Source organism: Dickeya sp. ws52, assembly GCF_007210685.1.
Lineage (GTDB): Bacteria > Pseudomonadota > Gammaproteobacteria > Enterobacterales > Enterobacteriaceae > Dickeya > Dickeya chrysanthemi.
The window spans coordinates 1-57,671 of sequence record NZ_SZVX01000020.1; the positions used below are offsets into that span (position 1 = coordinate 1).

The 57,671-nt window shown below is 56.5% G+C and carries 45 protein-coding genes and 1 pseudogene; 20 read left to right on the forward strand and 26 right to left on the reverse strand.

Annotated features, from left to right (window positions below; translation table 11 throughout):
- Window positions 1-113: 113 nt before the first annotated feature.
- Complete coding sequence (gene osmB, locus FDP13_RS17315; RefSeq protein WP_012769460.1) at window positions 114-329, reverse strand: osmotically-inducible lipoprotein OsmB; 216 nt, start codon at window positions 327-329, stop codon at window positions 114-116.
- A 330-nt stretch (window positions 330-659) separates the two neighbouring features.
- On the opposite strand from osmB, the gene araD reads away from it, so the two are divergent.
- Together araD and kdgT are read left to right on the forward strand one after the other, a co-directional pair.
- Window positions 660-1,355: an L-ribulose-5-phosphate 4-epimerase gene (araD, locus tag FDP13_RS17320; protein WP_143840006.1), complete on the forward strand. Its 696-nt coding sequence runs from the start codon at window positions 660-662 to the stop codon at window positions 1,353-1,355.
- Between the two features lie 359 nt (window positions 1,356-1,714).
- Window positions 1,715-2,728 carry a 2-keto-3-deoxygluconate transporter gene (kdgT, locus tag FDP13_RS17325; protein WP_012769462.1) on the forward strand — a complete coding sequence of 338 codons (1,014 nt, stop codon included), beginning with the start codon at window positions 1,715-1,717 and terminating at the stop codon, window positions 2,726-2,728.
- A gap of 109 nt (window positions 2,729-2,837) precedes the next feature.
- On the opposite strand, the gene FDP13_RS17330 is transcribed toward kdgT, so the two are convergent.
- The 13 genes from FDP13_RS17330 to pspF all read right to left on the reverse strand — a co-directional run bounded on the left by FDP13_RS17330 (window position 2,838) and on the right by pspF (window position 19,360).
- Window positions 2,838-4,904, reverse strand: coding sequence for a carbon starvation CstA family protein (locus FDP13_RS17330; protein ID WP_012769463.1), 2,067 nt, complete (start codon window positions 4,902-4,904; stop codon window positions 2,838-2,840).
- Between the two features lie 393 nt (window positions 4,905-5,297).
- Entirely contained in the window at window positions 5,298-6,215 is a 918-nt protein-coding gene (locus tag FDP13_RS17335) for an aldo/keto reductase family oxidoreductase (protein ID WP_033577343.1), read from the reverse strand.
- A 103-nt stretch (window positions 6,216-6,318) separates the two neighbouring features.
- Complete coding sequence (locus FDP13_RS17340) at window positions 6,319-8,250, reverse strand: exoribonuclease II (RefSeq protein WP_033577342.1); 1,932 nt, start codon at window positions 8,248-8,250, stop codon at window positions 6,319-6,321.
- Between the two features lie 140 nt (window positions 8,251-8,390).
- On the reverse strand, window positions 8,391-8,864 hold the full coding sequence (locus FDP13_RS17345; protein ID WP_033580969.1) for a DUF2335 domain-containing protein: 474 nt from the start codon (window positions 8,862-8,864) through the stop codon (window positions 8,391-8,393).
- Window positions 8,851-9,057 carry a hypothetical protein gene (locus tag FDP13_RS17350; RefSeq protein ID WP_012769467.1) on the reverse strand — a complete coding sequence of 69 codons (207 nt, stop codon included), beginning with the start codon at window positions 9,055-9,057 and terminating at the stop codon, window positions 8,851-8,853. Before FDP13_RS17350 ends, FDP13_RS17345 begins: the two co-directional genes overlap by 14 nt.
- Before the next feature lie 184 nt (window positions 9,058-9,241).
- The gene (locus tag FDP13_RS17355) at window positions 9,242-11,551 is read right to left on the reverse strand and encodes an FdhF/YdeP family oxidoreductase (protein ID WP_143840007.1); all 2,310 of its coding nucleotides are present in this window, start codon (window positions 11,549-11,551) and stop codon (window positions 9,242-9,244) included.
- A gap of 294 nt (window positions 11,552-11,845) precedes the next feature.
- Window positions 11,846-12,637 (reverse strand): enoyl-ACP reductase FabI, encoded by a 792-nt coding sequence (gene fabI, locus FDP13_RS17360; protein WP_012769469.1) that lies wholly within the window; start codon window positions 12,635-12,637, stop codon window positions 11,846-11,848.
- Window positions 12,638-12,821: 184 nt separating this feature from the next.
- Entirely contained in the window at window positions 12,822-13,637 is an 816-nt protein-coding gene (gene sapF, locus FDP13_RS17365; protein ID WP_012769470.1) for a putrescine export ABC transporter ATP-binding protein SapF, read from the reverse strand.
- Window positions 13,637-14,629: a putrescine export ABC transporter ATP-binding protein SapD gene (sapD, locus tag FDP13_RS17370; RefSeq protein ID WP_012769471.1), complete on the reverse strand. Its 993-nt coding sequence runs from the start codon at window positions 14,627-14,629 to the stop codon at window positions 13,637-13,639. The genes sapF and sapD overlap by 1 nt, the downstream gene beginning before the upstream one ends.
- 15 nt (window positions 14,630-14,644) lie before the next feature.
- A complete protein-coding gene (gene sapC, locus FDP13_RS17375) occupies window positions 14,645-15,535 on the reverse strand; it encodes a putrescine export ABC transporter permease SapC (protein ID WP_143840008.1) in 891 nt (296 codons plus the stop codon).
- Entirely contained in the window at window positions 15,522-16,487 is a 966-nt protein-coding gene (gene sapB, locus FDP13_RS17380) for a putrescine export ABC transporter permease SapB (protein WP_027711808.1), read from the reverse strand. Before sapB ends, sapC begins: the two co-directional genes overlap by 14 nt.
- A complete protein-coding gene (gene sapA / locus FDP13_RS17385) occupies window positions 16,484-18,187 on the reverse strand; it encodes an ABC transporter substrate-binding protein SapA (protein ID WP_143840038.1) in 1,704 nt (567 codons plus the stop codon). The genes sapB and sapA overlap by 4 nt, the downstream gene beginning before the upstream one ends.
- Window positions 18,188-18,367: 180 nt before the next feature.
- Window positions 18,368-19,360 (reverse strand): phage shock protein operon transcriptional activator, encoded by a 993-nt coding sequence (gene pspF, locus FDP13_RS17390; RefSeq protein ID WP_143840009.1) that lies wholly within the window; start codon window positions 19,358-19,360, stop codon window positions 18,368-18,370.
- A gap of 219 nt (window positions 19,361-19,579) precedes the next feature.
- On the opposite strand from pspF, the gene pspA reads away from it, so the two are divergent.
- The 8 genes from pspA to tyrR all read left to right on the forward strand — a co-directional run bounded on the left by pspA (window position 19,580) and on the right by tyrR (window position 28,836).
- Window positions 19,580-20,245, forward strand: a complete 666-nt coding sequence (gene pspA / locus FDP13_RS17395; protein ID WP_027711812.1) for a phage shock protein PspA — start codon at window positions 19,580-19,582, stop codon at window positions 20,243-20,245.
- A 63-nt stretch (window positions 20,246-20,308) separates the two neighbouring features.
- The gene (pspB, locus tag FDP13_RS17400; RefSeq protein WP_012769477.1) at window positions 20,309-20,536 is read left to right on the forward strand and encodes an envelope stress response membrane protein PspB; all 228 of its coding nucleotides are present in this window, start codon (window positions 20,309-20,311) and stop codon (window positions 20,534-20,536) included.
- Window positions 20,536-20,895 (forward strand): envelope stress response membrane protein PspC, encoded by a 360-nt coding sequence (gene pspC / locus FDP13_RS17405; protein WP_027711813.1) that lies wholly within the window; start codon window positions 20,536-20,538, stop codon window positions 20,893-20,895. Before pspB ends, pspC begins: the two co-directional genes overlap by 1 nt.
- 147 nt (window positions 20,896-21,042) lie before the next feature.
- Window positions 21,043-22,458: a YcjX family protein gene (locus FDP13_RS17410; protein ID WP_143840010.1), complete on the forward strand. Its 1,416-nt coding sequence runs from the start codon at window positions 21,043-21,045 to the stop codon at window positions 22,456-22,458.
- Window positions 22,455-23,534 (forward strand): TIGR01620 family protein, encoded by a 1,080-nt coding sequence (locus tag FDP13_RS17415; protein ID WP_143840011.1) that lies wholly within the window; start codon window positions 22,455-22,457, stop codon window positions 23,532-23,534. The genes FDP13_RS17410 and FDP13_RS17415 overlap by 4 nt, the downstream gene beginning before the upstream one ends.
- Before the next feature lie 257 nt (window positions 23,535-23,791).
- On the forward strand, window positions 23,792-25,210 hold the full coding sequence (locus FDP13_RS17420) for an MFS transporter (protein ID WP_234424427.1): 1,419 nt from the start codon (window positions 23,792-23,794) through the stop codon (window positions 25,208-25,210).
- Between the two features lie 380 nt (window positions 25,211-25,590).
- Entirely contained in the window at window positions 25,591-27,153 is a 1,563-nt protein-coding gene (locus tag FDP13_RS17425) for a M20/M25/M40 family metallo-hydrolase (protein ID WP_143840012.1), read from the forward strand.
- Window positions 27,154-27,270: 117 nt separating this feature from the next.
- On the forward strand, window positions 27,271-28,836 hold the full coding sequence (gene tyrR / locus FDP13_RS17430) for a transcriptional regulator TyrR (protein ID WP_033576918.1): 1,566 nt from the start codon (window positions 27,271-27,273) through the stop codon (window positions 28,834-28,836).
- Between the two features lie 89 nt (window positions 28,837-28,925).
- Here tyrR and FDP13_RS17435 read toward each other — a convergent pair whose 3' ends face one another.
- Both FDP13_RS17435 and FDP13_RS17440 read right to left on the reverse strand, forming a co-directional pair.
- Window positions 28,926-29,207: a hypothetical protein gene (locus FDP13_RS17435; protein ID WP_143840040.1), complete on the reverse strand. Its 282-nt coding sequence runs from the start codon at window positions 29,205-29,207 to the stop codon at window positions 28,926-28,928.
- A 152-nt stretch (window positions 29,208-29,359) separates the two neighbouring features.
- Window positions 29,360-29,908 carry a GNAT family N-acetyltransferase gene (locus tag FDP13_RS17440; protein WP_143840013.1) on the reverse strand — a complete coding sequence of 183 codons (549 nt, stop codon included), beginning with the start codon at window positions 29,906-29,908 and terminating at the stop codon, window positions 29,360-29,362.
- A gap of 117 nt (window positions 29,909-30,025) precedes the next feature.
- On the opposite strand from FDP13_RS17440, the gene FDP13_RS17445 reads away from it, so the two are divergent.
- Window positions 30,026-32,359: a penicillin acylase family protein gene (locus FDP13_RS17445; RefSeq protein WP_143840014.1), complete on the forward strand. Its 2,334-nt coding sequence runs from the start codon at window positions 30,026-30,028 to the stop codon at window positions 32,357-32,359.
- Window positions 32,360-32,377: 18 nt separating this feature from the next.
- On the opposite strand, the gene FDP13_RS17450 is transcribed toward FDP13_RS17445, so the two are convergent.
- Entirely contained in the window at window positions 32,378-33,298 is a 921-nt protein-coding gene (locus FDP13_RS17450; protein WP_143840015.1) for a helix-turn-helix transcriptional regulator, read from the reverse strand.
- Window positions 33,299-33,426: 128 nt separating this feature from the next.
- On the opposite strand from FDP13_RS17450, the gene FDP13_RS17455 reads away from it, so the two are divergent.
- Window positions 33,427-34,848: an MFS transporter gene (locus tag FDP13_RS17455; RefSeq protein ID WP_033576909.1), complete on the forward strand. Its 1,422-nt coding sequence runs from the start codon at window positions 33,427-33,429 to the stop codon at window positions 34,846-34,848.
- A gap of 95 nt (window positions 34,849-34,943) precedes the next feature.
- Here FDP13_RS17455 and tpx read toward each other — a convergent pair whose 3' ends face one another.
- Window positions 34,944-35,447 (reverse strand): thiol peroxidase, encoded by a 504-nt coding sequence (gene tpx / locus FDP13_RS17460; RefSeq protein ID WP_033576908.1) that lies wholly within the window; start codon window positions 35,445-35,447, stop codon window positions 34,944-34,946.
- Window positions 35,448-35,502: 55 nt separating this feature from the next.
- Complete coding sequence (mpaA, locus tag FDP13_RS17465) at window positions 35,503-36,234, reverse strand: murein tripeptide amidase MpaA (protein WP_012769491.1); 732 nt, start codon at window positions 36,232-36,234, stop codon at window positions 35,503-35,505.
- Window positions 36,235-36,531: 297 nt separating this feature from the next.
- On the opposite strand from mpaA, the gene FDP13_RS17470 reads away from it, so the two are divergent.
- Both FDP13_RS17470 and zntB read left to right on the forward strand, forming a co-directional pair.
- Window positions 36,532-38,136, forward strand: a complete 1,605-nt coding sequence (locus FDP13_RS17470) for an ABC transporter substrate-binding protein (RefSeq protein WP_143840041.1) — start codon at window positions 36,532-36,534, stop codon at window positions 38,134-38,136.
- A 186-nt stretch (window positions 38,137-38,322) separates the two neighbouring features.
- The gene (gene zntB / locus FDP13_RS17475; protein ID WP_012769494.1) at window positions 38,323-39,306 is read left to right on the forward strand and encodes a zinc transporter ZntB; all 984 of its coding nucleotides are present in this window, start codon (window positions 38,323-38,325) and stop codon (window positions 39,304-39,306) included.
- Between the two features lie 528 nt (window positions 39,307-39,834).
- On the opposite strand, the gene ttcA is transcribed toward zntB, so the two are convergent.
- Window positions 39,835-40,776 carry a tRNA 2-thiocytidine(32) synthetase TtcA gene (ttcA, locus tag FDP13_RS17480; protein ID WP_012769495.1) on the reverse strand — a complete coding sequence of 314 codons (942 nt, stop codon included), beginning with the start codon at window positions 40,774-40,776 and terminating at the stop codon, window positions 39,835-39,837.
- Between the two features lie 211 nt (window positions 40,777-40,987).
- Window positions 40,988-42,544 (reverse strand): N-acetylglucosaminidase, encoded by a 1,557-nt coding sequence (locus FDP13_RS17485; protein WP_234424428.1) that lies wholly within the window; start codon window positions 42,542-42,544, stop codon window positions 40,988-40,990.
- Window positions 42,545-42,605: 61 nt separating this feature from the next.
- Between FDP13_RS17485 and FDP13_RS21835 the strand changes: the two genes are divergently transcribed.
- Both FDP13_RS21835 and FDP13_RS17490 read left to right on the forward strand, forming a co-directional pair.
- Entirely contained in the window at window positions 42,606-42,896 is a 291-nt protein-coding gene (locus tag FDP13_RS21835) for a hypothetical protein (RefSeq protein WP_234424429.1), read from the forward strand.
- Between the two features lie 530 nt (window positions 42,897-43,426).
- Window positions 43,427-43,924 (forward strand): hypothetical protein, encoded by a 498-nt coding sequence (locus FDP13_RS17490; protein WP_012769497.1) that lies wholly within the window; start codon window positions 43,427-43,429, stop codon window positions 43,922-43,924.
- 161 nt (window positions 43,925-44,085) lie between these two features.
- Here the strand turns inward: FDP13_RS17490 and FDP13_RS17495 are convergent, their stop codons facing one another.
- On the reverse strand, window positions 44,086-46,050 hold the full coding sequence (locus tag FDP13_RS17495) for a methyl-accepting chemotaxis protein (protein WP_143840017.1): 1,965 nt from the start codon (window positions 46,048-46,050) through the stop codon (window positions 44,086-44,088).
- 302 nt (window positions 46,051-46,352) lie between these two features.
- On the opposite strand from FDP13_RS17495, the gene FDP13_RS17500 reads away from it, so the two are divergent.
- Window positions 46,353-46,631 (forward strand): DUF333 domain-containing protein, encoded by a 279-nt coding sequence (locus FDP13_RS17500; protein WP_033576905.1) that lies wholly within the window; start codon window positions 46,353-46,355, stop codon window positions 46,629-46,631.
- Between the two features lie 34 nt (window positions 46,632-46,665).
- On the opposite strand, the gene FDP13_RS17505 is transcribed toward FDP13_RS17500, so the two are convergent.
- Both FDP13_RS17505 and FDP13_RS17510 read right to left on the reverse strand, forming a co-directional pair.
- The gene (locus FDP13_RS17505) at window positions 46,666-47,658 is read right to left on the reverse strand and encodes a 2-hydroxyacid dehydrogenase (RefSeq protein ID WP_143840018.1); all 993 of its coding nucleotides are present in this window, start codon (window positions 47,656-47,658) and stop codon (window positions 46,666-46,668) included.
- Window positions 47,659-47,855: 197 nt separating this feature from the next.
- Window positions 47,856-49,409, reverse strand: a complete 1,554-nt coding sequence (locus FDP13_RS17510) for a PAS domain-containing methyl-accepting chemotaxis protein (RefSeq protein ID WP_143840019.1) — start codon at window positions 49,407-49,409, stop codon at window positions 47,856-47,858.
- Between the two features lie 307 nt (window positions 49,410-49,716).
- Between FDP13_RS17510 and FDP13_RS17515 the strand changes: the two genes are divergently transcribed.
- Both FDP13_RS17515 and FDP13_RS17520 read left to right on the forward strand, forming a co-directional pair.
- Complete coding sequence (locus FDP13_RS17515; RefSeq protein ID WP_143840020.1) at window positions 49,717-52,320, forward strand: YdbH family protein; 2,604 nt, start codon at window positions 49,717-49,719, stop codon at window positions 52,318-52,320.
- Between the two features lie 28 nt (window positions 52,321-52,348).
- Window positions 52,349-52,621 (forward strand): YnbE family lipoprotein, encoded by a 273-nt coding sequence (locus FDP13_RS17520; RefSeq protein ID WP_012769503.1) that lies wholly within the window; start codon window positions 52,349-52,351, stop codon window positions 52,619-52,621.
- A gap of 61 nt (window positions 52,622-52,682) precedes the next feature.
- Here the strand turns inward: FDP13_RS17520 and FDP13_RS17525 are convergent, their stop codons facing one another.
- Window positions 52,683-53,288 (reverse strand): FMN-dependent NADH-azoreductase, encoded by a 606-nt coding sequence (locus FDP13_RS17525; protein WP_012769504.1) that lies wholly within the window; start codon window positions 53,286-53,288, stop codon window positions 52,683-52,685.
- A gap of 314 nt (window positions 53,289-53,602) precedes the next feature.
- Between FDP13_RS17525 and hrpA the strand changes: the two genes are divergently transcribed.
- Complete coding sequence (hrpA, locus tag FDP13_RS17530) at window positions 53,603-57,490, forward strand: ATP-dependent RNA helicase HrpA (RefSeq protein WP_143840021.1); 3,888 nt, start codon at window positions 53,603-53,605, stop codon at window positions 57,488-57,490.
- 91 nt (window positions 57,491-57,581) lie between these two features.
- Here hrpA and FDP13_RS22010 read toward each other — a convergent pair.
- A pseudogene (locus FDP13_RS22010) lies at window positions 57,582-57,656 on the reverse strand ((Fe-S)-binding protein); the annotation flags it as partial.
- Window positions 57,657-57,671: the final 15 nt, after the last annotated feature.

The following is a 57,671-nucleotide window of genomic DNA, read 5'->3' on the forward strand; positions in this document are numbered from 1 at the left end:
AGTCGCCCACCTCAGCACAGTTTTTGACGCCGGAAAGATGCTTCATCCTGTACTTAATGCGTTTGTCAGCAGTCTGAGGCTCCCTCGGGAGCCTGTTTGATTAAGACGATACGTTATTTTGTCGTCTGGTGACCAATGATACCGCCTACCGCTGCGCCGCCAACGGTGCCCAGCGTGCTGCCGTTGGTCAACACCGCGCCGCCGAGCGCGCCGATACCGGCGCCGATGGCCGTATTACGCTGACGTTTGTTCATGCCGGCGCAGCCCGCCAGTGTGCTGACTATCACCATAGCGAGCACGGCTGTTGTCAGTTTTTTATTGATCTGCATGGTTTTTCTCCAGTTGTTCATATTCCACGGCTAAGCTTTTCGCCGCCATGAGGAATCTTGTTGTCATGGCAACGTGACGAGTGCGAGTGCCGTGACGCGCTGTGTATATCTGGCTGCCAGTATAATTACCGTCTAATAGCGTAACAGGTGAAAAACTCTTAATTCACAGTGTGCTGGCGATGTTGTATCCGTCTTTATCAGCCGCGCTGCGCCAGCGTGATCCCTTTTCTGGCGTCCCAGCAGAACACAGCCTGTTTTTCAGCCATTCAGCCCATACCTGTGCCGATAGCCCAACGTGAGAATAAGGCAAATCACACAGGAGGGCAGACGATGTTGGAAGAACTGAAAATTCAGGTGCTTGAAGCTAATCTGGCTTTACCCCGGCATCAACTGGTGACGTTCACCTGGGGGAACGTGAGCGCAGTGGATCGTGAACGTGGCCTGATGGTGATTAAACCTTCGGGTGTGGAGTACGACATGATGACCGTGCAGGATATGGTGGTGGTGGAGTTGGAAACCGGTCAGGTGGTGGAAGGGCGACGTAAACCCTCTTCCGATACCGATACCCACCGCGCGCTGTATCTGGCTTTCGCATCGTTGGGGGGGATTGTCCATACGCATTCCCGACATGCCACTATCTGGTCGCAGGCGGGTAAAGATTTGCCGCCGTGGGGGACGACCCATGCCGACTATTTCTATGGCCCCATCCCCTGTACCCGGCTGATGACAGATGCGGAAATCAACGGTCGCTATGAGTGGGAAACCGGTCAGGTGATTGTGGAGACTTTCCGTGACCGAGGTCTATCGCCACAAGATATTCCGGCGGTGCTGGTTAATGCCCATGGCCCGTTTGCCTGGGGAGCCGACGCGCACAATGCGGTGCACAACGCGGTGGTGCTCGAAGAGATTGCCTACATGGGGATTTTCTCGCGCCAGTTGACCCCAGCGCTGGAACCGATGCAGCCCGTACTGTTGGACAAACACTATCTGCGCAAACACGGGAAGAATGCCTACTACGGGCAATGACTCAATTTATATCCGGTACAGATATACGCATTCCATTCATCCTCTTTGCCGGGGAGGGCGTTTCTCCTCCCTGAATGCAATAAATAAAATAATGATCTATAAAAATAGAAACATTGTTTTATTTATTTGCAGGCGATCACTTTTATCCCGCAACTAAACGTCTACCTTCAGCACTGAGAAGTGTTTGGCCTGTGTCCCTGGAGCGGTTTTCTTCGTCGCCGGCGAAGTCGTACACGGATGTGGCACAGCCCGGCCTTCGGGTGGGCTGAACAGGCGTTACCTCGTCATGCTGAAAATCATGGCGGGTAACGCCTGTGTTGCTCATGGTTTTTATCCCCCTTCTTCAGGCAATCAATCCTATGCATATCAAACGTTCTATCGAAAAGATTCCGGGCGGCATGATGCTGGTACCGCTGTTTCTCGGCGCGTTGTGCCATACCTTTGCGCCGGGAGCCGGTAAGTATTTCGGGTCCTTTACCAACGGTTTGGTAAGCGGCACGGTGCCGATTCTGGCGGTGTGGTTCTTCTGTATGGGAGCGTCGATTCAGTTGAGCGCCACCGGAACGGTATTGCGCAAATCCGGCACGCTGGTCGTGACGAAAATTGCCGTAGCCTGGGTCGTTGCGGCGGTAGCGTCCCGTATTTTGCCGGAGAATGGGGTAGAGGTCGGCTTTTTTGCCGGGTTATCCACCCTGGCGCTGGTGGCGGCGATGGATATGACCAACGGCGGGTTATATGCGTCGATCATGCAGCAGTACGGCACTAAAGAGGAATCCGGCGCATTCGTGCTGATGTCGCTGGAGTCCGGCCCATTGATGACGATGGTTATTCTCGGCACGGCCGGCATTGCTTCCTTTGAACCGCATGTGTTTGTCGGTGCCGTGTTGCCGTTTCTGGTGGGGTTTGCGCTGGGGAACCTCGACCCGGAATTACGCGAATTTTTCAGCCGGGCAGTGCAAACGCTTATCCCCTTTTTCGCCTTCGCACTCGGTAACACCATTGATTTGAGCGTAATCGGTCAGACCGGATTGTTGGGAGTCTTGTTGGGGATTTCGGTGATCATTATTACCGGTATTCCGTTGATACTGGCGGATAAAGTTCTGGGCGGCGGTGACGGTACGGCGGGCATTGCTGCATCCAGCTCAGCCGGGGCGGCGGTGGCGACGCCGGTACTGATTGCGGAAATGGTCCCGGCGTTTAAGCCGGTGGCGCCGGCGGCGACTACGCTGGTGGCGACATCAGTGATTGTGACCTCGGTTTTAGTGCCGATCATCACGGCGATGTGGTCAAAACGTGTCAAAGGCGGCGATGGTACGGTGCCGCAAGGGGACGATGAGCAGGATAAGGTGGAGCAGCAGGCCGTACATCATTAATCACACTAATCACACCACCATCGCACCACGCCTCCCGACATCCGGGAGGCGTGAGCCACGCGAGAAGGGCGTTCGCCTTGTATATCATCCGGTTGCTGATGGATGGACGTCAGCCGTTATGCGCCTCCTGCCGCCATGCCGCTGTGGTTTCATTCGTCGTGGGTTTGTCGCTGTGCAGCGCCCGGCGGATGGCGAAGAACGCGGCGACCAGCATCGTGACCGCAACCAGCATGAAGAAACCGCACAGCATGGCGTTGATTTGGTTGCTAAAGACAATCGTCGTCATATCCTGCATGTTTTTGGCTGGTGCTATCAACGTGCCGGATTCAATGCCGGCTGAGAAACGTTTGGCCTGCGCCAGAAAACCAATGCTGGGTTTTTCGTGAAAAATTTTCTGCCAGCCGGCGGTCATCGAGGTAATGAACAGCCAGGCGGTAGGAAGCATCGTCACCCACGCGTAGCGCTGTTTTTTCATCTTGAACAACACCACCGTGCCGAGGATTAGCGCCATCGACGCCAGCATCTGGTTACCGATGCCGAACAGCGGCCACAACGTATTGATCCCGCCGAGCGGGTCAATCACGCCCTGATAGACAAAGAATCCCCAACCGGCTACCGCCACGGTGGTGCCGGCCATATTCCCCAGCCAGGAGTGGCTTTTGCCCATGTTCGGCACCACTAACCCGGCCAGGTCCTGCACCATAAACCGACAGGCGCGAGTACCGGCATCGACGGCGGTAAGAATAAACAGCGCTTCAAACAGGATGGCAAAGTGATACCAGAATGCCATCATGGCCCGGCTATTAAAAATATCGGTGATGATATGCGCCATGCCGACGGCGAAGGTCGGTGCGCCGCCGGCACGAGACAGAATCGAGGATTCGCCAACATCTTTGGCGATGTTCGCCAGATCGGATGGTGTGATGACGAACCCCCAACTACTGATCACCTGCGCGGCGTTTTCTACCGTGGTGCCGATCAGCGCGGCGGGCGCGTTCATGGCGAAATACACCCCAGGGTCGATCACCGACGCACAAATCAGCGCCATGATGGCCACGAACGATTCCATCAACATGGCGCCGTAACCGATAAACCGGATGTGGCTTTCGCGCTCAACCAGTTTGGGCGTAGTACCGCTGGAGACCAGCGCATGGAAGCCGGAGATAGCGCCGCAGGCGATGGTGATGAACAGGAACGGGAACAGGCTGCCGGAGAACACCGGCCCGCTACCGTCGATAAAGCGCGAGACGGCGGGCATTTTCAGTTCCGGCATGGCAAACAGGATGCCGATCGCCAGCCCGACGATCACGCCGATCTTCAGAAACGTGGACAGGTAATCGCGCGGTGCCAGCAATAGCCAGACCGGCAGCACCGAGGCGACAAAGCCGTAAATCACCAGCACCCAGGTCAGCGTTGTGCCTTTCAGCGTAAAAAACGGCCCCCAGTAAGGATGCGCGGCGATGTCGCCACCGTAGATAATCGCCATCATCATCAGCACAAAACCGATCAGCGACACTTCGGCAATTTTACCCGGCCGCAGAAAACGCATATAAACGCCCATAAACAGCGCAATCGGGATGGTGGCCGCAATGGTAAACATCCCCCACGGGCTGTTGGTCAATGCTTTGACCACCACCAGCGCCAGCGCCGACAGAATAATGATCATCACCCCCAGTGCGCCCAGCATGGTGACCACGCCGGCGAACGACCCTAATTCCTGTCGCGCCATTTCGCCCAGGGAGCGGCCATCACGCCGGGTGGAGATAAACAGCACCAGAAAATCCTGTACCGCACCGGCCAGCATGACGCCAATCAGTATCCACAATGTTCCCGGCAGGAAACCCATTTGCGCCGCCAGAATCGGCCCCACCAACGGGCCTGCACCGGCAATGGCGGCAAAGTGGTGACCGAACAACACCCACTTATTCGTTGGGACGTAATCCAGCCCATCGTTGTGGCGTTCGGCGGGCGTCAGGCGACGGTCATCCAGTTCAAATACCCGACTCGCAATAAACAAGCTGTAGAAACGATAGGCGATGCTGTAACACGCGACCGCGGCGATGACCAGCCAGACGGCGCTGACATGCTCCCCCTGACTCAGCGCCAGCATGGCGAACGCTATAGCGCCCGCGATAGCAACGGCTATCCATATCGACATATTTTTGATGGTTTTCATCTCACAGACTCCTGACTGGTGGTTATGCCTGGCCGTCGGCAATGTCTGACGGCCTGTCAAGGCGTCGCCTTGCGGCGAAACGGATAACGCGAGACATCATAAATACCGAGCCTCATCGACGTCGGGATATCAATAAATATTGTGATATCAATAAATAACCATAGTGCAGTGATTAATCGGCGTGGTTATGACAAGAGAAAAATGTGAGCAAGAATATATTTTGTCGTGAATAAAGTTTTTTGTTTGCCGTCACGGCGGGGAGAGCGAGAGCGGCCGGCATACGGCAACACGACAACGCCGACCGTGGTGATGCATCGGCTTGCGGGAAGGTGTGTTGTCATCGGTGGCGAAAAACGGCCCGACGGACGCCGGGCAAGGGAATGTGAAGGAATATCAGGGTAATTTATTACCGGCGGCGCGGTAGATTTCGTACCACTCTTCGCGGCTGATACGCAGTTCAGACGCCGTGGCGATATCTTGCAGGCGCTGTGGGTCCATACTGCCGACGACCACCTGCATACTGGCCGGGTGGCGCAAAATCCAGGCTGCCGCCAGCGCGGTAGTGGAGACGCCGTACTGGCCGGCGATATGGCTTAGCGTGGCGTTCAGTTGCGGGAATTTGTCGTTATCCACAAATACGCCGTCAAAAAAACCATACTGGAAGGGCGACCACGCCTGAATCGTCATGCCCTGCAAGCGGCTGTATTCCAGCACCATACCGTCGTGATGAAGTGATGGCGCGTGGGTCATGTTGACGTTGAGACCCGCGTCGATCATCGGCGTGTGCATGATGCTGAGCTGCAACTGGTTGGCGAGCAGCGGCTGGCGCACGGCGGTTTTCAGTAATTCAACCTGTAACGGCGCCTGATTACTGACGCCAAAATGGCGGACCTTGCCGCTGGCTTCCAGTTCGTCGAACGCGGCGGCGACTTCATCCGGCTCGCACAGCGTATCCGGGCGGTGCAGCAGCAGGGTATCGAGGTAGTCGGTGTTCAGGCGTTTCAGGCTGCCTTCCACCGCGGCGATAATGTGCGCTTTGGAAAAATCGAAAAAGCCGGGGCGGATACCGCATTTGCTTTGAATCAGCAGTTGGTCGCGGGGTATGCCCGCCTGACGCACCGCCGCCGCAAACATTTCTTCAGAACGCCCGCCGCCGTAGATATCGGCATGATCAAAGAAATCGATGCCGGCGTCGAGCGCCGTCTGCAGCAAGGTGACCGCTTCTTGCTGCGTCTTGCCCGCCAGCCGCATACAGCCCAGCGCAATGTTCGGGACTGACAGAGTGCTGTTGCCCAGTGTGATTCTTTTCATGTTCACATCTCCGTTATGTCGCAATATCGTGTAGGGAAAGGGCGACGGTCGATCCGGCGATAAAAAAACGCCACCCGGCTGGGTGGCGTGGGACTGGCGCGAATCAGGCCGCCGGTTTGGCGATGATGCTGCGGGTTTCGAGCCGTACCTCGGTCAACATGACCGTCAGCGTATCGCTCTGCCGGTAAACCGGTTCGCCTTTCACCGTGACGATGCCGGTGTCCTGGCTGCACACCAGTTCGTCGCGCACCGCGTGGATAAACGAGGCCGGAATAAAGGCGGTGGCGCCGTTTTCCAGCAAACGTACACGCAGACCGCCGCGATTAACGTCCATAATCTCACCGGTAAAGCGGGCGTCGGTGCCGGCTTTGTCTTTCAGGAAACGGGCGTACAACCAGTCGCTGACGTCGCGTTCCGCCATGCGATTGAGGCGGCGGCGCTCGGCCAGTTGCAGCGTCACCTCGTCCTGCGGTTTTTCCGCCGCGCTTTGGGTGATGACGGCTTTCAGCAACCGATGGTTAACCATATCGCCGTATTTACGGATCGGCGACGTCCAGGTGGCGTACGCCTCCAAACCGAGACCGAAGTGCGGGCCCGGCACGGTGCTGATTTCCGCAAACGTCTGGAAGCGGCGAATGCGGCTGTCGAGGAATTGGGTCGGCTGCGCGTCCAGTTCACGGCGCAGGATGCAGAAACCGTCCAGCGTCAGCAGTTGCTGAGCATCGGCCTGAATGCCATTGCTTTCCAGTACCGCGACCGCCTGGTCAATGCTGACCGGGTCGAAACCGTTGTGGACGTTATAAATACCGAAGCCCAGCGTGTCGCGCAGCACCTGTGCCGCGCAGACGTTGGCGGCGATCATCGCTTCTTCCACGATGCGGTTGGCGATGCGGCGCGGTTCGGTAACGATATCCAGTACTTCGCCTTTTTCGCCCAACAGGAAGCGGTAATCCGGACGGTCGCGGAACACCAGCGCATGTGCGGTACGCCAGGCACTGCGGGCCTGGCAGACGCGATGCAGCAGGCGGATCTGAACGGCGATATTTTCGCTTGCCGGTTGCCAGTTGCCTTGTTGCTCCAGCCAGTCGGAGACCTCGTCGTACACCAGCTTGGCGCGAGATTCGATCCAGGCGGCAAAGAACCGAATCTGGCTCAGTGCGCCGTCGGCGGCGATGGTCATACGGCAAGCCAACACCGGGCGACGCTCATTCGCGCGCAGCGAACAGATATCGTCCGACAAGTGGCGCGGCAGCATCGGAATATTGAAACCGGGCAAGTAGTTGGTGAAGGCGCGTTGGCGGGCAATGGCGTCCAGCTCGCTGTCGGCAGGTACGTAAGCGGTCGGGTCGGCGATGGCCACCGTCATTTCCAGCGTTCCGTCGCCGTTGTCCTGCACGTACAAGGCATCGTCCATATCTTCGGTGCTGGCGCTGTCGATGGTGACAAAGTCCAGCCCGGTCAGGTCTTCGCGTACCAGCGTGCCGTCATCGAGTTCGGCGGCATCGGCATTCGGCGCTTCACGTTCCAGATTATGGCGCGACAGCGTGACCCACCAGGGAGCCAGCGGGTCGTCGCCGGTGGTGATGTACTGGGTCAGGTCGGCAAAGAAACCGCGGTCGCCTTTCAGCGGATGACGGCGCATTTCCGCTACCGCCCAGTCGCCTTCTTTGAAATCCTGTTCGACGCCACGCGCCGGGCGGCAGGGAATCGCATCTTTCAACAACGGATGATCGGGCACGATGGACAAACGGTCGTCTTTTTTCTGCACCCGGCCGACAAACCGGGTCAGGAACGGTTCCACCAGTGATTCCGGTTCGGCGACTTCGCGCTCTTTCTCGGTGTGCAGCGTGGCGATAATACGGTCGCCGTGCATCACTTTTTTCATGTACGGCGGCGGGATGAAATAGCTCTTCTGCGCGTCGGCTTCAAGAAAACCGAATCCTTTGTCGGTGGCTTTGACGATGCCTTCCGCTCGTGGCGTCTGAGAGTGGAGTTGCTGTTTAAGCTGCGCAAGCAGCGGGTTGTCTTGAAACATAGCGTCCAGAATTGCGGTTAATAGTGGCTTTAGCGGCAGACAGTTTTACGCGAATCGGTCGCTGGCGGCAAGCGTTGCTGCAATGAACAGCCTGTACAATGCCGACGTGTTCGAACTGCGTCGCGGGGTAGGTGGGTGGGTTATTCGCTGTTGTTGGAAGGACGATATCGTCCGATAACAAATACCGACGCCAGCCCGATTAAATCAAGCGTGATTAACGTACCGGCAAACACCATTTCGCCTTTCCAGGCAAAAAAGGTCGCGATCGCCAGAATAGTCATGGTAATGGCGAATGCCATCCACTGCCCGCGTTTGTCTCTGCTTATCTCGCCGTCGAGGCCTTTCTCAGTGATACGATGACGATGGGCCTGCTCTCGCTCGCTTTTCGCCATGATCCTTTCAGCGCCGTTGGGCACGATATTATCGTACTCTTTCAGCATTTCTGGAGGGGGAAGCGGTCCGCGAAAAAATGTGGATGAAACGATGGCTTGAATCTGTGGCCTGGCAAGCAAGCGCTCAAGGAATACCGGGTTTTCAATCAGCGTAGACTCGACCTTTTCGGCAAGCGCCTGTGCCTCTTCATTTTCCCTGTTCTGTGTATCAGCGTTTTGCAATCCCTGACGTAATTCCTTTTCTTCTTCCGTATGCATTCATCGCTACTCTTAGGTCGTCACCTATGGCTTGAAAATCGCCGGCCATTCTCTGCGCATCACTTTGCTTGTTGATGTCTGCCAGATAGTCTGTCGCTGGCATCAGATCTAAAATGCTGCCGGCGGCGCGAAGATACCTACGGGTTGCCTTCAACATGTTTTATCTCCTTGGGACCAACTATGATGACACTCTTCTCAGTTAATCTTACTTGAGTATGGCAGGGTTGCAAATAACGATTAAACAATCTGTTGTCGGAGTTTACGGGCATCAGTATGACACCCGTTGTGGATAGCATGATGGATTAAGCCGGGCGTGAAAAGAACCCACCCGGCCAAAGGGATCAGGCAATGCGTTGCAGCGTGGTGTCGGCACTGGGCGTAATGCGTACCGGTACCGACTTGGAGGTGGGTGTAAAGGTGCCTTCGCCATAGCTGGACAACGGTACCAGCGGATTGGTTTCCGGATAATAAGCCGCCAGATTACCGCGCGGGATGTTATAGCTGACCACGCGGAAACCGGTGACTTTGCGCTCGACATCGTCATGCCACAGGGTTTCGATATCCACCCGGTCGCCGTCCTGCAACCCGAGCGCGGCAATATCGTCAGGGTGCATGAACAGCACGTCGCGCTGGCCGTACACGCCGCGGTAGCGGTCGTCCAGGCCGTAAATCGTGGTGTTGTATTGATCGTGGGAACGCAGAGTCTGCAAGGTAAACGGTGCAGGCGCATCGCCGTAAGCCGGCACCACGCTGTCTGGTAACGGTGATGTGCTGAAACGTGCCTTGCCGGTGGCGGTGTTGAAACGATACGCCGCCGCCGCGTTGCCGAGCCAGAAGCCGCCCGGTTCGGCGCAGCGCTGATTGAAATCGGCGAAGCCCGGCAGGGTGGCGGCGATATGATCGCGGATCCGGTTATAGTCGGCGGCCAGCGCCAGCCAGTCGAGGCGGTCGTTTCCTAATACCGCGTGGGCGATACCGGCGACGATGGCGGTTTCCGAACGCTGCTGATCCGACAACGGCGGGCTGATCCCCTCAGAAGCATGTACCATGCTGAACGAATCCTCGACGGTGACGAACTGCGGGCCGCCGGCCTGCATGTCCCGTTCGGTGCGGCCCAGCGTCGGCAGAATCAACGTATCGTGCCGTGCGGTAATCAGATGGCTACGGTTGAGCTTGGTGCTGATGTGTACCGTCAGGCCGCAGCGGCTGAGCGCCTGTGCGGTACGGTCAGTATCCGGCGCGGCGGCGGCCAGATTACCGCCCAGCGCGATCAACACCCGCACGTCATCACGCAGCATCGCTTCCAGCGCCTGCACGGTATTGTGACCGTGGCCGCGCGGCGGGGTAAAGCCGAAGTGACGCGCCAGGCTATCGAGCAGGGCGTCGGACGGCTTTTCATCAATCCCCATGGTGCGGTTGCCCTGTACGTTGCTGTGACCCCGCACCGGGCACAGACCAGCACCCGGCTTGCCGATCTGGCCGAACAAAAGTTGCAGGTTGACGATTTCTCGCACCGTTGCGACCGAATGCCGGTGCTGGGTGATACCCATCGCCCAGGTGCAGATCACCCGTTCAGAGCGCTGGTAAATGCCGGCGACATAGCGGATCTGCGTTTCGCTCAGGCCGGACTGCCGCACGATTTTATCCCACGCCGTGGCATCCACTTGTTGCAGATACGCAGCGACGCCGTCGGTGTGCTGGTCGATAAATGCCTGATCGAAAAGGCCCGCGTCACCTGCAGCCAGCCGTTGACGATGGGTTTCCAGCAGCGCTTTCACCATGCCGCGCACCGCCGCCATGTCGCCGCCCAGATGGGGTTGCAGGTAGGTTTCGCTGATGGCGCCGGACAGCGGCGTTAGCAATTCCAGTGGATTTTGCGGGTTGGCGAAGCGTTCCAGACCACGCTCGCGCAAGGTGTTGAACGCCACGATATGCGCGCCGCGATCGGCCGCATGACGCAGGCTGTGTAACATCCGCGGATGATTGGTGCCGGGGTTTTGGCCGAACACGAAAATGGCGTCGGCATGTTCGAAATCCTGCAATCGCACGGTGCCTTTACCGACGCCGAGGCTCTGTTTCAGCCCGCTGCCGCTGGCTTCATGACACATATTCGAACAGTCGGGAAAATTGTTGGTGCCGACCATCCGGCCGAATAACTGATACAAGTAAGACGCTTCGTTACTGGCGCGGCCGGAAGTATAGAGCTCCATCTGATTAGGATGGTCCAGTTCGCGGATATGACGGGCGATCAGCGCAAATGCTTCGTCCCAGCGCATCGGCAGGTAGCGGTCGCTATTCTTGTCGTAACGCAGCGGATGCGTCAGCCGCCCCTGATATTCCAGAAAATAGTCGCTCTGACGGCGCAGCATACTGACGCTGTGCTCAGCGAAGAAATCCGGCCCGGCCGCTTTGCGGGTCGCTTCCCAACTGACGGCCTTGGCGCCGTTTTCACAAAAGCTGAAGGTGCTGCTGTTGTCATCGCCCCAGGCACAGCCGGGGCAGTCGAATCCTTTGCTTTTGTTGACTCGCATCAAATTGCGGATGTTTTTCAGCGCCTGTTTGCTGTCCAGCACAAAGCGGGTGGTGGCTTCCAGCGAGCCCCAGCCGCCCGCTGCGGCGCGGTATGGCTTAATGGTGGATTTAAATTTCATGATTCGTTACGCAGGTGATGATGTTTTTAGTATGTAAAAAATCTTTAAATCTTTGCTTGCTAATGAAGAGTGTAGGCGGCGGGCGTCAGTGCGTCTAATCAAAGGGAGTAATAGTGAGATAGAGGCGGTTTATCGTGGCGTCGATCTCTGGCGTCGCGTTGACGATCACGGTGTTGGCGCTAGTCGTGTTAACGGAAAATGTGGTGATGACAAGTGATGGCAGGGGAACGGAAGAGGTGATCAAACGGGGAAACAATGCTGTACCGGGCCGCGAGCCCGGTACAGACGACGATATTATTCGCCCAGTTCCAACTCGTTCATGGCAGCGATGTTGAAACCGCCGTCAACGTGCAGAACTTCACCGGAGATACCGGCAGCCAGGTCGGAACACATGAAGGCGGCGGCATTGCCCACGTCTTCAATGGTGACCACACGGCGGATCGGCGTAACCGCTTCGCAGTGAGACAGCATCTTTTTGAAGTTCTTGATGCCGGAGGCAGCCAGTGTGCGGATCGGACCGGCAGACACTGCGTTAACGCGCACGCCGTCACGGCCCATCGCATTCGCCATGTAACGGACGTTGGCTTCCAGCGATGCTTTAGCCAGGCCCATGACGTTGTAGTTCGGAATGGCGCGCTCAGCACCCAGGTAGGACAGCGTCATCAGCGCGGAATTCGGGTTCAGCATGATACGGCAGGCTTTCGCCATCGCCACAAAGCTGTAGGCGCTGATATCGTGCGCAACGGCGAAACCTTCGCGGGTGACGGCGTTCACGTAGTCGCCGTCTAACTGGTCGCCCGGCGCATAAGCGATGGAGTGCACGAAGCCGTCAAATTTCGGCCATACTTTCGCCAGTTCGGTGAACAGTGCCTCAATGCTGGCATCTTCTGCCACATCACAGGGTAACACGATGCTCGATCCGAACTCTTTGGCAAACTCGTCCACACGCGGTTTCAGCTTGTCGTTCTGATAGGTGAACGCCAGTTCTGCACCTTCACGATGCATCGCCTGTGCGATACCGTATGCAATGGAGCGGTTGCTGGCAACGCCCGTTACCAGAATGCGCTTACCGTTAAGAAAACCCATGGCAGTATCCTTGTGATCATTGTTGCTGCGATCATCGCCAATAAAAATAATTATTTACCATGATCGGTGTGAATAAACCGGGCGATTCTAGCATGTATGGCGCCCAAAGGGGTACTCCAACCACTAGACGCAGGGGGCTTGTGCCCCTGCGTTTTTCCTCGCCGGGCCAGATATGGCGCGGTTTTCACGCACGGTGACTGTCTGTGCGCCAGGCATCGGCGCTCAGCGCTTCGCCGAAGTGACTGGCAATCAGCCGTTTAGTCAGGTCATGCAACGGTGCCGCCAGCACATCGGCGGTACTGCCGCGTTCGACCACTTCGCCGGCCTGCATCACCAGAATCTGATCGCTGATATGTTTCATCATGCCGAGATGCTGGGTGACGTAAATATAGGAAATACCGTGTTTTTCCTGTAGCTCCAGCATCAGGTTGATGATCTGCGAACGCACCGACATATCCAGCGACGCCAGCACTTCATCCGCTACGATCACTTTAGGTTGCAGAATCAGCGCGCGGGCCAGGCCGATACGCTGTTTTTGTCCCGGCGCCAGAGCGTGTGGGTAATAGGTGGCGTGATCGGCGCGTAAGCCGACCTGACGCAACGCCAGATTAATGGCTTTTTCCCGCTCTTGCGGCGTCAGGTCGGTATTGAGACGCAGCGGCAGTTCCAGCAATTGGCCAATACGCTGACGTGGATTGAGCGATGTCGCCGAATCCTGAAAGATCATGCGTATCCGCTGGCTGCGGTAGTGATAATCGCCATACTGCAAGGGATGATCGTCTATCACCAGTTCGCCGGAGGTCGGGGGAATTACACCGCTCAGCATCTTGGCCAGCGTGGATTTCCCGGAGCCGTTTTCGCCGATGATCGCCAGCGTTTGTCGCTCCCGCAACGTAAAACTCACGGATTTCACCGCTTCGACGTGCTGACGGCGGAACCAGCCGGTACGGTAGCGAAACGTCTTGGTGAGATTACGGGCTTCCAGCAGGGTTTCCACCATCAGGATTCCTCCATGTTGAGCGGGAAGTGACAGGCATACCAATGGTTTCTTACCGGGGTCAGCGGCGGTGCCGTCATGCACTGTTTCTGTGAATAGGGGCAACGGGGACCCAACCGACACCCTACCGGCAGGTGCGCCAGCGACGGAATCGCCCCCGGCAGCGTGTTAAGGCGGCTTTTATGCGGCAACGAGCAGCCGAAATCCGGCATGGCGCGGATCAGCGCCTGGGTGTAAGGATGGTGCGGCGCGCTGATCAATTCATCGCTGACGGCGCTTTCCACCGTCTGGCCGCAATACAACACGTTGATGCGGTCCGCCCATTTGCTCATGGTCTGCAAATCGTGGCTGATCAGCAAAATGGTGGTGTTGTTGTTCTGATTGAGCCGGGAGAGCAGGCGGAAGATTTGCGCCTGCGTGGTGGCTTCCATCGCGTTGGTCGGCTCATCGGCAATCAGCAAGCGGGGCTGATTGGCGAGCGCGATGGCGATCATCACTTTCTGGCACTCTCCCTCGGTCAATTCGTAGGGGAAACTGCGCATGACATCTTTATGGTCCTTGATGCCGACGCGGTGCAGCAATTCGATGGCGCGACGTTTGCGCCAGTTGACGCGTTGCCACCAACGGCCTTTGTAAGTCCAGCCGGGGATGGATTGAATCAACTGACGGCCGACGCGAGCGGACGGATCGAGACAGGACTGCGGCTCCTGAAAGATCATCGACATGTTGTGCCGCACCAGTTTACGGCGCTGAGGCGGCGTGAGTTGCAGCATGTCCACGTCATCGAAGCGGAAACGGTCGGCGGTGATGCGCCAGTTTTCTTTATTGATGCCGCAAATGGCTTTGGCGATCAGGCTCTTGCCGGAACCTGATTCTCCCACCAGCCCGCGAATTTCGCCTTCGTTGAGGCTGATGCTGACACGATCCACTGCTTTCACCGGGCCGTCCGGCGTGAGGAATTCAATGGTCAGATTACGAATTTCCAGTAATGCCATGGTGTTGTTCCGTCACTATTCGGTTTGAGCAAGCAGGGCGCGGCGAATGCCATCCCCCAGCAGATTGACGATCAGTACGCTGAGGGTGATCGCCGTACCGGGCAACATCACCGTCCAGGGGGCGGCGTACACCAGCTCGAGCGAATTACCCAGCAACACGCCCCACTCGGTGGTGGGTAGCTGGGCGCCCAGATTCAGAAAGCCGAGCGCGGCGATATCCAAAATGGCGATGGAGAGCGCGCGGGTGACTTCACTGACCAGCACCGGCAGGATGTTGGGGACTACCGCATACCAAAGCAGATAGCGTGTCGAGGCGCCGTCGAGCCGGGCGGCGGTTACGTACTCTTTTTCCAGCTCGTCATGTACCGCGGAATAGATAGTACGCACCATACGCGGCAGCAACGCCATCCATACCGCCAGCATGGCGTGTGTTAATTGCGGGCCGATAAAGGCGATCACCACCATCGCCAGCAGCAACGAAGGAATCGACAGCAGCGGGTCGAGAATATGGTTGAATACGGCGGAACGCAGGCCGTGGGACACCCCGGCCAACATGCCGATCAGAATGCCGACCAGCGTGACCGCTAACGTGACCAGCAACGCGGAGCCAAACGTCGGTGCCGCGCCGCTCAGCAAACGGCTTAACAGGTCGCGGCCCAAATCGTCGGTGCCGAGAAAAAACGACACTTCGCCATAGCGAGACCAGGAGGGCGGCAGCAACTGGTAACCGAGGAACTGTTGATCCAACGCGTAGGGCGCCAGCGTATTGCCGAACAGGCACAATCCCAGCAGCAACAGAAAACCGTAAAAACCGATCATCGCCATCCGATCCTGGCGGAAGACCGTCCAGGTGTCGACCCAGCGGCTGGGGAGCGCTTTCTCGCCGTAAATATTATCGGAGTGCATACCATTCCTTATGTTTCAGCGGGTTTGCCATGGCGCCCCAGATATCGGACAGCACGTTGATAGTGATCACCAGCGCGCCGACGACCATCACCCCGGCGGATATCGCCGCAAAATCCTGCTGACGGATGGCATTGACCAGCCAGCGGCCGATCCCCGGCCAGTTAAACACCACTTCGGTGATCATCTCCAGCGTCAGCATGGTGGAGAATTGCAACCCCAGTTGCGGAATGATCGGCGGCAGCGCGTTATGCAGCAGATGGCGGCGAATCACGGTAGCTCGCGGCAAACCACGGATAATCGCCGCTTTGATGTAATTCTGGGTGCCGACGTCGGTGGTACTGATACGCATCAGGCGGACAACTTCGGTCGTCGGCCCGACCGACAGCACCAGCACCGGCAGAATCATGTGTTGTATGGCGCTGGCGATCATCTCTTCCCGATAGGGGGAATGGGCGAGCCAGGCGTCGATCAACGCGAAACCGGTCACCGGCGGCACCGGGTAAAGCAGGTCGAAACGCCCGGAAACCGGCAGCCACCCCAGGTGCAGCGAAAAGAATAGGGTCATCAGCAATGCCAGCCAGAACACCGGCAATGAGAAGCCCAGCAGCGCCAGCGCGCTGATAATCCGGTCGGCGGCTTTGTGTTGCAGTACGCCGGTGGTGATGCCGAGCGGGATACCCACCAGCAACGACAACGAAAACGCCAGCAGACAAAGCTCGACGGTGGCGGGCAGCACTTCCCGCAACTGCTCGCTGATTGGCTGCCCATTGGTGCTGGAGACGCCGAAATCGCCTTGCAGCAGGCTGCCGAAATAAAAGCGATAGGCATCGAGCAGCGCCGCACCGTTGAGCGGCGCGTGCGGGGTGTAATACAGCAGGCTAAAACCGATCAACGAGAGCAGAAACAACGTGACCAGCAGCAACAACAAACGGCGAAGCGTAAAGATAATCACGGTTGCTCTCCCTGAATCGGCGTGCTGGACGATGGGTCAACAACGGCGCGGTCATTCGGTTTTTCTTGATTGCCTTCATCACGGTAAACGCCGGCGAAGGAGGCATTCCCGAACGGGCTAAGTACCAGCCCTTTAATGTCGTAGCGATACGCTTGCATCCGCAATGACGAGGCTAGCGGCAGCACCGGCAACTGTTCGGCCAGAATATGGTGCGCGACCCGATAGTATTCCATACGCCGCGAGAGCTGCTGGGAAGAGAGTGCATCTTGCAGCACCTGATCGAAACCGGGATCGCACCAATGAGCATAGTTGGTCTGGGAGCGAATAGCGGCGCAACTCAGCAACGGCCGGAATACGCTGTCCGGGTCGTTACTGTCGGTCGCCCAGCCTGCCAGCGTCAGGTCGTGGTTCATTTCCATCAGCCGTGCTTCCTGAAAACGGCCCTCTACCGGCACGATGGTGACCTGGATACCCACCTGAGCCAGGTCGGCCTGAATCAATTCGGCGGTCTTGACCGGGCTGGGGTTATAGGATTGCGACGCGCTCGGCACCCACAACTGTAACTGTAGATGGGTAATGCCCAGTTCTTTGAGCAACTGACGCGCTTTTTCCGGGTTGTACTCGGTAACCTGCGCCTCATTGTCGTAAGCCCAGGACGCGCGCGGCAAAATCGACGCGGCGGTTTCCGCGGTGCCGTAGTAAATCGACTGCATCAGGCGATCATTGTTGATCGCCAGCGCAACGGCGTGACGCACGCGAGAATCATCCAACGGCGGTTTGCGCACGTTAAACGCCAGATAGGCGACGTTCATCCCCGGACGCAGCGACAAGCGCAGGCGCGGGTCATTACGCAGAATGCTCAGTTGGCTGGCGGCTGGGTAGGCCAGTACGTCGCATTCGCCGGTCAACAGCTTGGACAGTCGGCCGGTGCCGCCGGAGCCGAGGTCCACCACCACCTGTTCCATACGTGGCCGACCGCGCCAGTAATCGTCGTTGCGTTTCAGGCGCACATACTGACCGTAGCGGTATTGCTCCAGTCGATAAGGGCCGGTGCCTACCGGTTGACGGTCAAGCAGTTCACGACGATCCTGCCGGGTCAATTGCTGGGCGTATTCCGCCGACAGGATAGGCGCATAGTGGGTCGCCAGATGCCACAGGAACGACGCATCCGGGCTGTTCAAACGGATCTCGATGCTGTAATCGCCCAGCTTGCGAATACTTTGCACGTTGTCGGCCAGTTGCAAGCTATCGAAATAGGGGTATTCGCCGCCGTTGATGTCGTGGAACGGGTGCTTTTTGTCCAGCATCCGCTGGAAACTGAACAGCACGTCGTCGGCGTTCAGCATCCGGCTGGGGGTAAACCAGGCGGTTTGCTGGAACGGCACATCGCGACGCAAGGTAAAGCGGTAGGTCGAGCCGTTATCGCTGACATCCCAGTGTTGCGCCAGTTCCGGCATCAAGCGGTAAGTGTAAGGATCGACGCCCAGCAAGCGGTCATAAAGCTGCGCGGCCAGCGTGTCCACCATCAACCCGCTGCGCGACATTTGTGGGTTAAAGGTGCTGAGCACATCATTGACGCAATAGACAAAACCGCTCTGGCGGATAGTTTGCGCCGGCGCCGCGGGGACGGTCGGCATCTGTGCCATAACGGGCTGCGTCAGCCAGGCCAGCGCCAGTATCAGAAGGTGTTTTCCGGACATACGGTTTTTTTTCAGACAATCGGCAATACACAGAGTGTACCGCACTCTGCCATTCCGCCCAATTTCTTACGCTTATCTGCCGGTTTTTTCTACAAAGTGATGCGGTTATCGACAAGGTTTGACATGTATTTGTGCATCAGAACTCAGGAGATGGCGCCGGCCGCCGCAGATTTCACCGGGTTATTCATTGGCGCCAATCTCGTGTTTTTTTAACAGACCGCGAAACTGGTGGTAGGTGAGCGCCAGCAACCCGGCGGCTTTACGTTGGTTGAACTGTGCCTGAGCGAGCGCCTGTTCTACCAGTTGCCGCTCCTGACGGTGTTGCCAGTCACGCAAGTTCAACGGTAGGGTGGGTACAGCGCCGGAGGGGAGCTGAGCGGCGTGGGTCTGCGTCGGCGCCAGTGGTTTAAACGGATTCAGAATAATGTGATCGACCGGGTCAGGGGTGGTGCCGTGGCGATACAGCGAACGCTCTACCACGTTTTTCAGCTCGCGGATATTGCCCGGCCAGCCGTAATCCAGCAGGGTGCGTTCCGCCTGCGGACTGAAACCGGAAAAGAGCGGCAACCCCAGTTCCCGGCACATCTGTACCGCGAAGTGCTGCGCCAGCAGCATGATGTCTTGTTGGCGCAGGCGCAGCGGCGGCAGGTGCACCACATCGAAAGCCAGCCGGTCAAGCAGGTCGGCGCGGAATTTTCCCTGTGCCGCCAGCGCCGGCAAGTCTTCGTTGGTGGCGCACACCAGCCGGACATCCACCTGCAGCGACTGCCCGCCGCCCACGCGCTCCAGCACGCCGTATTCGATCACCCGCAACAGCTTTTCCTGCACCAGCATCGGCGCGGTAGCCAGTTCGTCCAGAAACAGGGTGCCGCCGTCGGCGCGCTCAAAACGCCCCAGATGGCGCTTCTGTGCGCCGGTAAACGCCCCGGCTTCGTGGCCGAACAGCTCGGAATCCAGCAAATTTTCGTTCAGCGCCGCACAGTTAAGCGAAATAAACGGCCCTTGCCAACGGGGAGACAGGTAATGCAGGCGGCTGGCGATCAACTCTTTGCCGGTTCCCCGCTCGCCAATCACCAGTACCGGTTTGCTGAGCTGCGCCAACTGTGAGACCTGTTCCAGCACTTCCAGAAAACTGTTGGCTTCGCCCAGTAGTGATTCTTTCTCGTGTGCCATGATATGACCTTGTTTTTTTCACCACTTGTTAGTTAATTTGACCATATCAAAGATGACGCTGACTGTATATCCAAATGATTAACTGCTTATTTATCAGTGTATTAATCTTTTTTTAAAAGCTGGCACGGTATTTGATTATATCACTGTGTCATCAGGCAACGGCTGATGGAGATAACGAACCGGGCGTCGCAGACGCCGGAAATCACTGAGGAGTAGAGTATGGGTATTTTTTCCCGTTTTGCCGACATCGTGAACGCCAATATCAATGCCTTGCTGGATAAAGCTGAAGATCCGCAGAAACTGGTGCGGCTGATGATTCAGGAAATGGAAGATACACTGGTTGAAGTGCGCTCCACTTCCGCCCGGGCGCTGGCTGAAAAGAAACAGTTGGCGCGTCGTATCGAGCAGGCTCGCAGCCAGCAACTGGAGTGGCAGGAAAAAGCCGAGCTGGCGTTGCGCCGTGAACGTGAGGACCTGGCGCGTGCCGCGCTGGTGGAAAAACAGAAACTGACGGAACTGGTGGCGGTGCTGGAGCAGGAAAGCACCACGGTAGAAGAGACGCTGGAGCGCCTGAAGCGTGAAATCGGCGAGTTGGAGAACAAACTGACCGAAACCCGTGCCCGCCAGCAGGCGCTGACGCTGCGCCACCAGGCGGCCAGTTCATCCCGCGATATTCGCCGCCAGCTCGACAGCGGTAAGCTGGATGAAGCGATGGCCCGTTTTGAACAGTTTGAACGTCGCATCGATACCCTGGAGGCGGAAGCGGAAAGCGTGGGACTGGGTAAACAAAAATCGCTGGAACAGCAGTTTGCCGAGCTGAAAACCAGTGATGAGATCGATGCGCAACTGGCGGCGCTGAAGGCAAAAGTAAAACCGGCGGAATAACCGCCATCGGCTGCCGTTGCCGCGGCAGCCTTACCGCATCGCTATAATAATGAAGGAGAAAAAATGGGTGCTCTGGTACTGACAATGATTCCGCTGACGGTATTTCTGCTGTTTGTCGCACCGCTGTGGTTATGGCTGCACTACAGCCAGCGCCGCCGCGCACCGCTCTGGGATCAGGCTGAACAGCAGCGGCTGGCGCGCTTAACGGAAGACGCACAGCGTATGCGCGAGCGAATTGAGGCGCTGGAACAGATTCTGGATGCCGAGCATCCCAATTGGAGACAATCCTGATGAACACCCGTTTTGAGCGAAAACTCTATCGTTTGCCGGAAGAGGGCATGATCAAGGGCGTATGTGCCGGGCTGGCACGCTATTTCGATGTGCCGGTGAAACTGGTGCGCCTGATCGCGGTGCTGTCGATTTTTTTCGGCCTGTTCCTGATTACCGTCATCGCCTATATTGTGCTCTGTTTTGTGATGGACCCGGCCCCGCCGGAGGCGTATCAGACGGCTAACGCCGAGGTATCTTCACACGCCTTGTTGGATCACGCCGACGCAATATTAAGCGACAGCGAACAACGGTTGCGACACATTGAACGCTATATCACATCGGACACCTACGGCGTGCGCAATAAGTTTCGCCAGCTGTAATCACCTTGCCGGCCGCCGGGTTGGCATAACGCTCTGGGCGGGGTCCTGCGCCGGCAGTGAATCCCGCCTGTTGTTTTTTGTCAGCGCCGCGCCATCATGCCGTTATCGTCTGGTTAAGACGATGGCAGGAGAGTGAACAGGAGTGCCATGGCTTATTTCCACCATTTCAACCGGTTACAGAGTGAATTCGGCGCGTTGGTGAATCGCAGCGCCGATCGTCATCTCAGATTGGCTGTTACCGGCCTGAGCCGTAGCGGTAAAACGGCGTTTATTACCTCATTCGTGAATCAATTGCTGAATGTGCAGCATGGCGCGCGGTTGCCGCTGTTTTCCGTCGCGCGCGAAAACCGCCTGTTGGGCGCGCGCCGCATCCCGCAGCGCGATTTGGATATTCCCCGGTTTGCCTATGACGACGGTATGGCGTCGCTGTACGGTGTGCCGCCCGCCTGGCCGACGCCGACGCGTGGCGTGAGCGAAATCCGGTTGGCATTACGTTACCGTTCCCGCGATAGCCTGCTGCGCCACTTCCGCGATACCGCTACGCTGTATCTGGAAATCGTTGATTATCCTGGCGAATGGCTGCTGGATTTGCCGCTGCTGGAACAAAGTTACGCTGACTGGTCGCGACAGATGGCCGCCCTGTTGCAGGGCGATCGGTTACATTGGGCGCAACCCTGGCTGGCGCTATGCGAAAAGCTGGACCCGCTGGCACCGGCGGATGAAAACCAACTGGCGGCGATCGCCCAGGCCTATACCGACTACCTGCTGCGTTGTAAGCAGGAAGGGTTGCATTTCATTCAACCGGGGCGTTTTGTGTTGCCGGGCGATCTGGCCGGCGCGCCGGTATTACAGTTCTTTCCCTGGCCGCACCCTGATGAACGGCTGGATGCCGCACTGGTTCAGGCCGGCGATCACACTCTGATCGGTATGCTGCGTCAGCGATTCGATTATTACTGCCGGCATGTGGTGCGAGAGTTTTATCGCCAGCATTTCGTGCGCTTTGACCGGCAAATCGTACTGGTGGATTGCCTGCAACCGCTCAACCACGGCGTGCAGTCGTTTAACGATATGCGGCTGGCGTTGACCCAACTGATGCAGAGTTTCCATTACGGCAAACGCACTTTGTTGCGCCGGTTGTTTTCGCCGTGTATCGACCGGTTGATGTTTGCCGCCAGCCAGTCTGACCATATTACCGCCGACCAACACGCCAATCTGGTATCGCTGTTGCAGCAGTTGGTGCAGGAAGCCTGGCGTAATGTGGCGTTTGAAGGCATCGAGATCGATTGTGCCGGCATTGCCGCGGTACAGGCGACGCAGAGCGGCCTGGTATCGCACCAGGGGCAATCGCTGCCTGCCTTGCGCGGCCATCGGCTGGCCGACGGCGAGCCTATCACCCTGTACCCCGGCGATGTGCCGTCACGTTTGCCGGACCCGTCGTTTTGGCGTGAACAGGGATTCCATTTTGAACCGTTTCGTCCGCCGGAAATGCAAATGGATACGCCGCTACCGCATATCCGCATGGATGCGGTGATGGAGTTTTTACTGGGAGACAAATTGCGATGAACGAACCGCTGAAACCCCGCATCACTTTTGAGCAGGCACCGGACGAACCGGTTGCCGCGCCGTTGCGTCCGGCCGTCGCGTTTGATGACGACGCACAGCGTTTTGTGCCGACGGCCGCGGCGGTCGATGCTGATTCGTACGAGGATGACACCGCCGGGCAACGGGTCAACGACGCGCTGCGGCCTCGGAGCAGCTTGTGGCGACGGATGCTGGGCGCCGGCGTGGCGTTATTCGGCATCAGTGCGCTGGCGCAAGGTGCGCGTTCGCTGTATCAGGCGTGGATCAGCCAGGATTGGATTGGGCTCGGCGCCGTGGCGGCCGGCATCCTGATTATTGGGGCCGGGGTAGGATCGCTGGCGGTTGAATGGAGGCGGTTGTACCGGCTACGCCAGCGTGCGGAAACCCGCGACCACGCCCGGGAGTTACTCGCCAGTCACGGCACCGGGCGCGCCCGTGCTTTTTGCGAACAACTGGCGCGTCAGGCCGGGCTGGAGGTCGGGCATCCGGCGCTGCTACGCTGGCAGGCGTCGCTGCATGATACCCATAACGACCGGGAGATCATGGCGCTCTACGCACACCTGGTGCAACCGACGCTGGATGCGCAGGCGCGCCGCGAAATTAGCCGCTCCGCCGCCGAGTCGGCGCTGATGATCGCCGTCAGCCCGTTGGCGCTGGCGGATATGGCTTTTATCGCCTGGCGTAACCTGCGGCTGGTCAACCGTATCGCTCGGTTGTACGGCATTGAACTGGGTTACTTCAGTCGAATTCGCCTGTTCCGGCTGGTGTTGTTGAACGTGGCGTTTGCCGGCGCCAGCGAACTGGTGCGGGAGATCGGTATGGACTGGATGTCGCAGGACCTCGCTGCGCGTCTGTCGGCGCGTGCCGCGCAGGGGCTGGGCGCCGGCCTGCTGACCGCAAGACTGGGGATCCGCGCCATGGAGCTGTGCCGTCCGCTGCCCTGGCTGGACGACAAACCCCGACTGGGGGATTTCCGGCGTGAGCTGATTGGACGAATACGCAACACCGCATCGTCCGGGGAGTCGCATCAGGCTGGCGGTATGAAAGACGCAACATGAAAGACGCAACATGAAAGCCTCTCCACAGGTTGTGCGTTATGTAACCAGCGGTATCGCCTGTCGAGCGCTATCACGCGCTGGATGGCGATAACCTATCGATTATCTTCGTAAAGCGGCAAAGCGAGGTGTTACTGCCCGGTTATATTTTAATATCTTGAAAATAGTTTCATTATAAGACAATAACAAATGATAATTATTGTCGCTATGGTTTGCCAGGATGTCATCACTGACAACCTATCATCAATCAGGGGCAATCCATGGACTCCAGTTTTACTGCGCGCAGTACGCCGACGGTATATGCCGTCAATCATCCTCTTCCGCTCCATTTGCTGGCGACGCGCATCGATGCTTTACCCTCGTCCTGGGGGCTGTGGCGGTTCATCATCCTGTTGTCTCTGGGTGGTTTTTTTGAACTCTACGATCTGTTTCAGACCGCCTACATCAGTACCGGCCTGATTAGCGAGAAGATTTTTCATACCGGAAAGGAGGGGTTGCTGGGCGTATCTGATCAGGCGACCTTCGCTTCCGCGACCTTTTTCGGCCTGTTTATCGGTGCCAGTCTGTTGGCGCCGCAGGCGGACAGACTCGGGCGCCGTGCGGCGTTTATGTTTGCGATGGCATGGTACGGCGTATTTTCGCTGTTAATGGCGTTCCAGACCCAGGCGGAATGGGTGATCTTCTGTCGCTTTTTGGTGGGCATCGGCCTGGGCGTGGAACTGGTGACCATCGATACCTACCTGTCCGAATGGATGCCGACCCACCTGCGCAACCGGGCGTTTGCTCTGGCGTTTTTTATACAGTTTTTGTCGGTGCCGACGGTGGCGTTGATGTCGTGGTGGCTGGTGCCGCAAACCCTCTGGGGGGCATCTGGCTGGCGTTATGTGGTGATCATCGGTGCGCTGTGCTCGCTGGTGGTGTGGTTGTTGCGGCGGAATCTGATGGAATCCGTACGTTGGCTGGCGTCGCGCGGGCGTTACCGGGAAGCCGAACAGGTGATGAGAGCGATGGAATACCGCTGCGGCGTTCCGCCGGGTAAGCCGCTGGCGCCTCAGTCGGCGATCACACCGCCGTTACGCGGACGCTTTCGCGATATCTGGTCGGCTCGTTATCGACGGCGTACTCTGATGCTGGTCGTGATGAATATCTTTCAGGCTATCGGATTTTTCGGCTTCGGCAACTGGCTGCCTGCGTTGCTGGCGGGGCGGGGCGCCAGCGTGACCCACAGCCTGCTGTACGCCTTTTTTATTACGCTTGCCTATCCACTCGGATCGCTATTATGCAGTGGGTATGCCGACAAACTCGAAAACAAATGGCAGATTGTGTTGTCGTCGCTGATGACGGTGGTGTTCGGTACGTTGTTCGCTTTTCAGACGCAACCGCTGTGGCTGATTATTTGCGGTTTCCTGATTAGTTACGCCAATGCCTGGTTAACCATCAGCTATCATGCTTACCAAACCGAGGTGTTTCCCACCGCAGTACGCGCTCGCGGCGTCGGCTTTTGTTATTCCTTCAGCCGCCTGTCCACCGCGCTCAGCAGTATCGTCATCGGCCTGATCCTGCAAAACTATGATACCAGCGGCGTGCTGGCGTTTATCATCATCAGCATGTTAACCGTTATCGTGACGGTCGGGATATTCGGCCCGCGAACCCGCGGCGTTCGGCTGGAAAATATCTGATTGCTCGGGTGAATCGCTATCGATAATGAAAAATACAGCCGAAAAACAACCGGGTTTTGATATAGCCCGCATTGCGTTGTCGTTAAGCATGTTTATCTATACCCGTCATACTTCAAGTTGCAGGTGCGTTGGCTGCGTTCGTTCACCCGAATCACTTACCTGAGTAAGTTCATCGGGATTCTCTCTCTTGCTGCCTTCCTGCAACTCGAATTATTTGGGGTATATACTTGCCATACGTCAGGTGGTGGGTGCGATGCGATCGCGCATGACCTGAGGTAGGTTGGGTAAAATGGGTGGGTAAGTCGCTCAGGCGATGGGTGATGTTGCCGATAACCATAAGATAAATGTGCTTTTTTCCTCTGGCTGGAAGGATACTTATAATGTCTCGTGGCAAAAAACTCCTGGTGGCCGGCGTGCTCGGCGCGCTGACGATGGCGGCCTCCGTTCAAGCACAGCAGTGGATTATGACGCCGGCTGACGCGCAAGGCTTCGCTAAGGCCAGCTTTCCTGAATATCTTGAGGGCCTGACGCTCAGTAACGATACCGATATCGCCGCGGATATTCAGCGCAATCTTAATTGGCTGGATAAGGCGTTCCAAAAGCGAGGGTTTTCCACTCAACAACTGGCGAACGGCGCTCACCCGATGCTGTACGCCGAACTGGGGCCGATGCAACCTAACCGTCCGACGGTATTGTTTTTGATGCACTTCGACGGGCAATCGGTCACGGCGTCCGACTGGACGAGCGACCCGTGGAAACCGACGCTGAAAATCAAGGATGCGCGCGGAATCTGGATGCCGCAGCCCAATGATCGGCTGATGCAACCGGGGTTGGACCCGGAATGGCGCGTATTTGGTCGGTCCGCGTCGGATGGTAAAGGGGTGATCTCGGTGTTTCTGACGGCGGTGGATGCGATTAAAAGCGCCCGAATTGCGCCGACGGTAAACATCAAGGTGTTGCTTGATTCGGAAGCTGAGCGCGGTTCGCCGCATTTGACGGCGGTGGTCAACCAGAATGCGGCCCGGCTCAAAAACGACGGTGTCGTTATTTTCAACGGCGCGGTGAATACCAACAACAAACCGGTGATCACCTTTGGTTATCGTGGGTCGATACAGGTCGATATGACGGTGTTTGGCCCCGACCCTGCCGCCCACAGCGGGGCGTTCGGTAATGTGATTATCAATCCGGTGCAACAACTGGCCGCGTTGCTGGCCGGCCTCAAAGATGCTGATGGCCGGGTCACCTTGCCTGGTTTCTATGACCGGGTCAAACTGACGGATGATGAGCGTAAGCAACTGGCGTTGCTGGCACCGCCGCCGGGGACTATCGAAAGCCGCTACGGGGTTACCCAACTGGAAAAAATGGCTCCCAACCCGGTGGAAGCGGTGCAATATCCGTCGCTGGATGTCATCGGCCTGCGTGCCGGCGATACCGGGCGTAAAGCGATATATGCCATTCCTTCGACGGCGACCGCCAGCATCAATATTCGAACGGTGCCTGAAACGTCGCCGGATTATCTGTACGACCTGCTGAAAAAATATGTCGTCGCCAAAGGATTCTATGTGATCCGGTCCGACTCGCCGTCGTTGCAGGAGCGTAATCATAATGCCCGGTTGATCTCGATGAGCCTGATGACGTCATCGGGCAGTTCATTCGCCGTACGTACGCAGATGGCGTCGCCGTTGGCGAAATGGGCGATAGACGGTGTGAAAGCGCCGAATAAAGGGGAGCCGGAGAAAAACCGTATGTTGGGGGTATCGCCGCCGATCAACGGCGCACTGGCGGCGCTGAAAAATGCGTTTGCCGTGGTATCGCTGGTCAATGCGGATAACAACGCGTACGGCAGTGACGAAAATATGCGTATCGGTAACTATATCGAAGGCATTCGCATCATGGTTTCCATGCTGAGTACGCCGTTTCCTGAAGAGGAAAAGGCCAAGTAATCCGCTATTCGGTTGCCGGGGTGTCAACTTTTGCTGACACCCTACTTCATCCGGTTGCGGTGAAAGGGTATGATGCAGTTCTCGTCCCTGTCGCACCTGATGAAGAAGGTTTTATTGATGCGTCTGGAAGTATTTTGTGAAGACCGAATTGGTCTGACTCGTGAGCTGCTCGATCTGCTGGTACTGCGACAGATTGACCTGCGCGGTATCGAAATCGATCCCGCCGGTCGGATCTATCTCAATTTCACCACGCTCAGTTTTGACGCCTTCCGTGAGTTGATGACGGAGATTCGCCGTATCTCCGGCGTCAGCGATGTGCGCACCGTGGCATTCATGCCGTCCGAGCGGGAACACCGGGCGCTGAATGCGCTGCTGGAATCCATGCCCGAGCCTGTGCTGTCGTTTGATCTTAAAGGTAAAGTCGAGTTGGTTAACGCCGCTGCGCTCAGCCTGTTTGACCTGACGCAGGAAAAAGCCCGTACCCTTAACGTCGGCCAGCTATTAACTGACTACCATTTTGCCCGCTGGCAAGAGCAGGGCGGCCAGCCGGAGATGACCCGAGTCGTGATTCGCGGCCAGGATTTTCTGCAGGAAGTGACTCCGGTTCATCTGGAGGACGACAAAGGTAAATCCATGGTCGCCGGCGCGCTGGTGACGTTGAAATCGGCGGCGCGAATGGGCCGTCAACTGCAGGATACGCCGGTCAACGACGAACGTGAATTCGACCATATCGTGGCGGTTGGCCCGCGTATGCGTCAGGTTGTGGAGCAGGCGCGTAAGCTGGCGATGCTGGATGCGCCGTTATTGCTGATAGGGGAAACCGGTACGGGGAAAGATATGCTGGCCCGTGCCTGTCATTTGCGCAGCAGCCGCGGGAAAAAACCGTTTCTGGCGCTCAACTGCGCCGCCTTGCCGGATGACGTCATGGAAAGCGAGCTTTACGGTCATGCGCCGGGTGCTTACCCCAATGCGCTGGAAGGGAAAAAAGGCTTTTTTGAGCAGGCCAACGGCGGTTCGGTATTGTTAGATGAAGTCGGCGAAATGTCGCCGCAGATGCAAACGAAACTGCTGCGTTTCCTTAACGACGGTACGTTCCGCCGGGTAGGCGAAGAGCATGAGGTGCATGTGGACGTGCGTATTTTCTGCGCTACGCAGAAAAACATGCTGGACCTGGTGCAACGCGGGCTGTTTCGTGAAGACCTTTATTACCGCCTGAATGTACTGACGCTGCAACTGCCGCCGCTGCGCGAGACCCCGGCGGATGTGATGCCGTTAGTCGAGCTGTTTGTTGCCCGATTTGCTGATGAACAAGGAATCGCACACCCCCGTATCGCGCAGGAGGTGCGTAACCTGTTGCCTCAATACGGCTGGCCGGGCAATGTGCGTCAATTGAAAAACACCATTTATCGGGCGTTGGCGCAACTGGAAGGTGATGAATTGCGTCTGCGTGATATCGATTTACCGGCTTTCCAGCCGGAAATTGCCCACAATGACGATTTACTGGAAGGTTCCCTCGACGATATCAGCAAACGGTTTGAGCGCTCGGTACTTACTCGCCTTTACCAGACTTACCCCAGTACCCGCAAGTTGGCTAAACGCCTCGGCGTATCTCACACCGCCATCGCCAACAAATTGCGAGAGTACGGACTGAGTAGCCGCAAAGGCGGGGATGAGGACGAATAACTCCCAATAACCTGATGAAGTCCTGCGCGGCGATGGTAGGCAAACAAACTATAAAAAGAGAAGAGAAAAGGCCCGACGAACGGGCCTTTTCATTGAGCAGAGACATATGCTTTACGCAATCTTCGTTTCAACGCGGGCAGGCGGTTAACTTTCAAACTTTCGCCTATGTATTTGCCGTTAACCAGTTTGATATCACCTGATTCCAGCTTATTCTTCAAATCCTGACCAGCAGCTTTTTGGAGTCTTTCACCCATTGTAAGGGTAAGATGCCCGGCAGAGGTAGAATAAGTATTAATAACTTTGAGTCGTGACGACATAACCTCTTCCTCCTGTTGGTACATCACAATAAGCATTCCATCCAGGAAATCCATCTTCAAACAACCGACTCTTCCGTTTTCCATTGAATCGGGTTATTCACGGATAGTCCATATCTGGAAAAACGAGCGTCCATTCAAGCAAATGCTGGTATGGAAAACAATTTCTTGTTTATGGCGACAGCGCAATAAGCGTGCACAGACTGCTATCAATAAATAAGCCCATCCCCCGGAATCAGCGAATATAACGCTGCTGTTACCGGTTGGTCATTGATGATGATCCGGTTACGCAGCAGCCCTTCGAAATGTGCGCCGACTTTCTCCGCCACCTGGCGGCTGGCATGGTTTTCTTCTGCTGCGATGATTTCCAGCCGGGTCAGCCCCAACGTGCCGAAACCGAACGGGACGATTTCCCGCACGGCTTCCGGAATGATGCCTTGCCCTTGCGCTGTCCGGCGGACCCAGTAACCGATATTGCCGAGACGGTACGCTTTGCTGATACTGTTGATGGCAATAGAACCCAGTAGATGACCGGTGATCCGGTCGGTGATCGCCAGATCAAACGACGTACCTTCACGGCGTTGTTGTTCACAATCGGTTATCCAGCTTTGCGCCATGGCCAGATCGTAATGCGGTACGCACCAGGGGAGCCAACGACCTATCGACTCCAGCGATTCATGTATGGCATCAAACAGCGCAGTGGCATCGGATGGCACCAGCGGGTGTAAACTCAGACGGGGAGTCAGCAATGGGAACATACCACCTCCAAAACCAGCAAAATAGCGGATACAGGATGATACAAATGATAATGCAACAGTTTTTCTCCCCACGCTATTGTCATTAACACTCACCTGAATCATACGAGAGGATAAATCGTGCGTATCAACAACGGGTTGAGGATAACGGCCGGCGCGTTGGCGCTGGGCGTTGTGCTGATAATGGCGCTGGCTGTCGCCGTATGGGGCTTGCTGCGCCAGAGTTTGCCTCAACTGGACGGTGAACTCAGCGTGCCGGGGTTGCATACGCCGGTGACGGTAGAGCGTGATGAGACCGGTGTACCGAGTATTCGCGCCGCTGATCGTCTGTCTGCGGTATTTGCGTTGGGTTTTGTCCATGCGCAGGATCGTTTTTTCCAGATGGATTTGCTCCGGCGCAGTGCCGCGGGAGAGTTGTCGGCGTTGGTGGGCGCGGCGGCGCTGCCGCTCGATCGCCGGCACCGGTTGTTTTTGTTGCGTCAGCAGGTTACCCAACGCTGGCAGTCGCTGCCGATGGACCAGCAGCAGACTTTGCGCAGTTACGCCGCCGGCGTCAATGCCGGGTTAAACAGCCTGAAAACACGGCCGTTTGAGTATTGGCTGCTGCGTGCGGAGCCTCAGGCTTGGCTACCGCAGGACACCCTGCTGGTGATCGCCGCGATGTATTTTGATCTGCAGGATAATCAGTTCGGCCGGGAATACGCCCGGGGCTGGATTGCCGGTCAGAGCACGCCGGAACAGGCTGATTTTTTGTTGCCGGAAGCCAGCGTATGGGATGCGCCGCTGGTTGGGCAACTTCCGCCTGGGCCTGCGTTGCCGCCCGAACCGCCTGCATGGTGGGGGCGAGGGGCGCAGTCAGCGGGTGATTCCGCCGGTATCGACGAGCAGGCTAAAGGCAGTAATGGTTGGCTGGTGCGTACGCCGGAACGGGCGATACTGGCGAATGACATGCATCTTGGGCTGAGTTTGCCGACGGTGTGGTATCGCGCGCAACTGATTTATCCGGCTGACGGCGGCAACTGGCGTTTGACCGGACTTTCTCTGCCGGGGGCTCCGGCGATTGTCAGTGGCAGCAATGGGGATATCGCCTGGGGGTTTACCAACAGCTACGCCGATACCTTTGATTGGGTGAAGCTGAACATGAACGAAGGGAACCCGCGTCCGGTACAGGAAACGCTGGTGGTGAGTCATGGCGAGCCGCAATCGATGACGGTCGAAACCAGTGATTGGGGGCCGGTGGCCGCGACCGGACAAGGACGCATGGCGATGCACTGGGTACTCCAATTGCCGGGTTCGCTGGATTTGTCGCTGATGTCGCTGGCGGAAACCCGTACGGTGTTGGATGCGCTGGCCGTTGGGCAGCGAACCGGTTTGCCGGTGCAAAATCTGCTGGTGGCTGACCGTCATGGGCATATCGGCTGGACACTGGCCGGAACATTGCCGGATCGGTTGACGCCCGGTGCCCAAAACAGCTTTCCGCTGGTGGACATACAACAGGCGCGCTGGCGTGATACGGCTTTGCCGGCGGCGGCGCATCCTGAATTGGTCGACCCGCCGCAAGGCGTCATCGTGACCGCGAATAATCGTCTGCTGTTTGATGAGCAGGGAGAACGGATTGGCGATGGCGGCGCCGATCCCGGTGTCCGGGCATCGGCGATTCATCAGGCACTGAATGACGTCAGCCAGCCGGATATAACGGCAATGCACCGTATCCAACTGGATAATCGTGCGCTGCTGGCGGCCAGCTGGCGTGATCGGCTACTGGATTGTCTGGAGGCTTCCGCACCGAATATGTTGACGGATCAAGCGGCAATCAGAACGCTATTGCATCAATGGAACGGCCAGGCGACGGCCGATTCAACGGCGTATCTGCTGCTGAACCGTTGGCGCGAGGCGATTTACCAGCGGCTGTTCGGCACATTGGATCAACAACTGGCGCAGGCATGGCCGAAGGCCAGTTATCGGGCTGCCAACCCGCGCTGGGATGTGACGGTGCAGCAGTTGATGCATGATGAAGCGCGTCAGTGGGTGCCTGCGCCAGCCAAAGACTGGTGCCAGTTCTCGCTGCAACAGCTGGAAGCGGTGTGGCGTGATAACGGCGAAGGCCGCCGTAACTGGGGAGAGGTCAACCAGAGTCATATCGCTCATCCGCTGGCATCGTCACTGCCATTGCTGGGCCGCCTGCTGCAAGTGCCGGCGCGGCCGCTTTCCGGAGACAACCATGTGCCGCATGTGAACCGCCCGACGTTCGGTGCGTCGGAGCGGCTGGTGGTGTCGCCGGGCGATGAAGCCAACGCGACGCTCAGCCTGCCGGGCGGTCAGAGCGGTAATCCGCTCAGCCGCTGGTGGCTGGATGGCTATCGCCGCTGGATGAGTGAAGAGCCGACGCCGTTACTGCCGGGCGCCGGTTCAAACCGACTGGAGCTGAAACCTGCCAGTGCCGCTCAGCCTTAAAACCGGGTGATGGCTTTATTATTGGGTATGTGGTGCGAGCGTGCCCGCCTCGCCGGGCGGCGGCAACTGGGCCAACTGAGCGAGCAGGGCGTTATCCTGCTCGCTGGTCGGCATATACACCAGCAGGCGGTCGCCGTTGCGGGAGCTACTCCACCAGTTGATCTGACGTAGAGTGAAGATGCCCAGCGTTGGATGACGAAATTGCTTGATTTTGTCATCCACGCCTTGGATTTCGTAACGCTGGTACCATAGCTGGCGGAACTCTTCCGAGGCATTCAGATAGCGTTGCAGTTGCGCTTCCCACAGCGGGTCACCCGCGTGTTCCGTCATCTGCGCACGGAACATCGCCACCAGATTCGGCAATAAATCATGCTGGTCCGCCAATCGTTCCCGCCAGTTCGGGTGGGTGAGCGCCAGCCAGACGCAGTTGCGGTCTTCCGGGGCGATTTGGTGCAGGTCGATATCCAGTAATTGGCTCCAGGCGCGGTTAAATCCGAGAATATTGGCGCGTGCATTGACGATCAACGCCGGGAAAGGATTGAGTTGGTCGAGAATGCGTTGGCTGTCCGCGCTGATTTTTTCACAACTGGCTTGTGCGGCGGGGGAGAACGGCAGCCCCGCCAGCATAAACAGATGCCGGGTTTCAGCCTCATTGAATTGCAGAGCGTCGGCGATGGCGGTCAATGTTTTGGCGGAAGCGCGGATTTCCCGCCCTTGCTCCAGCCAGGTGTACCAGGTGATGCCGACATCCGCCAGCAGTGCCACATCTTCACGGCGTAGCCCCGGCGTGCGTCGCTTGCGGGGAATTGATAACCCCAACCGCAGCGGGTCGAGACTTTCACGTCGTGCGCGCAAAAATGCGCCTAATCGTTTGCGGTTATCCGGCTGTAGCGTTGTCACGTGGGTAGTCGCCGGTGGCTCAGGTATCGGCATGACCATAGGTATCTCCGCAGAGGGGTAATCATCACTGGCAGGTAGTTCTTATACCAGGATAAACAGGAACTGGTACCCGTTTAAATTATCGATAATGCTAGCTACCTCACAGAATTAACGCAACGGGGACATTGATGAAACAGGTTTCACTTTCACAGGGGCTCACCAGCATTGGCCTGATGGTGTTGTTGACCGGCCAGCTGTTGCCGATGATCGATTTTTCAATCGTGAATGTGGCGCTGGAAGCGATGTCCCATTCACTGTCTGCCAGCCCGGCGGAGCTGGAACTGGTGGTATCGATTTACGGCGTGGCATTCGCCGTATCGTTGGCGATGGGCGGAAGGCTGGGGGATAACCTGGGGCGACGCCGGGTGTTTATCGTGGGGGTGGCGGTGTTCGGCGTGGCGTCGCTGTTGTGCGGTATCGCTCAGGCAGTGTGGGTGTTGCTGGCCGCCCGTGCTTTGCAGGGCATCGGTGCGGCGCTGGTGGTGCCGCAGATTCTGGCGACGATTCATGTCTGCCTGCGCGGGCGTGAACATGTTCGGGCATTGGGCTTTTACAGTGCGATGGGTGGGCTGGCTTTTGTGGTTGGGCAGGTCCTGGGCGGATTTTTGATTCAGCTGGATATTGCCGGTTATGGCTGGCGTAGCGTGTTTTTGGTTAATCTGCCGGTCTGCCTGCTGATATTGCTGCTGGCGCCGTTGCATCTGCCGGATACGCGGGGGGAAAAACCAGTGGCATTGGATCTGCCCGGCACAGTGTTGCTGTCATTACTGCTGGCCAGCGTACTGTTTCCGCTGGCGCTGGGGCCGCTCTTGCATTGGCCATGGCCTTGTCTTGCCGTGTTGTTGAGTAGTCTGGTGTGGTTTGCGTGGCTATGGCGGGTAGAACGGCGCCAGCCTGCGCCCTTGCTGCCGCCGGCATTGTTCAGACTGCCGGGGATCCGTTTTGGTTTGTTGCTGGCGTTGCTGTTTTTTTCCAGCTGGAGCGGATTCATGTTCGCGGTGGCTTATACCCTGCAATCCGGTGCGGGGTTTACTCCGCTGCAATCGGGTAACAGTTTTATCGGTTTAGGGTTGTCGTATTTTGTGGCTTCGCTGCTCAGCGCTCGCCTGACCGCCCGTGTGGGGAATCGCGGTGCGTTGCTGACGGGCTGCGCTATCCAGATGAGCGGGTTGGTATTATTGATGGTCTCGTTGGCGTGGCGTTGGCCGGTATCGGTGCTGCAACTGTTGCCCGCAACGATGATGATTGGCTTCGGCCAGGCGTTTATCGTGAGTAGCTTTTATCGTATCGGGCTTGCCGATGTGCCGATGCAGCAGGCCGGAGCAGGCAGTGCGCTGCTTTCCACCATGCAACAGGCATCGTTCGGGCTGGGGCCGATCGTGCTGGGAACGGCGCTGGTACAGGTGCTGCATACTCGCGGCGGGCAGTTTGACGATGCGCTGATCGTTACCTTGCTGGTGGAGTGGGGCATGATGTTGGTATTAGTGTTGTGTACGCTGGGTAACCGCGCGATGAGAAGCGCCGTACCGTCGGTTGCCTGTAGGGAATAAGGCTGCATTGAGCGAGCAATAAAAAATGCCAGTCGACAGACTGGCATTTTCATGCGGTTTAGCGCCGGAATGACAGCATACGGCGATAACGTGATTTACTTCAGTACGGCGATGGCTGCATCGTAGTCCGGCTCGTTGGTGATTTCGTTCACCAGCTCGCTGTGCAGTACGTTGTCGTTTTCATCCAGCACCACGACGGCACGAGCAGTCAGCCCTTTCAGGGCGCCTTCGGCAATCGCTACACCGTAGTTTTCTTTGAATTCCGCGCCGCGCAGAGTAGACAGCACGACCACATTGTTCAAACCTTCGGCACCGCAGAAGCGAGACTGGGCAAACGGCAGGTCGGCGGAAATGCACAGTACGACGGTATTATCGAGGCTGGAAGCCAACTGGTTGAATTTACGCACGGACGCGGCGCATACACCGGTATCGATGCTTGGGAAAATGTTCAGGACTTTACGCTTGCCTGCGTAGTGGCTCAGCGCCACATCAGCAAGATCTTTGGCAACCAGTGAAAACGCCGGCGCTTTGCTGCCTGCGGCCGGGAACGATCCTGCTACCGGTACCGGATTACCCTGAAAATGTACATTTGTTGACATGCTTACGTCCTTTATTACAGGTGATTAACATGTCGATTAGTGTAGGGCAACATTATCAACATTGGTATAAAAAATTACGCGACAGCAACCGGGTCAGGGCCGGTAGATAGCGCTGATTGGCACTGTCGGCGGCAATTGCCGGTAACTCGACGGTAATACAAGGCAACCGGCGCTCGGCACACCAACTGCCAAACGAACCCGGTGTCGGATACCCCACATTGTCGACCAGCGGCAACGTCAACTCTTCCGCCAGCCAGGCGCCCAGCTCGCAATGCAGCGGATCATCAATGCAAGCCAACGGTTCGTGCAAGGAGACGACCCACGGCGGCGATAACCGTTCGATCAGGCGGCATAACGCCTGCGTTTCCGGTTCCGAGCCTGGGGCATCGCCGGTGGAGAGCCGCACGTCGCGTACCGGGGTATCTTCGCTCCAGCGATAGACGGTGTCGGCGGGCTGCCAGTTGGCCGCCGGAAAATTGCGGTTGAGGTCGACGCCGTAGGCGTTGGCGCGCAGGCCCAATTGGCAACCGTCCGGATTGACCGCCAGCACCACATGATGAGCCCGTTTTCCTGGAGCCAGTGTGCGCAACGCGCAGGACAGCGCCACCACCGATGCCGTTTCATCGCCGTGCGTTCCGGCGAGAATCAGCCCACTGTGCTTTCCGGCTCTTTCCGCCGGAAACCAAAGCAACGGCGCGCCCAGCCGGGAACGTCCATACTCCTGACCTGGCGAAACAAAGAACCCGCGTTCGGTTCGAGGGCGTTGTACAAACCCGGCGTCTGTCATGATGATGTCCTGAAATCGGTTCGACGTTGTTTCGCCTGATAATAACAAAAAATTTATGCCGGTCTTGCAGGCAAGCCCGAATTCGCGGGACGCCCCGCAAACCGCAGCCGGACCACTGGCTGGAAAGACCGGTTTGCGACTATGATAACTGTCAGTCTGATAACGTTTTTTTGATTCGCATTCGCCCCAAATCATGTGCCCAAATCATGTGAGTGACACGATGCAGCGTGGCGGCGAAGACAGGGCCTCTTTGGTAAGGACAAACACAACATGCAATTTCGTTATTCTGCCGTCTCCATGAGTGCGCTTTCCGCAGTACTGATGACAACGCTGATGACGTCGGCCGGTGCGGCGCAGGTTCCACCCGGTACGGTGCTGGCAGAGCAACAGCAGGTCGTACGTCATATTAAAGACGAACCCGCCTCGCTGGACCCAATCAAAGCCGTGGGGTTGCCGGAAATTCAGGTGATTCGCGACTTATTCGAGGGGTTAGTCAATCAGGATGCGCAAGGCAACCCGATTCCCGGCGTTGCCCAGCGCTGGCAGACTAACGATAACCGTACCTTTTTGTTTACTCTTCGGACGGATGCGCGTTGGTCGAACGGCGATCCGGTAACGGCCCGAGATTTTGTTTACAGCTGGCGGCGGTTAGTGACGCCGCAGAACAATTCGTCGTTTGGCTGGTTTGCCCGGATGGCGGGGATCGTCAATGCCGATGAGATCCTGACCGGCAAGCTGCCTGCCGATAAGCTTGGCGTGGTTGCGGTCGACGATCACACGCTCAAAGTACAGCTCAGTAAACCGGTGCCTTATTTCCTCAGTCTGATGGCGAATTTCAGCTTGTATCCGGTGCATCAGGCCACGGTGGAGAAATACGGCAATGAGTGGACAAAACCCGGTAATTTAGTGGGTAACGGCGCTTTCGTACTGAAAGATCGCGTGGTGAATGAGAAGCTGGTATTAACGCCGAATGACCAGTATTGGGATCACGCCAATACCCGCCTGACGCAGGTCACATTCGTGCCGATTAACCAGGAGTCGAATGCCGCCAAGCGCTATCTCGCCGGCGATATCGATATCACCGAATCATTCCCCAAAAATCAGTATCAGAAACTGTTGAAAGATCTGCCGGGGCAAGTCTTTACGCCGGATCAACTGGGTACCTATTACTATGCGTTTAATACCCAGCGTGCGCCGACCAACGACATACGGGTGCGTAAAGCGCTGTCCTATGCCATTGACCGCAAGATCATTGCGGAAAAGGTACTGGGGACCGGGGAAAAACCGGCCTATCGCTTCACACCCGATGTGACCGCCGGTTTCACGCCGCAGCCGGGCCAGTTGCAGCAGTATTCACAGGCTGAACTGGATATGCAGGCCAAGGCGCTGATGGCGGCAGCGGGGTATGGCCCGTCCAGGCCGTTGAAGCTGACGCTGCTGTATAACCTGCAGGAGGTTCACCAGAAAATCGCCATTGCGGTGGCATCAATGTGGAAGACGAAACTCGGTGTAGACGTCAAACTGGTGAATCAGGAGTGGAAGACGTATATCGACAGCCGTAACTCAGGTAATTTTGATGTGATACGCGCGTCCTGGATCGGCGATTACAATGAGCCTTCCACGTTCCTGTCGTTGCTGACCACCAGCCACAGCGGCAATATCGCCCGCTTCAATAATGCTGATTATGATCGCCTGATGGCGGATACCGCCGGACAGACCGACCGGAAGATCCTCAACGAGGATTACAACCGCGCCGAGCAAATTCTGGCGGAGCAGGCGCCGATCGCCCCGATTTACCAATACACCAATGGGCGCCTGATTAAGCCCTGGGTAAAAGGGTATCCCATTACTAACCCGGAAGACGTGGCCTACAGTCATACGCTCTATATTTTGAAACATTAACAGCCTGTTGGCGTCGGTTTTAAGATGCAGATGCACTGGAGTTTGATACGTCAGGAGCCGGGGCGTTTATTGGTCGCGTTCTCAAATTGCGGCGTTATCACCGCAACAAGCGATGCGCCGGTTTCCGATTGCAGCGGCCGACACAGGCAGTAAGATGGATGTGGTGTGCATGGCAGGAGAAGATGTGTGGATGTGACGGAAAGTAATGCGATCCCGCTGACGGGGGCAGTCTTTACTTATCAATTGGATGGTCGGGGAGGTGTTCTGCCGCTGGCGGAGCGGGGGATGACGGAAGAAGGGCTGCCCGTCTGGCTGCATCTCGACTCGACGCAACCGGCCAGCGTGCGCTGGCTGCATGAAACCACACTGTTGCCGGATAGTGTGCGCCATGCACTGGCGGGAGAAAGCGCTCGCCCGCGCGTGGTTCGGCTTGGCGAAGGCACGTTAGTGACCTTGCGCAGCATCAATTACAATCCCAATGCCCGGCCGGACGAGTTGGTCGCTATCCGGGTATTTATTACTGATCGCCTGATTGTCTCTACGCGTCGCCGCAAGGTTGCGGCGATTGATGAAGTCATGAGTGATCTGAAAGAGGGCAACGGGCCTGCCAATAGCGGCGACTGGATCGTGTCTGTCGCGGAAGCGTTGACCGATCACACCAGCGAGTTTATTGACGAACTGCATGAGAAAATCATCGATCTGGAAGATGCTTTGTTAGAGCAACGCATTCCGCCGCGCGGCGAACTGGCGCTGATTCGCAAGCAACTGATTGTATTGCGCCGTTACATGACGCCGCAGCGTGATATTTTCTCGCGTCTTTCCGGTGAGAAATTTAGCTGGATGCAGGATGATGATCGCCGTCGTATGCAGGAAATTGCCGAGCGTCTTGGTCGCGGCCTGGAGGATTTAGACGCCAGCATCGCCCGCACAACGGTTATTGCCGATGAAATCACCTCACTGATGACGGATGCGATGAATCGGCGTACCTATACTATGTCGTTGCTGGCGATGGTCTTTTTGCCTACGACGTTTCTGACCGGGTTATTCGGCGTGAATCTGGGCGGAATGCCGGGCGCGAATAGCGGCATCGGGTTTGGCGTATTTTGCCTGATGTTGGTGTTATTAGTGAGCGGCGTTGCCTGGTGGTTAAAGCGCAGTAAATGGTTGTGAGCGGAATAACGAAATAATTGCGCGAAATATCACACAACTTGCGGTGGTGATAAAAAGCATTGCCAATATTGAGCCATATCAACATTTTTTAACTATACCTGCGGCACTATTCTTCCCGCAGGTGAATGCAACGTCAAGCGATGGGCGTTGCGCTCCATATTGTCTTACTTCCTTTTTTGAATTACTGCATAGCACAATTAATTCACACCATGCCGACGTTTCGTCGGCTTTTTTTTGCCCGCAATATTACGACGTTTCTGTACCGGGGCCGCTACGGGCTGTATGCCGTTTGTGAACATGCGTGTGCGCTGAACGGTCATGGTAATCAGAGCCTATCCCATTAGGGCTATTTCACTGGCCGTTTTAGCCCTGAGCAGTGCGCGAAATCCTCAGGCTCCGGCTTCTCCGCTCTGTCCGAGCCAAACTGGCTGCGCCAATAACGCCTACTGGGATAGGCTCTACGTTGCAGGCAATCCGCGAGATATGTCGGCGGCCATGTGACCGCCGATAAACCAGTAAAAGGGCAGGTTAACGAATTTCCAGTACGTCCAGCCGTTCCGGCGACCGGGCGTTGTCTTCGTCGTCCTCATCCGGCTGCCAGCCTGCGGGTTGTAGCGGCATTTCTTCGCGGTCGAACGCTAAATCGCCGCCGTCTACTACCGCGCTGCCTTGACGAATCGATTTAAAATCAAACAAGGCGGTGTCGCACAGATGCGACGGCACCGCATTTTGCATGGCGCTGAACATAGTTTCGATACGGCCGGGGTAGCGTTTATCCCAGTCGCGCAGCATGTCTTTGATCACCTGACGCTGCAGGTTAGGTTGGGAGCCGCACAGATTACACGGGATGATCGGGAACTGGCGGGCCTCGGCAAAGCGCTCAATATCTTTTTCACGGCAGTACGCCAGCGGACGAATCACCACGTGTTTGCCGTCATCGCTCATCAGCTTAGGCGGCATACCTTTGAGTTTGCCGCCGTAGAACATGTTGAGAAACAGCGTTTGCAGGATGTCATCGCGGTGATGGCCGAGTGCTATCTTGGTGGCGCCCAGTTCGGTGGCGGTACGGTACAGAATGCCGCGACGCAGGCGAGAGCAAAGCGAACAGGTGGTTTTCCCTTCCGGAATCTTCTCTTTCACGATGCCGTAGGTATTTTCTTCCACAATCTTATATTCCACGCCGATACTGTCCAGATACTGCGGCAGCACATGTTCCGGGAATCCCGGCTGCTTCTGGTCCAGATTCACCGCCACCAGCGAGAAGTTCACCGGCGCGCTCTGTTGCAGGTTACGCAGGATCTCCAGCATGGTGTAGCTGTCTTTGCCACCGGACAGGCAGACCATGATCCGATCGCCATCTTCAATCATGTTGAAATCGGCAATCGCTTCGCCCACGTTACGGCGCAGGCGCTTTTGCAGTTTGTTGAGGTTATAGATTTGCTTGGGTGTAACAGATTGATTTTCTGACATTTAACGGTAACTCATGTTCATAGGGCCGGTGCTCCAGCATTGCTGGGGGCTAAGTGTACCATTAAGTGCGCGCCAGGGGAGTCTGGTGGCACCATAAACATGAGGGGGGAAGAATACTTATGACATTCCGGATTCACTGTATAGCGTTTCTATCCGACGATAGTTTTTTAGTTTAAAACTACTCTCCACTGTATGGAGAGTGGTTTTTTGATTACTTTTTATATTCAGGTATTTCAAATTTTAGTTTTGCATTGGGGAATGTATCCATCATTTTTTTCATCTTGATAGACTGATCTGTTGCCCAATTTATTGCGGTTGCGTATTGATGAGTCGCAGGTTTTTTGGGATTCCACCTCATGTTATATAGTGTATTCTGGCCTGTTTTTCTATTGATATAATGACTTGAAATCCATTTTGCACCACCGTCAATTGCTGCATCCACAGAAAACCAGTTCTCATCGTACGCAAGATCTATTCCAGGGGCTGTATTCTTAGGAAATACTTTAATTCCGAACATGTTATATATTTTTTTTCCATTTTTAGTATGATGCCCAGTCGAAAAAGGAGAAGTTCCATTCGCTGTCTCTACTAAAGCATGTGCTACAAGATATGCTTCGTTAATACCATATTTTTTTGCGGCATTAATAAATACCTTTTCTTTTCCTGATAGTACTCCCTTTCCTTTAAGCGTTTCTTTTATGGTTTTTTCTGGTAACTCTGCTGATTCCGTCAGATCTAAGAATTGATACATTGAACTTTCACTCATGTTTTTCTGAGGATCCATATAACCTTTCACAGTACTTCTAGTTACGGCTCCATAGTTCCCATAGGTTGCTTTGCTACTTCCATCTAAAGCCATTTGTTTATTGAGTGCATCGGTTAGTTCATAGTCGTACTTTTTATAATTAAACTCTCTTCTGGGAGAGGGCGAACTATTTGACGGTGTGTCAATGGTATCTTCTTTTTTCGGTGTTATTGACTGATAACTTTCAATAAACACATTGCCGTCAGCCAAATCGTTTTTATACTTCAGGGCAGAAGTGCCATTGGCATCCTTGGCCCCTTCAATATTTCTAGCCGCTTTTATTGCACCGCCAATGCCACCAATGTGTCGTGCTTTGAGAATGCCGGCAATTTCATTTTGAGTCATTTCTGGCTTAATGACTCCCTTCTTAACTAAGTACGCATAGGCTTTATCAGAATTAGTTTTAAAGGCGTTGTCTTGTATCTCTGCACTGGACAAATATTTGTCATAGTCCAGTCCATTCTTCCAGTTGTTTTTATTTTTCAGAAAGCGAGTCATACCACCGGATTTTCCCCATTTATACTCATTGGTGAATCCGTCCGCTTTCATCGCGGCGATAACGGCATTGGCACCGCCTGCAATCAACCCCGCTTCGGCAAGCCAACCTGCACCAGCCTGATAACGGCCGAGATATCCGGCTGAATTGCGAATATCTAATTTGCCACCCGCACTTTCTGTAGCGGCAGTTGACGCTATCAGTGCGCGAGTGTGAGCATCATCAAGGCCTTCAATATTGCCTTGTTTATATGCAGCACCGGTTGCGAGTGCGCGCTGAATCGTACTGCTCCTGCCCGCTGGGATTGGCACATTGATTTTTTGTGCAGGTGCTGTTGGTAAAGATATTGAGTCTACTCGACTGGGCGATGTTCCGGTATTGTCCGCTGGTTTAGGCGTAGCAGACTTCAAGGATTGGCTTGTAAAACCTTGCAGGCTACTCGTCAACCGCGACAACGGCGCCGCCATGCCGGACATCAGCTTGCTTAACTGGCTGCCCGCGGCGGCGTAATCCGGTGCAAACGGCGGGGTGGACGATTCTTGCGGTGCGGCCGGCTCGGTGGTGGGCGCGGCGGCAGTCGGTGCCGGCGTCGGCTGGCTGGCCGGAACAGCATTGGCTGCAGCAGGTGGTGTTGGTGCCTCCACAGGCGGGGTGGGCGTCTGTGGTGGGGAAAATTTAGGCAGCGGCGGAACCGTTGTCACCGGCGGTGTGGTGGGCGGCGTCGGTTGGCTGGCGGTGGTTGGTGCCGATGACGGCCGGGCGGATTCCGGTGCAGATGGTCGAATATTGTCTAACCCGGTTGCTGGCGAAACAGAATAACCAGACGCCGTATTATTGGTTTCTGACGTATTTTGTCGTGACTGAGAGTTTATTTCCGTTTTCTTCGTAAACGAACGCGTTTTTTTTATCACGACGAAGAGTTGTTTGCGGGTGGTGTTATTCTTTTTCATAGGCGTTTAATTAGCGTAATTAGTTGACGTCAATCAGGCGAATTAACGCCGTCAGGATGAATGGGAGACCGCTTCAGTGTTTGAATCACTAAAGTCGGTACTATTTCAGCGTCATGAGAAGAACGATGGCGTTATATTATCGTCTGTAGCTGAATACACTATTCAGGTGTGTTTGTTGATGAAGGAACAAACAAACGGATGGATTTCAGGTATCGATGGGCGCCGGTCGATAGGGATAATTATCCCCTGAGTTGCCCTTTTTTCACGGCATCAACCGATAAAATCGCTGCTATTCTGTAAGCGCACTCCGGTGTTTGTGCGCTGTCTGGCGGATGATGACAGAAAACCGGCCTGACCCTCGTTCGGGGTGAAACTGTTGGTGAAAAGAGAAAAATACCCATGAAGAAACTGCTTCTGGCCGTGGCGGTCACGGCGATGCTGTCAGGATGTTCTGTGTTTCGCACGAAAACAACGAGCCTGAATAGTACGTTTATCTCGCCGTATTACTTTACCTATAGCACCTCACATGTGTTGCAGGGCAATACGAACTGGGTAGATTCCGTCTATCTGACGGGAAACCCGGCGCGTTGGGATGAGATTCGCGGTACTTATAAGGCGGCGTTGCCGAAAATTACCCTTAATTACCGGGTTGAATCATCAAGCGGGGGTTATCGCATTACCTATAACGGCATGGTGAATTACCTGTTATCGGCGCGGCATGGCGTTGATAACGGCAAGGATATGATTGAGGGTGAAAGCGTACGGCAATTCCTTATTCCGCAGCGTACTGCGTTGGTGAGCCGCGACAAGCAAGCGATGCTGACGTTGACGGATGACATCAAGGTGGAAGTGACGCTGACAGAGAAAGTGGAGATGCATTCGATCGAAGATCGCTAACCGACCAGGCGGTAACGGCATGATGCCGGCCGACTTCTCATCGTATCCCTCACGAAACCGGCATCCTTGCCGGTTTTTTGTCGTCCGCGTTACATCACCTCTTCTGTAGGGGGTGATTGTTTGCGGCTTGCAACGGATTACGCATTATGAGGCGTGGTCATCTAAAAGCTTTCCCAGTTCTGTTGGCTTTGGCGCGCGTTGTGGGTTAACGCCGGCCGGGCTTGATCTGCGGCCGGGAGAAGCGTGCGGCTGGCGGGCGGCGGCGTGAGCTGGTGGCGTTCGTGCTGCACATTCTGCATCAGGCGGAAATGGCTCACCAGCGCCGCCAGTTGTACGGATTGTTCTTCCAGCGAACTGGCGGAGGAGGCCGATGCGGTAACCAACGATGCGTTTTGCTGGGTGGTGGCATCCAGTTCGCTGACTGCGTCGGCGATTTGTTCAATACCGCGGCGTTGTTCATCGGATGCGGCGGCAATATCGCCGATGATATCGTTAACACGGGAAACCGAACGCAGGATTTTCTGCATGGCGTCTCCTGCTTCCGCCGCCAGCATGGCTCCGGCATCGATACGGCTCACTGACTCGGCAATCAGAGATGCGATTTCACGTGCGGCCTGAGCACTGCGTTGCGCCAGATTGCGTACTTCGCCGGCGACGACGGCGAAACCTCGTCCTTGTTCGCCGGCACGAGCTGCTTCCACAGCAGCGTTCAGCGCCAGGATGTTGGTCTGGAAAGCGATGCTGTTGATGACATCGGTAATATCGGCGATTTTTTTCGAACTGACGGCGATGTCATGCATGGTATTAACGACGTTTTGCACCACATTGCCGCCGGTGTCGGCGTCTCTGGAGGCTTCCGCCGCAATCTGGCTGGCATGGCGGGCGTTGTCGGCGTTATTTTTTACCGTTGAAGTTAACTGCTCCATGCTGGCGGCGGTCTGGACGACGGCGGCAGATTGCTGCTCGGTGCGAGACGACAGTTCATGGTTGCCGTGGGCGATTTGCGCCGCTGAGGCCGCCACACGGCCAACGCTGTCGCGGATATCGCCGATCATCTGACGTAATCGTCCATTCATGCCGGCCATGGCTGTGGTCAACTGGCCCAGTTCATCACGCCGGTTCGTTTCGATATGGGCCGTCAGGTCGCCGCTGGCGATGCGCTCCGCCAGCGCCAGATTGTGGGACACCGGCGTCGTGATCTGGCGGGTGATATAGCGTGATACCAGTACGCCGAATATCAGCGCCAGTAAGGCAAAAGCCGTCGCACCGGTGATGGCGTTGCTGGTGAGCGTGGTGTTGATCTCGCCCAGGCGGCGGATGATTTCTTTGGCGATATTGCTGACGTTATCGCCGTCGCTTTTTACCGCCGCTTCTGCATCCGACAATCCCTTGTAAGCGGTCAGGTAATTTTCTGCAGCCGTTTTCAGGTTAACGAGGTTTCCCCATAATTCATCCAGTGCGGTTTGCTTATCGGCCGGGAGCTGCGCGGCAAGATCGCGATAACTTTTTTCGATATCGCTAAAACGGCTTTGTAACGTATTCAGCGAGGCGGGAGTGCGTTCAATCACCACCGCATCGGCAGTCGCGTTGTAAGACGCCAGCGCCAGCGTGAGATCGACGGCTTTTTCCCGGTCGTTATCGGATGAAAACGCGATGGTCGCCAGGCTGCGGCGAAAGCGGGAGATGGCTGCATCGATCGGAATACGATTAAACCGGGCGCTTGCGTCGGTAAGCGCTTGTTTGGCGCGGGCCATGTCGTTGATGGATTGCTGTAATGCGACCAGATGTTTTTGCATTCGCACCAGCGGGTCTCTGAACTCGCTTTCCGTATAGAGCCGGTTCCCCTGTTCAAGGTTTTTAGCCAGATCATGGCTATAACTGAGCATGGTGTCGTAAGGCTCATTGTCATTGCTGACCAAATACTTGGTTCGGGCGATCTTGACCTGAAAAATATCCATGATGACGTTGTGCATCAGGTCGGTCTTGCCGTAGTACGTTTTGATGGTCGAAAAACGGTAAACACCGAGTGCTGAGGAGAGAACCACTAACAGTAAAATGACGGCAAACCCCAGGTACAGCTTGCTGGAGACATTCAGGTCAAAAAAACGTTTTCTTGCAGGTGCCATTATCTACTCCCGTTGGCGATGGCGCTGATTGATTATCAGCCTAACTATTAATCGACCCGCAAATGACTGTCTTTAGTGGCTGAAAAATAAGGAAATATATTTTATCCTCCTGAAAATAATTGTATTTGTTACTTACCGTGCGTAAAAACATGAGAGATGAAAACCGGTGATGAGCCGTTACCGCTGACACCGTAAAAGGGTGGTAAAGAAGTGAAGTAAATAGGATTAGGCTGTATTCTGCCGTCTGGCGATAAAATGGATCGGTTGCTTCTCATATCCACAACACAGGAGTCGATAAGAAGATGAATATGCCGCAATGGCTGGTGGCGGGCGCCACATTGATGCTGGTGGCTTGCAGTGGCGGACAAACGGAATCGGCGTCGGTTCCGGAGGTGGTAGCGCCGCAGCGCACGGTGTGGCAGGGGCAAGGCTCGCCGGCGGAAGTAAACTGTACGCTGGCGGGCGGGCGTATGGGGTTTTCGCGTCAACTGAACGGGGCGAGTATCGGTACTTGCCTGCTGGCTAATGGCAAACGTTGCAGCGAAACGGCGTTGATGAACGGCAGTTGTCCGGCAGGTTAAGTTATCGGCGGTACGATGCCGCCGATAACCGGCGTCAAGAATTGACCTGATTAGGGCAGGGCGCGCCTTCACTCAGTTGTTTGATGTTGTGCAGCGTGGTTTCGGCGATGCTGGTCAGCGCTTCTTCCGTTAAAAAGGCCTGATGGCCGGTGAACAACACGTTGTGACAAGCCGAGAGTCGACGAAACACATCGTCCTGGATCACATCGTTGGATTTGTCGGTAAAGAACAGGTCGCGTTCGTTTTCATACACATCCATGCCCAGCGACCCGATTTTTTGCTGTTTCAGCGCGTCGATCGCCGCCTGCGAGTCAATCAATCCTCCGCGGCTGGTGTTGATGATCATCACACCATTTTTCATGCGTGCAAACGCGTCGCGGTCAAGCAGATGGTGATTCTCCGGCGTTAGCGGGCAGTGCAGCGAAATTACGTCTGAGCGGGCGTACAGGGTATCAAGGTCGACATACTCTGCGCCCAGTTCCAGTGCTTGCGGATTCGGATAAGGATCGTGCGCCAGCAGCGTCATGCCGAAGCCTTTGAGGATGCGCAGGGCGGCGATGCCGATTTTACCGGTGCCGATCACCCCGGCGGTGCGCTGGTACATGTTGAAGCCAATCAGTCCTTCCAGTGAGAAATTGGCGTCGCGAGTGCGTTGATAGGCACGATGAATGCGGCGGTTCAGGCTCATCATCATACCTACCGCGTGTTCCGCTACCGCTTCCGGCGAGTAGGCCGGTACGCGCACCACCTGAATACCCAGTTCGCGGGCGGCATCCAGAGAGACGTTGTTAAAACCGGCGCAGCGTAACGCCAGTATTCTGATACCGCTATTCGCCAGCGCCGTCAGCACCTCACGCCCGGCGTCATCGTTGACGAAGATGCAAACGGCGTCGCAGCCGGCGGCCATTTTGGCGGTGCGCGGGCTCAGCATAAAATCGAAAAATTCCAGTTCATACCCGAACTGTTGATTCACCTGTTCCAGGTATTTACGGTCATACTGTTTGGTGCTGTAAATCGCCAGCTTCATGATTGTTTCTCCGCAGGGTATTGTTCGCCGCACGCCCGGTATGCAATGTGAAGGCAGCGGCCCGTTTAAACTAGCAGAAAACGATAAACAGACAAACGGTTACCCTTATCATGATAACGTGATGAAAAGATTGTGATGGCGGCGCATATCGCGATGAAACAGGAGGGGAGGAACCCCTCCTGAATAGGGATCGCCGCTTATTTGGATGCGCCGAATACGGAAATGGCCTGCGCCATACTGGCGATTTGTTGTTGCAGGTGTCCGGTGGCGGAATTGGACTGGCTGGCCAGCGCGGTGTTCTGGTGAGTCAGTTCATCGATACGGTTGACCGCGTCGTTGATCTGCAGCAATCCCTGCGACTGCTCCTTGGTGGCCAGACTGATGTCGTTCATCAAATGCGTCACCTCCTGCACTTTAACCAGGATGTTGTTCATGGAGCGGTTGGTATGCGCGACCTGCTGATCGCCGGCGTGGATGCTGGCCAGCGTATTGTCGATAAGCGCGGCGATGTCTTTGGCGGAAGCGGCGCTGCGTTGCGCCAGCGAGCGAACCTCGCTGGCGACGACCGCGAAGCTTTTACCTTGTTCTCCGGCGTGCGCGGCCTCTACCGCGGCGTTGACCGCCAGAATATTGGTCTGGAATGCCAGATTATCCAGCACGCTGATGATGTCGGTGATGCGTTCGCTGGCGCGGGTAATCGCCTCCATGGTGTTGGCGACTTCCGTAACGGCCTGCTCTCCCACATTGACGACCTGATTAACGTCTTGCGCATACTGCGATGCCCGCAGCGATGCATCGGCATTGCTTTTGATGGTGGCGGTCAATTGTTCCACCGACGCGGCGGTTTGTTGCAGGCTCTCTTCGGTTTTTTCGCAACATTCAGCCAGGATGTGGTTGCCTTGAGCGATGTCACTGCACGCGGTTTTGAGCTCTTGCAGGTTGACGTTGACGTCATCCACAAAGGTGCGGAAGTTCATGCCGGATTGATTGACCGCGCGCATCAGCATACCTATCTCATCGGCGCGATTGAATTGGGTCAAACTGTTGGCCTGGCCTGAGGCGGAACACATGGCCTGTTCAAGAATCTGTTCCACCGGTTTGGCGACGTGCTGCACCAGCAACTCACAGAACAGGCAGGCGCAGGCGATCAAGGCGGCAAACAGCCCCCAGACCAGCGCGGTTTTGGGCAACAGCGCGAATGCTATAGCCAGCGGCATCAACCCCAGCAGCCCAAAATAGCTACGAATACGCCAGCGTAACGGCATGGTTTTGAACAGGCTCAGCCATTTCAGCGGGCCGGTATACACCAGCAAACCATGATGGAAGGCGCGGTTTTTCAGGGTGCCCTGGTTCACCTGTGCATAGAGTGCTTCGGCCTGACGGATTTCTTCCGTCGTGGCGGCGGTACGTACCGACATGTAGCCCACTAGCTTGCCATCCCGCTTTAACGGCGTGGTGCTGGAGCGAACCCAATAGTGATCACCGTTCTTGCGGCGGTTTTTGACCACGCCGGTCCAGATTTTTCCGGCTTTTAAGGTATTCCACATGTCTGCGAAGGCGGAAGGTGGCATATCCGGGTGACGGATAATATTATGCGGCTGGTCCATCAATTCTTCCGGCTCGTAACCGCTGACTTTGATGAAATCGGCATTAGCGTAGGTAATGAGGCTGTCAGGGTTGGTCACCGACATCAGTTTAGTCTTGGCATCCAACGGATACTGACGTTGACTGACTGGATAGTTTTTACGCATGGAACATCCCTTTTTGCGATGATTGAAGGGCCGAGCAGGTCCGTATTGTCTAAATAAACAACAATGCTGATGAATGTATCATTCGGTCGGGCACGATGCGTTCGGAATAGCGTCACCGAGCCTGTAACCGGTAGATTGTGTAATCAAATACCGTGCTTATGTAAAAATTTTATCACAATCAGGTAATTGAGATGTACGGATTTTGCGGTGGAATGTGAACTGAATGGTGACATTGGGTTTAAAAACCGTAACGATTCGCACTGAATGACAAAATGATGACGACCGGAATAACCCTGAAACGTAACCCATGCTGAAGTTAATGCGCTGTGCTGGTTGGCTGGCCGTACTGGCGTTGGTGCTGGCGCTGGGGGTATCGGCTGCCTGCTGGACGATGCCGCGTTGGCTGCCGATGGTGTTGCGGCCTTATTTGCCCGTTGGCGCCAGCCTGGTGATGGAGGCGACGCCCGGTTGGCGGCAAGGTGGGTTTTGGCTGCCTGACGCGCAACTTCATCTGGCGCCGTGTCGCGCCGCCGCGCTGTCCGGGTTGCGGGTCCGTTATCATCAAGGGCTCTGGCGATTGGATGCACAAGCGTTGACGTTGGATGCCGTGTGTTTGCGGCAATGGCCGGCCTCTTCCGGGATGGCTGCGTTGCAACTGGCTCAGTGGCAACGGTGGCTGCCTGAAGCGGAGCTGACGTTGCATCGCGTCACGGTGGCACCCTGGCTGAATCAGGCCGGTAGCCTGCAATTCTCTAGCGACGCATCGCGCCAGCAACTGCGGATTCAGAGCGACCTGCTACAGGTGCAGGCCGAACTGCACGGCACGGAATTGACGCTGCAACAAGGCCAGATGCACGCCGCGACGCAAGCGGCGCCGTTGCAGGTCAACGGTGCGATGCACCTGGCGCCGACGCTCAACCGACTGCCGCAACGCGGCGAGGTGCAAGGACAATACCTGCCGTTGCGGTTACCTGAGCCGGCCAGTGCGGTGTTGCGCTGGCAGGGTAATCAGGGCGAGCTGACGGTCAGTGTGGCGTCAATGACCGAACCGTTGCTGACGTTGCCGTGGCAGGTCAGCGACGGTCATCTTCGTATTCAGGGCGGTCAGTGGCATTGGCCTTACGCTGGTCAGCCGCTAAAGGGCGGCGTCTCGCTGACGCTGTATGACTTATTACAACCGCGTGATCCGCTACGGCTGGAGGCACGAATCAATCTCCTGACGCAAGGTCATAACGGCCGTGCGAACGCCGTTTTATCGCTGGGGCCCGGTTTGCTGGGGCTGACCGATAGCGATATGCGTTTTCAACTCACCGGGCAGGTTAACTTACCCGATTTATCGCTATTCGCGTCGTTACCGGGTGTGGTGAACGGCGCGGCGTTGGACCCTACCGTCACATTGTTGCCCGGTTCGCTGTTACGCGCCTGGGGAATGCCGCGCCCAACCGTGACGCTGGAAGAAGCGCGCTGGCCGCTGGCGGGTATTCAGGTAACCCGAGGGGGCGTCAGCGGCAGGTTGCAGGCGATTGTGAAAGTCCGCGATAGCTATTGGGGGCGTTTTCGCCTGCATCTGGACGGCAAAGCACAGCAATTCTGGCCGGATAACGGCGACTGGCGCTGGCGCTACTGGGGCGAAGGGGAGTTGCCGCCGTTGCAGGGCCGTTGGGATATCGCCGGCCATGGCCGCTGGCTGAACGACCTGATTGAAGTTGAATCGCTCTCCAGCGGGCTTAACCAACTCCGTTACGGTGTGGTGACGGTGGATCAGCCCCGGTTGACGTTGACCGAACCATTACGCTGGCATCGCGATCCGACGGCGGGAACGCTATTCGGCGCGCTGACGCTGGCGGCGAAGCAGGTGAATTTTCGTGGCGCAGGAGAATTACCCGCCACGGCGCTGACTCTTGATATTCGTGGGCGTAATCCGCAGGATTTTCAGTGGCGAGGTCGGTTGCAGGCGGATGCGGTCGGCCCCGTCCAGCTTAACGGCCGCTGGGATGGACAACGGCTGCGCGGCAGCGGTTGGTGGGCGCCGCAACCACTACGGGTATTCCAGACTTTGCTGCCGCCAAACTGGAAGCTGGCGATCCGTTCCGGTCAGTTTTATGCACAGGCGGCGTTTTCCGCTGCACGTGGTCAGGGATTCCACGCGGGCGGACATTGGGTGGTGAAAAACGGCAACGCCTGGCTGGAGGATGGCGATGTCAGCGGCGTAAACTTTGTGCTGCCGTACCGGTTTGAAAATCATCGCTGGCAACTGGGAATCTCCCGTCCGGTGGCGTTACGCATTAACCGGCTCGACAGCCTGTTTCCGATGCAAAATATCGACATACAGATGTATGGCGCTTACCCCTACAGCGAACGTCGCCCGTTGACGCTGGCGCAGTTGGAGCTGGATGTGCTGGATGGACATGTGTCGCTGTCGCCGCTGCGCTTGCCGGCGCATGATGCAGCGATATTGCGGTTACAGGGCATCGACATCGGTGAACTGGTGAATGGATTGAAAGCGAAAAAGCTGTCGATGTCCGGCCGTATCAGCGGGGTAGTACCGTTGAATTTTAGCCACCCTTCGATGTTGGTGCAGGACGGCAAATTTACCAATGATACGCCGCTGACGGTACGGCTTGATCCGCAACTGGCGGATCAACTGGCGCGCAACAGCGTCGCCAACGCCGCCGTGGTTGCCTGGTTGCGTTATATCGAGATCGGCCGTTCTTGGGTGACGATGGATCTCAGTCAGCGCGGCGAATTGTCGCTGGTATCGCGCGTTACAGGGCAAAGCGTGATGGATGACCAGTCGCGGCGTGACATTGTGCTCAATTATCGCCAGCAGGAGAATGTTTTCCAGTTATGGCACAGCCTGCGCTTTGGCGACAATCTAAAGGCATCGCTGGAGCAGCAGGCCGCTGAGTAACTCACTATGAAAATTAAAGGGGAATGAGATGAAAACAGCCTGTGCCGCGATAGTCGTTACGTTGCTAACCGGTTGCACCCCGCGTATTGAGGTGGCGCCGCCGAAAGAGCCGATCACCATTAACATGAACGTGCGTATTGAACACGACATTCACATCCGAACGGATAAAGAAACGGTACAGTTGCTGGAAAAATCGGATAAACGTGCCGGTGGTCAGAGTAATAATGAGGCTATCAATCAAGGTGCGCCGACAGAGACACCGGAAAAAGACAGTATGCAAGACAAGAAACAGGAAAAATAATAGCCGCCGCGTGCCGGCAGGCAACACGGCGGTGAGTATGAGGGCAGTTAACGCGTAATCGTTACGCAGACGCCAGTTGAGACAGCTCTTCTTTGGCGCCGGCCAGTGCTTTTTGTGCAACGTCCGGACCGTAACCGAAACCTTCCGCAAACACGAAGTCCACATCGTTGATACCGATGAAGCCCAGGAACAGGCGCAGGTACGGAGCCAGGATATCGCTCGGTGCATCTTTATGGATACCACCGCGGCTGGTCAGCACCAGTGCGCGTTTGCCTTTTACCAGACCTTCCGGACCCTGCTCGGTGTAACGGAAGGTCACGCCGGCGCGAGCGATTAAATCGAAATAGTTCTTCAACTGGGTAGGAATGTTGAAGTTGTACATCGGGGCGGCCAGCACGATGACATCATGCGCCTGCAGTTCGGCAATCAGTTCGTCGGACAAGGCCAGCGCTTCCTGCTGACGCGGCGTCAGCGGTTTGTCGGAAGGACGCAGGGCGCCAACCAGCTCGCCGTCCAGCACCGGCACCGGCTTGGCTGCCAGGTCGCGTACGGTGATGGTATCGGCAGGATGGGCAGCCTGCCAGGAGGCGGTAAAGTGATCGGCCATCTGGTTGGACTGGGAGAAGTCAGCCAGAATACTTGATTTCAGAACGAGTACTTTGCTCATTGCCAATTCCTTATTGAGTGTGCCAGGGCGATCATCGTCGCCGGATGGATGCATCATAGGCGTGTTGTCGGCAATGGGATAGTGCAATATTTCGAGACCTTTGTTCGATTTTATTGAATGACGATTGCCGGCGCCCGATGCGGTGCGGCGGAATCCCGCCGGATGACATATAGCCTGAGCCGTCAATGTGATACCATGCCCGCCGCACGATTTTGTGATCGTAATAATCAGGTTATGCCTGCAACAATCAGGGGCGCCGGGCCGTTGTTCGACAGACCACCCATACCCGGAATCAGACAGTAAGGAATTGCACCGTGACATCACCTCTCCATGCGTTAGAACCTCAGCTCGATGCGTTAATGCTGCGCGACCGGCAACGTCTGCGCCGTCGTCTGCAGGGCGCGATGAAAGTGGGGAATCCACAGGCACAGGTTGCGATTGCGCAGGAGATCGGGCAGGAGATCGACGCGGCTCGCCTGCGGGTGGAACAGCGCAGAACATCGTTGCCGGCCATTCGCTATCCGGAGGCGTTGCCGGTCAGCCAGAAACGTGAAGCGATTCTGACGGCTATCCGCGACCATCAGGTGGTGATTGTGGCCGGGGAAACGGGCTCCGGTAAAACCACTCAGTTGCCGAAGATGTGCCTGGAACTGGGGCGCGGCGTTACCGGCCTGATCGGTCACACCCAGCCGCGCCGGCTGGCGGCGCGCAGCGTGGCGGACCGTATCGCCGCGGAGCTGGAAACCTCGCTGGGCAGCACGGTGGGTTACAAGGTGCGATTCAATGATCAGGTGGGCGACAACACGCTGGTCAAACTGATGACCGACGGTATTTTGCTGGCGGAGATTCAGCAAGACCGGCTGCTGATGCAGTACGACACGCTGATTATCGACGAAGCTCACGAACGCAGCCTCAATATCGACTTTATTCTCGGCTATCTCAAACAGCTGCTGCCAAGACGCCCGGATCTGAAAGTGATCATTACGTCGGCCACTATCGACCCGCAGCGTTTTTCTCGTCACTTCGGCAATGCGCCGATCATTGAAGTATCCGGACGAACTTATCCGGTGGATGTGCGTTATCGGCCGGTGGTGGAAGACGCGCAGGACAGCGACCGCGATCAGTTGCAGGCGATTCTGGATGCGGTGGACGAGCTGTGCCGCGAAGGGCCGGGCGATATTCTGGTGTTTATGAGCGGCGAGCGGGAAATCCGCGATACGGCTGATGCGTTAAGCAAGCAGGATTTGCCGCACACCGAGATTTTGCCGCTGTATGCGCGGCTCTCCAGTCAAGAACAAAACCGGGTATTCCACTCTCATCACGGGCGGCGCATCGTGCTGGCGACCAACGTAGCGGAAACGTCGCTGACGGTGCCCGGCATCCGGTATGTGATCGACCCCGGTACGGCGCGCATCAGCCGCTACAGCTATCGCACCAAGGTACAACGGTTGCCGATCGAGCCGGTGTCGCAGGCTTCCGCCAACCAGCGCAAAGGGCGTTGTGGTCGTGTGGCGGCGGGGATTTGTATCCGCCTCTATTCCGAGCAGGATTTTCTCTCCCGGCCTGAATTTACCGACCCGGAAATTTTGCGCACCAACCTGGCGTCGGTCATTTTGCAGATGACGGCGTTGGGGTTGGGCGACATCGCGGCGTTTCCGTTCGTCGAAGCGCCGGACAAACGCAATATTCAGGACGGGGTGCGGTTACTGGAAGAACTGGGGGCGATTGAGACCAGCGATGACGGCCGCTATCGGCTGACGCCGCAAGGGCGCCAACTGGCGCAACTGCCGGTCGACCCGCGACTGGCGCGCATGGTGCTTGAAGCGCGGCAAACCAGCTGTGTACGTGAAGCGATGATCATTACCGCCGCCTTGTCGATTCAGGACCCGCGCGAGCGTCCGACGGAGAAAAAGCAGGCGGCGGAGGAAAAACATCGCCGCTTTGCCGACAAAGAGTCCGATTTTTTGGCGTTCGTCAACCTGTGGGATTACCTGCAAGAGCAGCAGAAAGCGTTGTCGTCCAGCCAGTTTCGCAAGCTATGCCGCAGCGATTATCTCAACTACCTGCGGGTGCGGGAATGGCAGGATATCTACACCCAATTGCGCCAGGTGGTAAAAGAGCTGGGCTTCCCGGTTAACAGCGAACCGGCGGATTACCGCAGTTTGCACTGCGCATTGTTGACCGGTCTGTTGTCTCACATTGGACAAAAGGACGTCGAAAAGCAGGAATTCAGCGGCGCGCGCAACACCCGGTTTGCGATTTTCCCCGGCTCCGGCTTGTTCAAGAAACCGCCGAAGTGGGCCATGGTCGCTGAACTGGTGGAAACCAGCCGCTTGTGGGGGCGCATCGCCGCACGCATCGAACCGGAATGGGTCGAGCCGCTGGCGCAGCATTTGATCAAACGCAGTTACAGCGATCCGCATTGGGAGAAAGCGCAAGGCGCGGTGATGGCGCAGGAGAAGGTCACGTTGTACGGTTTGCCGCTGGTGGCGGCCCGCAAAGTGAACTATGGCGCTATCGACCCGGTGGTGTCGCGCGAGCTGTTTATTCGTCATGCGCTGGTGGAGGGCGACTGGCAAACCCCACATGCGTTTTTCCGTGATAATCAGAAATTACGCTCGGAAGTGGAGGAACTGGAGAACAAGTCCCGCCGCCGCGATATTCTGGTCGATGACGAGACCTTGTTTGCGTTCTACGACCAGCGCTTGCCCCACGATGTGGTCTCGAGCCGGCATTTCGATAGCTGGTGGAAACAGGCCGCCAAAGCCAATCCGGAGTTGCTGAACTTCGAAAAGGCCATGCTGATCAAAGACGGGGCGGAGCGCGTCAGCGCGTTGGATTACCCGAACCACTGGCAGCAGGGTGAGCTGCGTTTGCGGCTGACGTACCAGTTCGAGCCGGGGGCGGATGCCGACGGCGTAACCGTGCATATCCCGTTACCGGTATTGAATCAGGTAAAGGAAGAGGGATTCGACTGGCAGATTCCGGGGCTGCGTCGTGACCTGGTCGTGGCGTTGATCAAATCATTGCCGAAACCGATACGGCGTAACTTCGTGCCGGCGCCCAATTATGCAGAAGCGTTTCTGGCGCGGGTCACGCCACGGGAAAAAGGGCTGTTGGAGGCGCTGGAGCGTGAGCTACGCCTGATGACCGGCGTGACGGTCGATCGTGAAGCCTGGCAGTGGGATCAGGTGCCCGATCACCTGAAAATGACCTTCCGGGTGGTGGATGAGAAAAACCGTGCATTGCGGGAAGGGAAAGATCTGCGGGCGCTGAAAGAGCAATTGCAGGAAAAGGTGCAACAAACGCTGTCGGCGGTGGCGGATGACGGCATCGAACAGCGTGATCTACACATCTGGAGTTTTGGCGATTTACCCGAGCGTTACGAGCAGAAGCGCGGCGGCTACGCGGTAAAAGCCTACCCGGCGTTGGTGGATGAGAAAGACAGCGTGGCGATCCGTCTGTTTGATTCGCCGCATCAGCAACAACAGATGATGTGGCGTGGTCAGCGCCGTTTGCTGTTGCTGAACATTCCTTCACCCATTAAATACCTGCATGAAAAATTGCCGAACAAGGCCAAGCTGGGGCTGTATTTCAACCCTTACGGCAAGGTGCTGGAACTGATCGACGATTGTATCGCCTGCGGTGTGGACAAACTGATGGAACAAGCCGGTGGCCCGGCGTGGCAAGAGGCGGCATTCCGCCAGTTGCACGAGCGGGTGCGTGCGGAACTGAACGACGCGGTGGTGGATATTGCCCGTCAGGTAGAGCAGATTTTAACCGCGGTATTCAACATCAATAAACGGCTTAAAGGCCGGGTGGATATGGCGTTGGCGCTGGCTTTAAGCGACATCAAAAGCCAGATGAGCGGGCTGGTGTTCCGTGGGTTCGTCACCGACAACGGCTACAAGCGGTTGCCGGATGTGCTGCGCTATTTGAACGCTATCGAACGCCGGTTGGATAAACTGGCGCAGGATGTCCACCGCGATAGGGCGCAGATGCTGAAAGTGGAGCAGGTGCAGCAGGCCTGGCAACAGTGGCTGAACAAGCTGCCGCCGGAGCGGCGCGACGATGACGACGTAAAAACCATCCGCTGGATGATTGAAGAGCTGCGCGTCAGTTATTTCGCCCAGCAATTGGGCACGCCGTATCCCATTTCCGATAAACGTATTTTGCAGGCGATGGCACAGATTGACGGATAAACGGCTTAGCCGCGGTTAACCCGGGGACCCTTGCACGCGCTCAGCCGCGGCAAGGGGGTGGTGTTTTCTATGATCAGATTCACCGCGTTCACCGGGCGCCCACATCGATGACGCCCAGCGTATTGACGATAAACATGGTCAGGTCGTACATCCGGGCGGAGACCCGCCCGATATCCCTCCA

What these genes read in the sequence shown, in the direction of transcription:
- FDP13_RS17335 (WP_033577343.1), bottom strand. Translation starts at nt 6,215, where the DNA reads ATGAAAAGAATCACACTGGGCAACAGCACTCTGTCAGTCCCGAACATT.
- FDP13_RS17355 (WP_143840007.1), bottom strand. Translation starts at nt 11,551, where the DNA reads ATGAAATTTAAATCCACCATTAAGCCATACCGCGCCGCAGCGGGCGGC.
- FDP13_RS17420 (WP_234424427.1), top strand. Translation starts at nt 23,792, where the DNA reads ATGGACTCCAGTTTTACTGCGCGCAGTACGCCGACGGTATATGCCGTC.
- sapA (WP_143840038.1), bottom strand. Translation starts at nt 18,187, where the DNA reads ATGTCCGGAAAACACCTTCTGATACTGGCGCTGGCCTGGCTGACGCAG.
- pspF (WP_143840009.1), bottom strand. Translation starts at nt 19,360, where the DNA reads ATGGCACACGAGAAAGAATCACTACTGGGCGAAGCCAACAGTTTTCTG.
- FDP13_RS17340 (WP_033577342.1), bottom strand. Translation starts at nt 8,250, where the DNA reads ATGTTTCAAGACAACCCGCTGCTTGCGCAGCTTAAACAGCAACTCCAC.
- pspA (WP_027711812.1), top strand. Translation starts at nt 19,580, where the DNA reads ATGGGTATTTTTTCCCGTTTTGCCGACATCGTGAACGCCAATATCAAT.
- FDP13_RS17350 (WP_012769467.1), bottom strand. Translation starts at nt 9,057, where the DNA reads ATGTTGAAGGCAACCCGTAGGTATCTTCGCGCCGCCGGCAGCATTTTA.
- tyrR (WP_033576918.1), top strand. Translation starts at nt 27,271, where the DNA reads ATGCGTCTGGAAGTATTTTGTGAAGACCGAATTGGTCTGACTCGTGAG.
- FDP13_RS17455 (WP_033576909.1), top strand. Translation starts at nt 33,427, where the DNA reads ATGAAACAGGTTTCACTTTCACAGGGGCTCACCAGCATTGGCCTGATG.
- sapF (WP_012769470.1), bottom strand. Translation starts at nt 13,637, where the DNA reads ATGGTGGAAACCCTGCTGGAAGCCCGTAATCTCACCAAGACGTTTCGC.
- FDP13_RS17425 (WP_143840012.1), top strand. Translation starts at nt 25,591, where the DNA reads ATGTCTCGTGGCAAAAAACTCCTGGTGGCCGGCGTGCTCGGCGCGCTG.
- FDP13_RS17415 (WP_143840011.1), top strand. Translation starts at nt 22,455, where the DNA reads ATGAACGAACCGCTGAAACCCCGCATCACTTTTGAGCAGGCACCGGAC.
- FDP13_RS17330 (WP_012769463.1), bottom strand. Translation starts at nt 4,904, where the DNA reads ATGAAAACCATCAAAAATATGTCGATATGGATAGCCGTTGCTATCGCG.
- mpaA (WP_012769491.1), bottom strand. Translation starts at nt 36,234, where the DNA reads ATGACAGACGCCGGGTTTGTACAACGCCCTCGAACCGAACGCGGGTTC.
- tpx (WP_033576908.1), bottom strand. Translation starts at nt 35,447, where the DNA reads ATGTCAACAAATGTACATTTTCAGGGTAATCCGGTACCGGTAGCAGGA.
- pspC (WP_027711813.1), top strand. Translation starts at nt 20,536, where the DNA reads ATGAACACCCGTTTTGAGCGAAAACTCTATCGTTTGCCGGAAGAGGGC.
- FDP13_RS17500 (WP_033576905.1), top strand. Translation starts at nt 46,353, where the DNA reads ATGAATATGCCGCAATGGCTGGTGGCGGGCGCCACATTGATGCTGGTG.
- FDP13_RS17470 (WP_143840041.1), top strand. Translation starts at nt 36,532, where the DNA reads ATGAGTGCGCTTTCCGCAGTACTGATGACAACGCTGATGACGTCGGCC.
- FDP13_RS17510 (WP_143840019.1), bottom strand. Translation starts at nt 49,409, where the DNA reads ATGCGTAAAAACTATCCAGTCAGTCAACGTCAGTATCCGTTGGATGCC.
- FDP13_RS17520 (WP_012769503.1), top strand. Translation starts at nt 52,349, where the DNA reads ATGAAAACAGCCTGTGCCGCGATAGTCGTTACGTTGCTAACCGGTTGC.
- FDP13_RS17410 (WP_143840010.1), top strand. Translation starts at nt 21,043, where the DNA reads ATGGCTTATTTCCACCATTTCAACCGGTTACAGAGTGAATTCGGCGCG.
- FDP13_RS17525 (WP_012769504.1), bottom strand. Translation starts at nt 53,288, where the DNA reads ATGAGCAAAGTACTCGTTCTGAAATCAAGTATTCTGGCTGACTTCTCC.
- sapC (WP_143840008.1), bottom strand. Translation starts at nt 15,535, where the DNA reads ATGCACTCCGATAATATTTACGGCGAGAAAGCGCTCCCCAGCCGCTGG.
- FDP13_RS17490 (WP_012769497.1), top strand. Translation starts at nt 43,427, where the DNA reads ATGAAGAAACTGCTTCTGGCCGTGGCGGTCACGGCGATGCTGTCAGGA.
- FDP13_RS17450 (WP_143840015.1), bottom strand. Translation starts at nt 33,298, where the DNA reads ATGGTCATGCCGATACCTGAGCCACCGGCGACTACCCACGTGACAACG.
- FDP13_RS17495 (WP_143840017.1), bottom strand. Translation starts at nt 46,050, where the DNA reads ATGGCACCTGCAAGAAAACGTTTTTTTGACCTGAATGTCTCCAGCAAG.
- FDP13_RS17440 (WP_143840013.1), bottom strand. Translation starts at nt 29,908, where the DNA reads ATGTTCCCATTGCTGACTCCCCGTCTGAGTTTACACCCGCTGGTGCCA.
- kdgT (WP_012769462.1), top strand. Translation starts at nt 1,715, where the DNA reads ATGCATATCAAACGTTCTATCGAAAAGATTCCGGGCGGCATGATGCTG.
- pspB (WP_012769477.1), top strand. Translation starts at nt 20,309, where the DNA reads ATGGGTGCTCTGGTACTGACAATGATTCCGCTGACGGTATTTCTGCTG.
- sapD (WP_012769471.1), bottom strand. Translation starts at nt 14,629, where the DNA reads ATGGCATTACTGGAAATTCGTAATCTGACCATTGAATTCCTCACGCCG.
- araD (WP_143840006.1), top strand. Translation starts at nt 660, where the DNA reads ATGTTGGAAGAACTGAAAATTCAGGTGCTTGAAGCTAATCTGGCTTTA.
- fabI (WP_012769469.1), bottom strand. Translation starts at nt 12,637, where the DNA reads ATGGGTTTTCTTAACGGTAAGCGCATTCTGGTAACGGGCGTTGCCAGC.
- FDP13_RS17515 (WP_143840020.1), top strand. Translation starts at nt 49,717, where the DNA reads ATGCTGAAGTTAATGCGCTGTGCTGGTTGGCTGGCCGTACTGGCGTTG.
- FDP13_RS17485 (WP_234424428.1), bottom strand. Translation starts at nt 42,544, where the DNA reads ATGGCGGCGCCGTTGTCGCGGTTGACGAGTAGCCTGCAAGGTTTTACA.
- osmB (WP_012769460.1), bottom strand. Translation starts at nt 329, where the DNA reads ATGCAGATCAATAAAAAACTGACAACAGCCGTGCTCGCTATGGTGATA.
- FDP13_RS17505 (WP_143840018.1), bottom strand. Translation starts at nt 47,658, where the DNA reads ATGAAGCTGGCGATTTACAGCACCAAACAGTATGACCGTAAATACCTG.
- ttcA (WP_012769495.1), bottom strand. Translation starts at nt 40,776, where the DNA reads ATGTCAGAAAATCAATCTGTTACACCCAAGCAAATCTATAACCTCAAC.
- FDP13_RS17435 (WP_143840040.1), bottom strand. Translation starts at nt 29,207, where the DNA reads ATGGATTTCCTGGATGGAATGCTTATTGTGATGTACCAACAGGAGGAA.